General features: G+C 65.2%; 50 protein-coding genes, 1 tRNA gene and 2 pseudogenes (1 of these 53 cut by a window edge). 28 read left to right on the forward strand and 25 right to left on the reverse strand.

The annotated features are described in order from the left end of the window. Positions 1 to 306: the beginning of a hypothetical protein gene (locus G0D83_RS09930; protein ID WP_164192833.1), read on the reverse strand. Its footprint begins 432 nt before the window's first position; the window shows 306 of its 738 coding nt (coding positions 1-306); its start codon is at positions 304 to 306; the stop codon falls past the left edge of the window. Between the two features lie 133 nt (positions 307 to 439). On the opposite strand from G0D83_RS09930, the gene G0D83_RS09935 reads away from it, so the two are divergent. The 3 genes from G0D83_RS09935 to msrA all read left to right on the forward strand — a co-directional run bounded on the left by G0D83_RS09935 (position 440) and on the right by msrA (position 3518). Beyond that, positions 440 to 1660 carry an argininosuccinate synthase gene (locus G0D83_RS09935; RefSeq protein ID WP_108964208.1) on the forward strand — a complete coding sequence of 407 codons (1221 nt, stop codon included), beginning with the start codon at positions 440 to 442 and terminating at the stop codon, positions 1658 to 1660. A gap of 203 nt (positions 1661 to 1863) precedes the next feature. Then, positions 1864 to 2286, forward strand: coding sequence for a DUF1810 domain-containing protein (locus G0D83_RS09940; RefSeq protein WP_203595579.1), 423 nt, complete (start codon positions 1864 to 1866; stop codon positions 2284 to 2286). 587 nt (positions 2287 to 2873) lie between these two features. Further along, positions 2874 to 3518, forward strand: a complete 645-nt coding sequence (msrA, locus tag G0D83_RS09945; RefSeq protein WP_164192840.1) for a peptide-methionine (S)-S-oxide reductase MsrA — start codon at positions 2874 to 2876, stop codon at positions 3516 to 3518. A 78-nt stretch (positions 3519 to 3596) separates the two neighbouring features. Here the strand turns inward: msrA and G0D83_RS09950 are convergent, their stop codons facing one another. Both G0D83_RS09950 and G0D83_RS09955 read right to left on the reverse strand, forming a co-directional pair. Continuing rightward, positions 3597 to 4469: a ribokinase gene (locus G0D83_RS09950; protein WP_164192844.1), complete on the reverse strand. Its 873-nt coding sequence runs from the start codon at positions 4467 to 4469 to the stop codon at positions 3597 to 3599. A 67-nt stretch (positions 4470 to 4536) separates the two neighbouring features. Continuing rightward, positions 4537 to 6792 carry an NADP-dependent malic enzyme gene (locus G0D83_RS09955; protein WP_164192848.1) on the reverse strand — a complete coding sequence of 752 codons (2256 nt, stop codon included), beginning with the start codon at positions 6790 to 6792 and terminating at the stop codon, positions 4537 to 4539. A 143-nt stretch (positions 6793 to 6935) separates the two neighbouring features. Here G0D83_RS09955 and mutS point away from each other — a divergent pair, with 143 nt between their 5' ends. After that, on the forward strand, positions 6936 to 9575 hold the full coding sequence (gene mutS / locus G0D83_RS09960; protein ID WP_235958022.1) for a DNA mismatch repair protein MutS: 2640 nt from the start codon (positions 6936 to 6938) through the stop codon (positions 9573 to 9575). 128 nt (positions 9576 to 9703) lie between these two features. On the opposite strand, the gene G0D83_RS09965 is transcribed toward mutS, so the two are convergent. Further along, entirely contained in the window at positions 9704 to 10258 is a 555-nt protein-coding gene (locus G0D83_RS09965) for a nucleotide exchange factor GrpE (RefSeq protein WP_164192852.1), read from the reverse strand. A 9-nt stretch (positions 10259 to 10267) separates the two neighbouring features. Beyond that, complete coding sequence (gene hrcA, locus G0D83_RS09970; RefSeq protein ID WP_164192856.1) at positions 10268 to 11332, reverse strand: heat-inducible transcriptional repressor HrcA; 1065 nt, start codon at positions 11330 to 11332, stop codon at positions 10268 to 10270. Positions 11333 to 11446: 114 nt separating this feature from the next. Between hrcA and rph the strand changes: the two genes are divergently transcribed. From rph to hemW, 3 genes are read left to right on the forward strand one after another with little or no spacing between them, the layout of a single operon-like run. Further along, a complete protein-coding gene (gene rph, locus G0D83_RS09975; protein WP_108964215.1) occupies positions 11447 to 12157 on the forward strand; it encodes a ribonuclease PH in 711 nt (236 codons plus the stop codon). Continuing rightward, entirely contained in the window at positions 12154 to 12777 is a 624-nt protein-coding gene (rdgB, locus tag G0D83_RS09980; RefSeq protein ID WP_164192859.1) for an RdgB/HAM1 family non-canonical purine NTP pyrophosphatase, read from the forward strand. The genes rph and rdgB overlap by 4 nt, the downstream gene beginning before the upstream one ends. Then, entirely contained in the window at positions 12770 to 13927 is a 1158-nt protein-coding gene (gene hemW, locus G0D83_RS09985; protein ID WP_164192863.1) for a radical SAM family heme chaperone HemW, read from the forward strand. The genes rdgB and hemW overlap by 8 nt, the downstream gene beginning before the upstream one ends. 242 nt (positions 13928 to 14169) lie before the next feature. Here the strand turns inward: hemW and G0D83_RS09990 are convergent, their stop codons facing one another. Genes G0D83_RS09990 through rho form a run of 6 tightly spaced genes read right to left on the reverse strand, consistent with a single transcriptional unit; the run spans position 14170 to position 20997 of the window. Next, positions 14170 to 15078, reverse strand: coding sequence for a ParB/RepB/Spo0J family partition protein (locus G0D83_RS09990; protein WP_164192866.1), 909 nt, complete (start codon positions 15076 to 15078; stop codon positions 14170 to 14172). A 27-nt stretch (positions 15079 to 15105) separates the two neighbouring features. Then, positions 15106 to 15915, reverse strand: coding sequence for a ParA family protein (locus tag G0D83_RS09995; RefSeq protein ID WP_108964219.1), 810 nt, complete (start codon positions 15913 to 15915; stop codon positions 15106 to 15108). Then, the gene (rsmG, locus tag G0D83_RS10000) at positions 15908 to 16528 is read right to left on the reverse strand and encodes a 16S rRNA (guanine(527)-N(7))-methyltransferase RsmG (protein ID WP_164192869.1); all 621 of its coding nucleotides are present in this window, start codon (positions 16526 to 16528) and stop codon (positions 15908 to 15910) included. The genes G0D83_RS09995 and rsmG overlap by 8 nt, the downstream gene beginning before the upstream one ends. Next, entirely contained in the window at positions 16525 to 18393 is a 1869-nt protein-coding gene (gene mnmG, locus G0D83_RS10005; RefSeq protein WP_164192872.1) for a tRNA uridine-5-carboxymethylaminomethyl(34) synthesis enzyme MnmG, read from the reverse strand. Before mnmG ends, rsmG begins: the two co-directional genes overlap by 4 nt. A 12-nt stretch (positions 18394 to 18405) precedes the next feature. Further along, positions 18406 to 19689 carry a tRNA uridine-5-carboxymethylaminomethyl(34) synthesis GTPase MnmE gene (mnmE, locus tag G0D83_RS10010; protein WP_164192875.1) on the reverse strand — a complete coding sequence of 428 codons (1284 nt, stop codon included), beginning with the start codon at positions 19687 to 19689 and terminating at the stop codon, positions 18406 to 18408. Positions 19690 to 19713: 24 nt separating this feature from the next. Beyond that, a complete protein-coding gene (gene rho / locus G0D83_RS10015) occupies positions 19714 to 20997 on the reverse strand; it encodes a transcription termination factor Rho (RefSeq protein WP_108964223.1) in 1284 nt (427 codons plus the stop codon). Between the two features lie 539 nt (positions 20998 to 21536). On the opposite strand from rho, the gene G0D83_RS10020 reads away from it, so the two are divergent. Genes G0D83_RS10020 through dnaQ form a run of 4 tightly spaced genes read left to right on the forward strand, consistent with a single transcriptional unit; the run spans position 21537 to position 24238 of the window. Further along, entirely contained in the window at positions 21537 to 22136 is a 600-nt protein-coding gene (locus G0D83_RS10020; RefSeq protein WP_164192878.1) for a nucleoside triphosphate pyrophosphatase, read from the forward strand. Continuing rightward, a complete protein-coding gene (locus tag G0D83_RS10025) occupies positions 22133 to 22963 on the forward strand; it encodes a shikimate dehydrogenase (RefSeq protein WP_164192882.1) in 831 nt (276 codons plus the stop codon). The genes G0D83_RS10020 and G0D83_RS10025 overlap by 4 nt, the downstream gene beginning before the upstream one ends. Further along, a complete protein-coding gene (coaE, locus tag G0D83_RS10030; protein ID WP_164192885.1) occupies positions 22963 to 23553 on the forward strand; it encodes a dephospho-CoA kinase in 591 nt (196 codons plus the stop codon). Before G0D83_RS10025 ends, coaE begins: the two co-directional genes overlap by 1 nt. Beyond that, positions 23546 to 24238 (forward strand): DNA polymerase III subunit epsilon, encoded by a 693-nt coding sequence (gene dnaQ, locus G0D83_RS10035; protein ID WP_164192890.1) that lies wholly within the window; start codon positions 23546 to 23548, stop codon positions 24236 to 24238. The genes coaE and dnaQ overlap by 8 nt, the downstream gene beginning before the upstream one ends. Before the next feature lie 22 nt (positions 24239 to 24260). Here dnaQ and secB read toward each other — a convergent pair whose 3' ends face one another. Continuing rightward, positions 24261 to 24770: a protein-export chaperone SecB gene (secB, locus tag G0D83_RS10040; RefSeq protein WP_108967451.1), complete on the reverse strand. Its 510-nt coding sequence runs from the start codon at positions 24768 to 24770 to the stop codon at positions 24261 to 24263. Between the two features lie 60 nt (positions 24771 to 24830). After that, the gene (locus G0D83_RS10045) at positions 24831 to 25343 is read right to left on the reverse strand and encodes an FxsA family protein (RefSeq protein ID WP_164192893.1); all 513 of its coding nucleotides are present in this window, start codon (positions 25341 to 25343) and stop codon (positions 24831 to 24833) included. Between the two features lie 105 nt (positions 25344 to 25448). On the opposite strand from G0D83_RS10045, the gene G0D83_RS10050 reads away from it, so the two are divergent. The 3 genes from G0D83_RS10050 to G0D83_RS10060 are packed head-to-tail and all read left to right on the forward strand — an operon-like array spanning position 25449 to position 27759. Beyond that, positions 25449 to 26108: a Tim44/TimA family putative adaptor protein gene (locus tag G0D83_RS10050; RefSeq protein ID WP_164192896.1), complete on the forward strand. Its 660-nt coding sequence runs from the start codon at positions 25449 to 25451 to the stop codon at positions 26106 to 26108. Beyond that, on the forward strand, positions 26105 to 27172 hold the full coding sequence (locus G0D83_RS10055; RefSeq protein WP_164192900.1) for a murein transglycosylase A: 1068 nt from the start codon (positions 26105 to 26107) through the stop codon (positions 27170 to 27172). Before G0D83_RS10050 ends, G0D83_RS10055 begins: the two co-directional genes overlap by 4 nt. Continuing rightward, entirely contained in the window at positions 27169 to 27759 is a 591-nt protein-coding gene (locus tag G0D83_RS10060) for a Smr/MutS family protein (RefSeq protein WP_164192903.1), read from the forward strand. Before G0D83_RS10055 ends, G0D83_RS10060 begins: the two co-directional genes overlap by 4 nt. Before the next feature lie 4 nt (positions 27760 to 27763). On the opposite strand, the gene idi is transcribed toward G0D83_RS10060, so the two are convergent. Further along, positions 27764 to 28279, reverse strand: coding sequence for an isopentenyl-diphosphate Delta-isomerase (gene idi / locus G0D83_RS10065; RefSeq protein WP_164192908.1), 516 nt, complete (start codon positions 28277 to 28279; stop codon positions 27764 to 27766). 149 nt (positions 28280 to 28428) lie between these two features. Between idi and G0D83_RS10070 the strand changes: the two genes are divergently transcribed. Then, positions 28429 to 28842, forward strand: coding sequence for a cytochrome c family protein (locus tag G0D83_RS10070; protein WP_164192912.1), 414 nt, complete (start codon positions 28429 to 28431; stop codon positions 28840 to 28842). 92 nt (positions 28843 to 28934) lie between these two features. Here the strand turns inward: G0D83_RS10070 and G0D83_RS10075 are convergent, their stop codons facing one another. Further along, complete coding sequence (locus tag G0D83_RS10075; RefSeq protein WP_254694417.1) at positions 28935 to 30056, reverse strand: polysaccharide biosynthesis/export family protein; 1122 nt, start codon at positions 30054 to 30056, stop codon at positions 28935 to 28937. Positions 30057 to 30211: 155 nt separating this feature from the next. On the opposite strand from G0D83_RS10075, the gene G0D83_RS10080 reads away from it, so the two are divergent. Next, positions 30212 to 30823: a sugar transferase gene (locus G0D83_RS10080; RefSeq protein ID WP_164192915.1), complete on the forward strand. Its 612-nt coding sequence runs from the start codon at positions 30212 to 30214 to the stop codon at positions 30821 to 30823. On the opposite strand, the gene G0D83_RS10085 is transcribed toward G0D83_RS10080, so the two are convergent. Next, the gene (locus tag G0D83_RS10085) at positions 30824 to 31489 is read right to left on the reverse strand and encodes a YjbF family lipoprotein (protein WP_164192919.1); all 666 of its coding nucleotides are present in this window, start codon (positions 31487 to 31489) and stop codon (positions 30824 to 30826) included. Beyond that, positions 31486 to 33612, reverse strand: a complete 2127-nt coding sequence (locus tag G0D83_RS10090; protein ID WP_164192923.1) for a YjbH domain-containing protein — start codon at positions 33610 to 33612, stop codon at positions 31486 to 31488. The genes G0D83_RS10085 and G0D83_RS10090 overlap by 4 nt, the downstream gene beginning before the upstream one ends. Before the next feature lie 241 nt (positions 33613 to 33853). On the opposite strand from G0D83_RS10090, the gene G0D83_RS10095 reads away from it, so the two are divergent. Both G0D83_RS10095 and G0D83_RS10100 read left to right on the forward strand, forming a co-directional pair. Further along, a complete protein-coding gene (locus G0D83_RS10095; protein ID WP_164192927.1) occupies positions 33854 to 34687 on the forward strand; it encodes a flagellar motor protein MotB in 834 nt (277 codons plus the stop codon). Positions 34688 to 34804: 117 nt separating this feature from the next. Beyond that, positions 34805 to 36064 (forward strand): annotated as a pseudogene (locus tag G0D83_RS10100) (flagellar hook protein FlgE); the annotation flags it as partial. On the opposite strand, the pseudogene G0D83_RS32150 reads toward G0D83_RS10100, so the two are convergent. The 3 genes and pseudogenes from G0D83_RS32150 to G0D83_RS10110 form a co-directional block, all read right to left on the reverse strand. Beyond that, positions 36055 to 36195 (reverse strand): annotated as a pseudogene (locus G0D83_RS32150) (flagellin); the annotation flags it as partial. The pseudogenes G0D83_RS10100 and G0D83_RS32150 overlap by 10 nt on opposite strands. A gap of 261 nt (positions 36196 to 36456) precedes the next feature. Beyond that, entirely contained in the window at positions 36457 to 36831 is a 375-nt protein-coding gene (locus G0D83_RS10105) for a flagellar protein FlgN (protein ID WP_164192933.1), read from the reverse strand. Beyond that, entirely contained in the window at positions 36828 to 37058 is a 231-nt protein-coding gene (locus tag G0D83_RS10110; protein ID WP_108964260.1) for a hypothetical protein, read from the reverse strand. The genes G0D83_RS10105 and G0D83_RS10110 overlap by 4 nt, the downstream gene beginning before the upstream one ends. A gap of 1742 nt (positions 37059 to 38800) precedes the next feature. Here G0D83_RS10110 and G0D83_RS10115 point away from each other — a divergent pair. Both G0D83_RS10115 and G0D83_RS32735 read left to right on the forward strand, forming a co-directional pair. Next, on the forward strand, positions 38801 to 39244 hold the full coding sequence (locus G0D83_RS10115; RefSeq protein ID WP_164192936.1) for a flagellar hook-length control protein FliK: 444 nt from the start codon (positions 38801 to 38803) through the stop codon (positions 39242 to 39244). 15 nt (positions 39245 to 39259) lie between these two features. Then, positions 39260 to 39928, forward strand: coding sequence for a flagellar hook capping FlgD N-terminal domain-containing protein (locus G0D83_RS32735; protein WP_164192939.1), 669 nt, complete (start codon positions 39260 to 39262; stop codon positions 39926 to 39928). Positions 39929 to 39949: 21 nt separating this feature from the next. On the opposite strand, the gene ubiB is transcribed toward G0D83_RS32735, so the two are convergent. Next, complete coding sequence (gene ubiB, locus G0D83_RS10125; RefSeq protein ID WP_164192943.1) at positions 39950 to 41482, reverse strand: 2-polyprenylphenol 6-hydroxylase; 1533 nt, start codon at positions 41480 to 41482, stop codon at positions 39950 to 39952. Between the two features lies 1 nt (position 41483). Then, entirely contained in the window at positions 41484 to 42236 is a 753-nt protein-coding gene (ubiE, locus tag G0D83_RS10130; RefSeq protein ID WP_108964264.1) for a bifunctional demethylmenaquinone methyltransferase/2-methoxy-6-polyprenyl-1,4-benzoquinol methylase UbiE, read from the reverse strand. An 81-nt stretch (positions 42237 to 42317) separates the two neighbouring features. Between ubiE and mutM the strand changes: the two genes are divergently transcribed. Together mutM and G0D83_RS10140 are read left to right on the forward strand one after the other, a co-directional pair. Then, positions 42318 to 43169 (forward strand): bifunctional DNA-formamidopyrimidine glycosylase/DNA-(apurinic or apyrimidinic site) lyase, encoded by an 852-nt coding sequence (gene mutM, locus G0D83_RS10135; RefSeq protein WP_108964265.1) that lies wholly within the window; start codon positions 42318 to 42320, stop codon positions 43167 to 43169. 65 nt (positions 43170 to 43234) lie between these two features. Continuing rightward, positions 43235 to 44011, forward strand: a complete 777-nt coding sequence (locus G0D83_RS10140) for an enoyl-CoA hydratase (protein ID WP_164192946.1) — start codon at positions 43235 to 43237, stop codon at positions 44009 to 44011. Positions 44012 to 44074: 63 nt separating this feature from the next. Here the strand turns inward: G0D83_RS10140 and G0D83_RS10145 are convergent, their stop codons facing one another. Continuing rightward, positions 44075 to 44257 carry a hypothetical protein gene (locus tag G0D83_RS10145; RefSeq protein ID WP_095882428.1) on the reverse strand — a complete coding sequence of 61 codons (183 nt, stop codon included), beginning with the start codon at positions 44255 to 44257 and terminating at the stop codon, positions 44075 to 44077. 265 nt (positions 44258 to 44522) lie between these two features. Between G0D83_RS10145 and rpsT the strand changes: the two genes are divergently transcribed. From rpsT to gyrB, 5 genes are all read left to right on the forward strand, one after another. Continuing rightward, positions 44523 to 44786: a 30S ribosomal protein S20 gene (gene rpsT / locus G0D83_RS10150; RefSeq protein WP_108964267.1), complete on the forward strand. Its 264-nt coding sequence runs from the start codon at positions 44523 to 44525 to the stop codon at positions 44784 to 44786. Positions 44787 to 45329: 543 nt separating this feature from the next. Next, entirely contained in the window at positions 45330 to 46727 is a 1398-nt protein-coding gene (gene dnaA, locus G0D83_RS10155; RefSeq protein WP_108964268.1) for a chromosomal replication initiator protein DnaA, read from the forward strand. A 152-nt stretch (positions 46728 to 46879) separates the two neighbouring features. Continuing rightward, on the forward strand, positions 46880 to 47998 hold the full coding sequence (dnaN, locus tag G0D83_RS10160; protein ID WP_108964269.1) for a DNA polymerase III subunit beta: 1119 nt from the start codon (positions 46880 to 46882) through the stop codon (positions 47996 to 47998). Between the two features lie 115 nt (positions 47999 to 48113). Further along, on the forward strand, positions 48114 to 49220 hold the full coding sequence (gene recF, locus G0D83_RS10165; protein WP_164192949.1) for a DNA replication/repair protein RecF: 1107 nt from the start codon (positions 48114 to 48116) through the stop codon (positions 49218 to 49220). Between the two features lie 79 nt (positions 49221 to 49299). Beyond that, positions 49300 to 51717 carry a DNA topoisomerase (ATP-hydrolyzing) subunit B gene (gene gyrB, locus G0D83_RS10170; RefSeq protein ID WP_108964271.1) on the forward strand — a complete coding sequence of 806 codons (2418 nt, stop codon included), beginning with the start codon at positions 49300 to 49302 and terminating at the stop codon, positions 51715 to 51717. Between the two features lie 78 nt (positions 51718 to 51795). Here the strand turns inward: gyrB and G0D83_RS10175 are convergent, their stop codons facing one another. Further along, positions 51796 to 52242: a GFA family protein gene (locus tag G0D83_RS10175; protein ID WP_164192953.1), complete on the reverse strand. Its 447-nt coding sequence runs from the start codon at positions 52240 to 52242 to the stop codon at positions 51796 to 51798. Between the two features lie 66 nt (positions 52243 to 52308). Further along, positions 52309 to 53292 (reverse strand): complex I NDUFA9 subunit family protein, encoded by a 984-nt coding sequence (locus tag G0D83_RS10180; RefSeq protein ID WP_164192956.1) that lies wholly within the window; start codon positions 53290 to 53292, stop codon positions 52309 to 52311. A gap of 147 nt (positions 53293 to 53439) precedes the next feature. On the opposite strand from G0D83_RS10180, the gene G0D83_RS10185 reads away from it, so the two are divergent. Next, positions 53440 to 53526, forward strand: a tRNA-Leu gene (locus G0D83_RS10185). Positions 53527 to 54296: the final 770 nt, after the last annotated feature.

Genomic DNA, 54296 nt, shown 5'->3' on the forward strand with positions numbered 1-54296 from the left:
GCCAAGGATCTCGCCACCGTGCCATCGTGGCAGCCAGCCGCGCGGCTCTTCGCCGGTCAGCACGAAACGGTGCCACGCCACGGCGATCCAGAGGCTGGCGAGCACCGCCAGCACCACAAGCGCCAAGGCCGGAAGGCCGATCACCTGTACGGGCAGCCCGTCCGGGCCAGCGTCATCGGCATGCAGGTAGGTGGCGATCTGGCTGGCGGCCTGCACGAGGTAGAGCACGAGCGAGACGCGCAGCGCGGTGCCGATGTTGTCGACCACCATCCGCAGCGAATGCACGAAAATGCGCCAACCCTTCATGAAACCCCCGCCGCGTTTTGCCCAGACATCGCCGACGGCTAGCATATGAGCCCGGAAGGTCAACGGGCGATCCTTGATACCGGGGATAAAACCCAGTAATGCGCGAGGCCAGTTCATACGTGAGGGAAAGCCCATGTCCGCGCCCAAGAAAGTCGTCCTGGCCTATTCCGGGGGCCTCGACACCTCGATCATCCTGAAGTGGCTCCAGACCGAATATGGCTGCGAGGTCGTCACCTTCACCGCCGACCTCGGCCAGGGTGAAGAGCTCGAACCGGCCCGCGCCAAGGCAGAAATGCTCGGTGTGTCGAAAGTCTATATCGAGGATCTGCGCGAAGAGTTCGTGCGCGATTTCGTCTTCCCGATGTTCCGCGCCAATGCCCTCTACGAAGGGCTCTACCTGCTTGGCACCTCGATCGCCCGTCCGCTGATCTCGAAGCGGCTGGTCGAGATCGCCGCGGCCGAGGGCGCCGACGCGGTGGCCCATGGCGCGACCGGCAAGGGCAACGACCAGGTGCGTTTCGAACTGGCCGCCTATGCGCTGAACCCCGACATCAAGGTGATCGCACCCTGGCGCCTCTGGGACCTGACCTCGCGCACCCGTCTTCTGGAGTTCGCCGAGCAGAACCAGATCCCCGTCGCCAAGGACAAGCGCGGCGAGGCGCCCTTCTCGGTCGACGCCAACCTTCTGCACACCTCTTCCGAGGGCAAGGTTCTCGAGAACCCCGCCGAGGAAGCGCCCGAATACGTTCTGCAGCGCTCCGTTCCGGTGGAGCAGGCGCCGAACGAGCCGGAATACGTCGAAGTGACCTTCGAGAAGGGTGACGCCGTGGCGATCAACGGCGAGGCCATGTCGCCCGCGACGATCCTCACCAAGCTCAACGAGCTTGGCGGCAAGCACGGCATCGGTGTTCTCGACCTGGTCGAGAACCGCTTCGTCGGCATGAAGTCGCGCGGCATCTACGAGACCCCGGGCGGCACCATCCTGCTGGAAGCGCACCGCGGCATCGAGCAGATCACGCTCGACAGCGGCGCCGGCCACCTCAAGGACTCGATCATGCCGCGCTATGCCGAGCTGATCTACAACGGCTTCTGGTTCTCGCCCGAGCGCGAGATGCTGCAGGCCCTCATCGACAAGAGCCAGGAGCACGTCAGCGGCACCGTCCGCCTGAAGCTCTACAAGGGCTCGGCCCGTACCGTGGCGCGCTGGTCGGATGAATCGCTCTACTCCGAGGCGCATGTCACCTTCGAGGACGACGCCGGCGCCTATGACCAGCAGGACGCGGCGGGCTTCATCCAGCTCAACGCCCTGCGCCTGAAGCTGCTGGCCGCACGGAAACGCCGCCTGAACGGCTGAGCCCTTTCCCAGCGCTCTGTTTGATAATCCCGCCGGAGACGCCTCCGGCGGGATTTCTTTTGCCTGTTGGCCCCCCGCACCCGCCCTTCTGATAGGCACAAACATCCCGGGTGGTCCGCGCGCAGGCGCGTAAGGGGCTGCGCCCCGGTTTCGCCTTCGGCCTGCGCCGCGCTAGACTGGGGCGCATGACGGGGGGCGCTCTCATGGCCGAACTACAGGAATTTCTCGACGCGCAGGAGCAGGTCTGGCCGCAGGTCGTGCGCGAATTGCAGGCCGGGCAGAAGGTGAGCCATTGGATCTGGTGGGTCTGTCCGCAGCTCGAGACGCTCGGCCGCTCGGCGCGCGCTCGGCATTTCGGACTGCGCGATGCCGAGCAGGCCCGGATCTATCTCGCGCATCCGGTGCTGGGGCCGCGGCTGGCCGAGGCCTCGGGCTGGCTGCTGGATCACCCGGGGCGGAGCCCCGAGGCAATGCTCGGCCCGGTGGATGCGCTGAAGGTGCGCTCGAGCATGACGCTCTTCGAGGCGGTGCCTGGCGCGCCAGAGGTGTTTTCGCAGGTGCTGGAGCGCCTCTACGGCGGGAGCCGCTGCCCAGTCACGCGCGCCGCATTGCAGGGCGAACCCTGAGACACCGATCAAGGCTGATGCAAAAAAATTGCCGCCTCCGGTCACGACACCGGAGGCGGCCCAAGACGCGCCGAGGTGGGGATACGCAAGCGCGCCCTAGCTTGTGAGCGCCCGCCGCCGTCCCCGTGGGGACCCGTATATGCGGCTGGCGCCATGGCCCGTTTTCGGGAGGCCCTGTTGCGCCCCCTTTGACAGGCTTTGTTCTGTCTTTTCTTCCGTGACCCGTCGTCCGAACTCTTCCGCCACCTTGGACAATGGCGACAAATTGTTAACAACACCTCTAGGCCACAACCGGACCGGACGAGGGCCACGTCTTACCCTTCTCGCCGCGAATTCGGAGGCAGGAGCACCCCCCCGACACCGCAGCACTGCTTCAGACACGCAACTCCTCCGCGAAGAGTTTCACCCGCGTGCAACTTTTTTTCCGATTTTTCCGCGAAGCGGACATGGCACCATTTCCGCACCCGGCGTCGGCAGCAACGTGGCGCGCAGGGCCGCCCGGCTCACCAAGCGGTGAGGCCTTCGCAAAACCATTGATCGCGCGACCGGAGCAGCGCAGGCTTGTCGCAAGAGAAGAGGGAGGAGATATGAAACACCTTGTTTCGGGACTGTTCCTGGCGGCGTTGAGCCTATTTGGCTCGGCCTCGCCCGCGGCTGCGGAGACGCGCGAGATCATCGTCGCCGGCGGCTGCTTCTGGTGCGTCGAGGCGGACTTCGAGAAGGTCACCGGCGTGCGCGAGGCAATCTCGGGGTACACCGGCGGCGCGCTGGCGAACCCCAGCTACAAGCAGGTCAGCCGCGGTGGCACCGGCCATTACGAGGCGGTGCGCATCCTCTACGACGACAGCCGCGTTTCGGCCGAAGACCTCTATGCGCTGTTCTTCCGATCCATCGACCCCACCGACGCAGGCGGGCAGTTCTGCGACCGCGGCGACAGCTACCGCACGGCGATTTTCGCCAATGGTCCGGCGCAGAAACGCGCGGCGATGGAAGCCAAGGCGCAGGCGCAGGCGGCGCTTGGGCAGACCATCGTCACCCCGGTTCTGCAGGCGAGCCGCTTCTGGCCCGCCGAGGCCGAGCATCAGGATTATTACAAGGGCACTGGGCTCGTGCTGACCCGCTTCGGACCGCTGAAGCAATCCTCGGCCTACAAGCGCTATCGTGACGCCTGCGGGCGGGATGCGCGGGTTCGGGCGCTCTGGGGCAGCGCCGCGGCCTTCGCCGGGGGATGACCCCGCGCCGGGCCGGCGGGTCTGCCCCCACCCGCCTGCGGAGGGCTCTCCCCCCGATGTCTCGCCGCGAAGCTTGGCTCAGAAGCGGTACTCGGTGACGTCCTTGAGATCGGGGATGACGTCGGCGGTGCCTTGGCGGGTGACCATGATCGCGGCGGCACGCTGCGCCATCTCGATCGAGGTGACCATGGGCAGACCCCGATCGAGACCCGCAAGCAGGTAGCCGGTGAATGTGTCACCCGCGCCGGTGGTGTCCACGGGGGTCACCGGCAAGGCTGCGAAATCGCGGGTTTGGCGCGAATCCGTGTTGATCCAGCGGCAGCCGCGGGCGCCGAGCGTCACCACCACGTCTCGCACCGGGATGCTGTCGATGCCCTGCCCGGTTGCCTTCTCGAGCTGCGCGGCCTCGATCTCGTTCAGCACCAGCAGATCGAGAAGCGGCAGCACCAGCGTGACCGCATCGGCATCGAAGGGCGCGGCGGCATAGGCCACGCGCAGCCCGCGCGCCGAGGCCAGCTCGGCCGCCTCGCGCTGCGCGTTGGTCTCGTTCTGGAAGACGAAGATGTCCTCGGGCAAAGCCTCGGCCAGCCCGGCCTCGATGCGCTCGACCGAAAGCGCGCGGTTGGCGCCGGGGTAGATCAGGATGCAGTTCTCGGCCTCGGCATCGAGCATGATGATCGCATGGCCCGTGGCCTCGGAGAGCACCGCGATCTGCCGCGTGTCGACGCCGTATTCCGTGAGCCGCTCGATCGCCCAGCGCCCATCGTCGCCAACCGCCCCGAGATGGCGCACCTGTGCCCCGGCCCGCGCTGCGGCGACCGACATGTTGGCGCCCTTGCCGCCCAGCCCGCGGGTCAGCGAGCTGGTGGCCAGCGTCTCGCCCGGCGCCAGAAGGTGCGGCACGCGATAGGTCATGTCCGCGTTGATGGACCCGAGGTTGTAGATCGCCATGCGCGCGCGCCTTTCAATGTCTGGGAGACTGCGCCTGCCGGACCAGCCCGGCAGGCGCCTGATCGTGTCAGCCGACCTTGCAGGCCGCAAGAACCGCCATGTTCAGGATGTCATTGGCGGTCATCGTGGTCGAGCAGATCTGGATCGAGCTGTCGACGCCCGCAAGGATCGGGCCGATCACCGTGGCGCCGCCCATCTCCTGCATCAGCTTCACCGAGATCGAGGCCGAATGGCGTGCCGGCACCACGAGGATGTTTGCCGGGCCGGTGAGGCGCTGGAATGGGTAGTTTTCCTGCGCCTTGCGGTTCAGCGCCACGTCGACGGTCATCTCGCCCTCGTACTCGAAGTCGACGCCGCGCTGGTCGAGGATCACCGGCGCACGGTGCATCTTCGAGGCGCGCTCCGACACCGGGTAGCCGAAGGTCGAGAAGGACACGAAGGCAACCCGCGGCTCGAGCCCGAGGTGCCGGGCAATGCCGGCGGCGCGCTCGGCGATGTTGGCGAGATCCTCTTCCTCGGGCCATTCGTGCACCAGCGTGTCGGAGATCAGCACGATCCGCCCCTTGTGCATGATCGCGGTGACCCCGGCGGCGCCGTGCTGCGTGTCGGCGTCGAAAACGTGGTTGATCGCCTCGAGCACATGCGCCGACTTGCGCGTCGCACCGGTGATCAGCCCGTCGCCATGGCCGTGCGCCAGCATCAGCGCAGCAAAGACGTGCCGGTCGCGCGCGGCGAGACGGTGCACGTCCTGACGGTCGTAGCCCTTGCGCTGCAGGCGCTGGTAAAGGAATTCCTTGTAGGTCTCGAGATGCTCGGTGTTGGCGGCGTTCACAACCTTGATCTCGCGCACCGCGTCGGCGAGGCCGCTGGCCTCGAGCTTCTCCTTCACGTCCGCCTCGCGGCCGACGACGATCGCCTTGCCGAAGCCGTTGCGCTGGTACATGACCGCGGCGCGCAGCACGCGCGGATCGTCGCCCTCGGCGAAGATCATCCGCGATTGCGCGGCCCGGGCGCGGTTGTTGATGCCGCGCAGCACCGAGGCGGTCGGGTCCATGCGGCCGCGCAGCCCGGCCTCATAGGCCTCCATGTCGATGATCGGACGACGCGCAGCGCCAGTGTCCATGCCCGCGCGCGCCACGGCGGGCGGGATGCGGTGGATGAGGCGCGGGTCAAAAGGCGTGGGGATGATGTAGTCGCGGCCGAAGGTCAGCGACTTGCCATAGGCCAGCGCCACCTCGTCGGGCACGTCCTCGCGCGCCAGCTCGGCCAGCGCGCGGGCACAGGCGATCTTCATCTCGTCGTTGATCGCCCGGGCGTGGATGTCGAGCGCGCCGCGGAACAGGTAGGGGAAACCAAGGACGTTGTTCACTTGGTTGGGGTAGTCAGAGCGGCCGGTGGCGACGATGGCGTCGACGCGGACCTCATGCGCCTCTTCCGGGGTGATCTCGGGATCGGGGTTCGCCATGGCGAAGATGACGGGGTTGTCGGCCATGCTCTTGACCATCTCCTGGGTGACCGCGCCCTTGGCCGAGACACCGAGGAAGACATCCGCGCCAACCATCGCTTCCTCGAGGGTGCGCAGCTTGGTGTTGGCCGCATGGGCCGACTTCCACTGGTTCATGCCCTCGGTGCGGCCCTGGTAGATCACGCCCTTGGTGTCGCACATGATGCAGTTGTCATGCTGCGCACCCATGGACTTCAACAGCTCGAGGCAGGCGATGCCCGCCGCCCCCGCGCCGTTGAGGACGATCCGCACGTCCTCGATCTTCTTGCCCGAAAGGTGCAGCGCGTTGATCAGGCCCGCGGCGCAGATCACCGCTGTGCCGTGCTGGTCATCGTGGAAGACCGGGATGTCCATCTCTTCCTTCAGGCGCTGCTCGATGATGAAGCATTCGGGCGCCTTGATATCTTCGAGGTTGATGCCGCCGAAGGTGGGGCCCATCAGCTTGCAGGCCTTGATGAACTCCTCGGGATCCTCGGTGTCGAGCTCGATGTCGATCGAGTTCACGTCAGCGAAGCGCTTGAAGAGCACCGACTTGCCCTCCATCACCGGCTTGCTGCCGAGCGCGCCGAGATTGCCGAGGCCGAGCACCGCCGTGCCGTTCGAGATCACCGCAACGAGGTTGCCCTTGTTGGTGTAGTCGTAAGCCAGCTCGGGGTGGGCGGCGATTTCTTCGCAGGGGACAGCCACGCCGGGGGAATAGGCCAGTGACAGGTCGCGCTGGGTGGTCATCGGGACCGTGGCCTGGACCTCCCATTTGCCGGGGGTCGGATCGAGGTGGAAGGCAAGCGCCTCTTCACGAGTGAATTTTGTTTTTGTCATTGGCTTGCGGTCCTCCGGTAATCGCGGCGTTTCTCTTAGCGCAGGGGAAGCCGCGGCTCAACTGCGCTCGATTGGGCGCATTTCGTCTTTCACCGCCCCTGCGCGCTTTGATATGTCTGCCCGAAGCAGCACTGGGGGACTAGATGACGGCAGTCACGCCGATGATGGCGCAATATCTTGAGATCAAGGCGCAATATCCGGATGCGCTCCTTTTCTACCGGATGGGCGACTTCTACGAGATGTTCTTCGACGACGCGGTGGCGGCGTCCGAGGCGCTGGACATCGCGCTGACAAAGCGCGGCAAGCATGCGGGCGACGACATTCCCATGTGCGGCGTGCCCGTCCATGCCGCCGAAGGCTACCTGCTTACGCTGATCCGCAAGGGCTTCCGGGTCGCCGTGGGCGAACAGCTGGAAAGCCCAGCAGAGGCGAAGAAGCGCGGCCACAAGTCGGTGGTGAAGCGCGACGTGGTGCGGCTTGTCACCCCCGGCACCCTCACCGAAGAGTCGCTTCTGGAAGCCCGCCGTCACAACTACCTCGCCGCTCTGGGCCGCATCAGGGACGATTGGGCGCTGGCCTGGACCGACATTTCCACCGGCGCGCTGCACGTCATGCCGCTGAGCCGTGCGCGCATCGGCGCCGAGCTGGCACGGCTGGCCCCCTCCGAGGTTCTGGTCTCGGACAGCACCGACGAAGAGCTGCGCCCGGTGCTGGGCGATCTTGGCATCTATCCCACCGTGCTGGGCGGGGCGTCCTTCGACAGCACCGGCGCCGAAGAGAGACTGAAGCGGCTCTTCGGCGTGCAGACCCTCTCGGGCTTCGGCGCGTTCGAGCGGCCCGAGCTTTCGGCCCTCGGCGCGCTGGTCGACTATCTCGACATCACGCAAAAGGGCCGCCTGCCCCTGCTCCGCCCGCCGCAGCGCGATGCGGTCTCGAACCTGCTGCAGATCGACGCCGCGACCCGGCGGAACCTCGAACTCACGCATTCGATGAACGGCGGCCGCGCGGGCTCGCTGCTCTCGGTGATCGACCGGACGGTGACGCCGGGCGGCGCGCGGCTGCTGGAGAGGCGCGTGTCCTCTCCCTCGCGCAATCTGGAGATGATCGAAGCCCGGCTTCAGGCTCTGGACTGGGCGATGGAGAGCGGTGAGGTGAAGCTTCTGCGCGACAGCCTGCGCAAGGTGCCCGACCTCGACCGCGCGCTCTCGCGGCTTGGTCTCGACCGGGGCGGCCCGCGCGATCTGGCCGCCGTGCGCAATGCGCTGGCGCAGGCCGAGGAGATCGCCGAGACCCTCGATAGAGCCGAATTGCCGCCGCTGCTGCGCGATGCACGTGAAACACTCACCGGCCACGACGAGCTGATCGCCATGCTCGAGGCCGCGCTGATCGCCGAGCCGCCGCTGATGGTGCGCGACGGCGGGTTCATCGCGCCCGGCTATGATGCGCAGCTCGACGAGGCCCGCACCCTGCGCGACCAGGGGCGCGGCGTGATCGCCTCGATGCAGGCGAAATATGCCGAGATGGCCGGGGTGAATTCGCTGAAGATCAAGCACAACAACGTGCTCGGCTACTTCATCGAGACCACCGCGACCCATGCCGAAAAGATGATGTCTGCGCCACTGAACGAGACCTTCATTCACCGCCAGACCACCGCCAATCAGGTGCGCTTCACCACGGTCGAGCTGACCGAGCTGGAAACCCGCATCCTCAACGCCGGAAACGAGGCGCTGGAGATCGAAAAGCGGCTCTATGAAAGCCTGAAAAGCGCCATCCTCGAGCGTGCGCCGCAGGTGTCGGAGACTGGCCTCTCGCTGGCGGAGTTTGACGTGGCGCTGGGGCTCGCCGACCTTGCAAAGGCTCAGAAGTGGGCCCGCCCGCAGGTTGATGACAGCCGCGCCTTCGAGATCGAGGCAGGCCGCCACCCGGTGGTGGAACGCGCCCTGCAGCAACAAGGCGGCGCGCCCTTCATCGCCAATGATTGTGCCTTGAACGCGAATGGCGACGGCGCAGCGGTGACGCTGCTCACCGGCCCGAACATGGCCGGTAAGTCGACCTACCTGCGGCAGAACGCGCTGATCGCGCTGCTGGCGCAGATGGGATCGTATGTCCCTGCGGACCGCGCGCATCTGGGCGTGGTGAGCCAGATCTTCAGCCGCGTCGGAGCCTCGGACGATCTGGCGCGCGGCCGCTCGACCTTCATGGTCGAGATGGTCGAGACCGCCGCGATCCTCAACCAGGCCGACGACCGGGCGCTGGTGATCCTCGACGAGATCGGCCGGGGCACAGCCACCTATGACGGTCTGTCGATCGCCTGGGCGACACTTGAGCATCTGCACGGGGTCAACCGCGTGCGCGGGCTCTTCGCCACGCATTACCACGAGCTGACCCAGCTTGCCGCCAAGCTCGAAGGGGTCGGCAATGCCACCGTCGCGGTGAAAGAATGGGAAGGCGAGGTGATCTTCCTGCACGAGGTGCGCGAGGGTGCCGCCGACCGCTCCTACGGCGTTCAGGTCGCGCAGCTGGCGGGCCTGCCCCGCGCGGTCATCGCCCGCGCCCGCGACGTGCTGAGCGCGCTGGAAGAAGGCGAGCGTGGCCGCACCTCGCCAAAGGCCCTGATCGACGACCTGCCGCTCTTTTCGGCGGCCGCGAAACTAGAGCCTGTTGCGGCGCCGAAGGGCCCTTCCGTGGTCGAAGAGCGGCTCGAGACCCTGCTGCCCGACGAGATGAGCCCGCGCGAGGCGCTGCAAGCGATTTACGATCTGAAGGCTCTGCTCAAGGGGTAAGTGCGTTTCACGTGAATCCTTCCGACAGGCTTGGATTCACGTGAAACCGCCCCAGCGCGCGCGGGGCTGCCGCAAAGAAAAACCCCCGGCCTCGCGACCGGGGGTTTTCCGTTTCAATGCTTGAAAGCTCAGCCCTGCATCGAGCTGACGCCGACCTGCGCCGGGCGCAGCAGGCGGTCGTAGAGCATGAAGCCCTCGGCCGAGACCTGGATGATCTCGCCGGCCTTGGTGCCGGGCACCGGGGCCTCGAACATCGCCTCGTGCATCTTCGGGTCGAACTTGTCGCCGACCTCGGGCTTGATCGTGGTCATCCCGTGCTTGCTGAACACGTTGGTCAGCTCGCGCAGCGTCAGTTCCACACCCTCGATCAGGGCCTCGCCGGCCTCTGCCTCGCGCGCGGCGTTCAGCGCGCGGCTCAGGTTGTCGTAGACCGGAAGCAGGTCACGGGCGAGCTTGGAGCCGCCGTACTGCTGCGCCTCGCGGCGGTCCTTGTCGGCGCGCTTGCGGGCGTTCTCGGCGTCGGCCAGCGCCCGCATGAAGCGGTCCTTGTACTCGTCGCGCTCGGCGCGCAGCGAGTCGAGCTCGATCGCCTCGTTGTCGATCTCTTCCATCTCGTCGGCGAAGGCCTCTGCCTCTGCCGCCTCGATATCGTCGAGGAATTCGTCTTTCTTCGCGTCTGCCATGTCTAACCTCTAGCTCCGCTCGGCAATCAGCCTGCCGACCAGCTGTGCCGTGTAGTCCACGATGGGTACGATCCGCCCGTAGTTGAGCCGCGTGGGTCCGATGACCCCGACCGCACCGATTATCTTTCGATCCGCGTTCATATATGGAGAGACCACCAGAGAGGAACCCGAAAGTGAGAAAAGTTTGTTCTCGGAGCCGATAAAAATCCGCACCCCGTCGCCGGTTTCGGCAAGCTGCAGGAACTCGGCGATATCCCGCTTGCGTTCAAGGTCGTCAAACAGCGAGCGGATGCGGTCCAGCTCTTCGGCCTCGCCCTCCTGACCAAGCAGATTCGACGTACCGCGCACGATCAGCCGGGCGGAGTTGTCTGCATTCTTTTCCCAGGCGGCCATCCCGGTTTCGATCAGCTCGGCGGCCAGCGTGTCGATCTCGCGGCGGCGGGTCGCGATCTGGCGCGAGATCTCGCCGCGCAGCTCCGAGAGCGTCTTGCCCTCGATCAGGGCGTTGAGGAAATTCGCCGCCTCACGCATCGAGCTCGGGGTCTGACCTGCGGGCGGGCGGAACAGGCGGTTCTCGACGTGACCATCGCCGAAGACCAGCACCACCAGCGCCCTGTCATGGCCAAGCGAGACAAACTCGATGTGCTTGACCGGCGCCTCGTGCTTTGGCGTCAGAACCAGGGACGCGCCGTGCGTTACCCCCGAAAGCGCCGCACCGACCCGGTCGAGCAGCCCGCCCATGTCGTCGCCGCCCTGCGTGGTGGTTGCCTCCAGCGCCATCCTGTCGGACGTGTCGAGATCGCGCACCTCGAGCAGCCCGTCGACGAACATGCGCAGGCCCACCTGCGTCGGCACGCGGCCCGCAGAAACATGCGGGCTGTCGAGCAGCCCGAGGTATTCGAGATCCTGCATCACGTTGCGGATCGTCGCCGCCGAGACTTTCTCGGACAGGCTGCGCGTCAGGGTGCGCGAGCCCACCGGTTCGCCCGTCTCGAGATAGGATTCAACCACGCGGCGGAACACCTCGCGCGAGCGATCGTTCATCTCCTCGAGAAGCCGGTTTCCCTCAGTCATGCGCAAACTCCCGCTGTTCAGGGTCATTAAAGGCCCCCTTCCGCAGCCGTCAATCGGGGTTGCGGGACAGCATCAGCCCCAGTATCCCGGCAGCAACCGAGAAGAGAGGCACTCATGAGACCTTCTGGACGAGATTTAAGCGATATGCGCAGCGTTTCAATCGAAACGGGCGTCACGAAACATGCCGAAGGCTCCTGCCTGATCAAGATGGGCGATACCCACGTGCTGTGCACCGCCACGCTCGAGGACCGCGTGCCGCCCTTCGTGAAGGGCAGCGGCCTTGGCTGGGTGACCGCGGAATACGGCATGCTGCCGCGCTCCACCGGCTCGCGCATGCGCCGCGAGGCAACCGCCGGCAAGCAGGGCGGCCGCACCGTCGAGATCCAGCGCCTGATCGGCCGGTCGCTGCGCGCCGGTGTCGACCGCGTCGCGCTCGGCGAGCGCCAGATCACCATCGACTGTGACGTGATCCAGGCCGACGGCGGCACCCGCTGCGCGTCGATCACCGGTGGCTGGGTCGCGCTGCGGCTTGCGGTGAACAAGCTGATGAAAACCGGCGCCATCACCACCGACCCGCTGACCCCGGTCGCGGCGGTGAGCTGCGGCATCTACGCCGGCCAGCCCGTTCTGGACCTCGACTATGCCGAGGACAGCGAGGCAGGCGTCGACGGCAACTTCATCCTGCGCGGCGACGGCCAGCTGATCGAAGTTCAGATGTCGGCAGAGGGCGCGACCTTCAGCCGTGACCAGATGAACAAGCTGATGGATCTGGCCGAGGCCGGTGTCTCGCAGCTGGTCGAAGCACAGCTGGCGGCCTGCAAATGAGCCGGGTGTTCAGCGACAAGAAACTGCTGGTCGCGACCCATAACGCGGGCAAGCTCGAGGAGATCACCGAGCTGCTCGCGCCTTACGGGGTCGAAGTGGTGGGCGCGAAGGAGATGAACCTTCCCGAACCCGAGGAAACCGGCACCACCTTTGTCGAGAATGCCCGCATCAAGGCCCATGCCGCCGCCAAGGCCACTGGCCTTCCGGCGCTGGCAGACGACAGCGGCATCTCGGTCGACGCGCTGGACGGCGCCCCCGGTGTCTATACCGCCGATTGGGCCGAAACCCCCAATGGTCGAGACTTCATCATGGCGATGGGCAAGACCCATGACGCCCTGCTGAAGACCGGCGCCGAACAGCCCTGGACCGCGCGCTTCAACTGCACGCTGGTGCTTGCCTGGCCCGATGGCACCGACGCCGTCTTCCCCGGCGTGATGGAGGGCAAGGTCGTCTGGCCGATGCGCGGCGACAATGGCCACGGCTACGACCCGATCTTCCAGCCCGAGGGCTTTGACATCACCTTCGCCGAGATGACCAGCGACGAGAAGAACCGCATCAGCCACCGCGCCGATGCCTTCGCCAAGTTCGTGAAGGGCTGCTTTGCCAGGGACGATGCCTGAGACGTGGCGTGAAGGAGGCTTTGGCCTCTACGTGCATTGGCCTTTCTGCGAGGCCAAATGCCCCTACTGCGACTTCAACAGCCATGTCGTTCGGTCGATCGACCAGACCCGCTGGGCAGACGCACTCAGCTCCGAGGTCCGCCGCTACGGCGAGATGACCTCGGGCCGCATCCTCAACTCCATCTACTTCGGCGGCGGCACGCCCTCTCTCATGGAGCCCGCGACGGTTCAGGCCGTTCTGGACGCCGCGAAAGAGCATTGGACCTGGGCCAATGACATCGAGATCACGCTCGAGGCGAACCCGCGTTCCGTCGAGGTCTCGAAGTTCGAGGGCTTCCGCGAAGCGGGCGTAAACAGGGTCTCCATGGGCATTCAGAGCCTGCGGCCGGACGATCTGCGCCGACTTGGGCGGCTGCATGACGTGGGTGAGGCCATCGCCGCGCTGGAGACCGCCAAGTCGGTTTTCGAAAGGGTCAATTTCGATCTGATCTACGCGCGCGAGAACCAGACCCTGCAAGGCTGGGAAACCGAGCTGCGCGAGGCGCTCGATCTCGCCGCCGACCATCTGTCGCTTTACCAGCTGACCATCGAGGAAGGCACGATGTTCTGGGAACGCGCGCAGCGCGGCCAGATGAAGAAGCTGCCCGACGAGGATCTCGCCGCGGACATGTTCCTCGCCACGCAGGAAATCACTTCGAAAGCGGGCTATGCGCCTTACGAAGTGTCGAACCACGCCCTGCCCGGCGCGCAGTCGCGGCACAATCTCGTCTATTGGCGCGGCGGCGATTACGTCGGCGTTGGCCCCGGTGCCCACGGGCGTGTCACAGTGAACGCCACGCGCCACGCGACCGAGGCCTGGAAAATGCCCGGCGCCTGGATCGAAAAGGCTGAAGCTGGACGCGCGGACAGTGTTTTCGACCCTCTATCTACTGAGGACATCATGACAGAATTTGTCATGATGGGTCTGCGCCTGAGTGAAGGGATCTCCCTCTCGCGCCTTGCCGAGATCTCGCCCAAGCCCCTGCCCGCGCACAAGCTGACCGAGCTTCGGCAACTGGGCCTGATCTGGCGCGACGGCGACCTCATCGGCGCGACGACCGAGGGCCGACTGGTGCTCAACGGCGTGATCTCAGAGCTTCTGACCAACTGACGCCTCGCCGTTTCATGTGAAACGTTACCCACAGGATCCAGCCGGATCCTGTGGAGATCTCTCGGCGTCTTGAGACACGGAAAACAACAAGGCCGAGCCACTTAGGGCTCGGCCTTCATTTTTGAACCCGATCCAACGGATCCGGTCAGATCTGGTGAACAAACGCGCCGTCCGAGGCCTACGCTTTTTGCTTCATGTGAAGACTCTCGAGATCCTTCCACAGGATCTTGTGGAGAGATCTCTCAGCGCGCGGCGCTCAGGATGGCACAGAGCTTGTCCAGTTCCTCGAAGCTCTCATAGCTGACCACTAGCTTCCCGCTCTCCGCCCCCGGGGCGTTCTGGATCGCGACCTTCATCCCGAGCGCTGCCGAGAGATCCCCCTCGAGCGCCCGCGTGTCCGCGTCCTTCTGCGGCCCGCCAAAGCCATTCAGGCCCTGTTTCGGGGCTTTCTGTGTCTGCGGCTTGGCGAGCTGCTCCGCCTGGCGAACCGACAGCTTGCGCCGAACGATCTCTTTCGCGAGCTCTTCGGGGTTCTCCGAGGTGATCAAGGTGCGCGCGTGGCCCGCGGTCAGCTCGCCGTCGACCACCATGGTCTGCACCGACTCCGGCAGGTTCAGCAATCGCAGCAGGTTCGCAATATGGCTCCGGCTCTTCCCCAGCGCCTCGGCGATCTTTTCCTGGGTATGGCCAAAGCGGTTCATCAACTGCTTGTAGCCCGCCGCCTCTTCGATGGCGTTGAGATCCGCGCGCTGGATGTTCTCGATGATCGCGACCTCGAGCACCTCGATGTCGTCGAAGTCTCGAACCAGCGCCGGCACCTCGTGCAGCTGCGCCATCTGCGCGGCGCGCCAACGGCGTTCGCCCGCGACGATCTCGAACTCACCCTCGGCGCCGGGCCGCGGTCGCACGATAATCGGTTGGATGATCCCCTTGGCCCGGATCGACTCCGAGAGCTCGTTCAGCTGATCCGGTGTGAAGGTCCGGCGCGGCTGGTCCTTGTTCGGGAAAAGCTTCTCGATCGGAATCATCCGATCAGGCTGGCGCGGCGACGCCTCTTCCTCGGGGATCACCGCGGGCCGTACATCCACATCCGACATCAGAGCCGACAGCCCTCGCCCGAGTCCCCGACGCATTTCGCGCTTCTCTGCCATAACTGCCCTCTCGTCTCGAATTTTCTCTTATGCCGCCATCTGCGCATTGTTGCGCAGCAGCTCGTCGGCCAGCGCCCGATAGGCCAGCGCGCCCTTGGAATTCGTGTCATAGGTCAGCACCGGGCAAGCATAGGACGGCGCCTCGCTGACCCTCACGTTGCGCGGGATCACCGTGTTGAACACCAGATCGCCGAGGTTGGCGCGCGCATCTTCCTCGACCATGCGCGACAGGTTGTTGCGCGCGTCGAACATGGTCAACACCACGCCCTCAATCCGCAGCTCCGGGTTGGCGCTTTGGCGCACTTCGCGGATCGTCAACATCAGCTGCGACAGACCCTCGAGCGCGAAAAACTCGCTCTGAAGCGGCACCAGGATCGAATGCGCGGCAACCATCGCGTTGACCGTCAGCAGGTTCAGCGACGGCGGGCAGTCGATCAGGATGAAGTCGAACCCGAACTGGGCCATCTCGGCCTGCCGCAGCGCGTCATGCAACAGGAAGCTGCGCTTCTCGTTCGCCACAAGCTCGATATCGGCCGAAGCGAGATCCACCGTCGCTGGGATAAGTCTCAGATTCGCGGTTTCGGTTTCGAGGATCATGTCAGACAGCGGCGCATCCTCGAGCAGAAGCTCGTAGGCGGTGTATTCCCGCGCCTCAGGCTCGATTCCAAGCCCCGTCGACGAGTTCCCCTGCGGGTCAAGATCGACGATCAACACTTTCAGACCGCGCTCTGCCAGCGCCGCGCCAAGGTTGATCGTGGTCGTGGTCTTGCCCACGCCCCCCTTCTGGTTGGCAATGGCAACGATCTTGGCCGCGCCGGGCCGGAAGGTATCAGACATGAGTCAGAGCTCCGATTTGCAAGACAACCGCGTGAGGATCGGTAAGACTAGTATGCCGTTCCAGATCAAACTGCCACATCTTGCGTGCCTCTGCGATTTCTTTTTCGGCTTGGGCCCCCTTGGGAAAGAGAGCGCTGCCGTTCTTGCACATATGGAGGTCGGCAAAGCCAAGAAGTTTGTCGAGCGAAGCCAGCGCGCGGGCGCTCAGCAGATCCGCGCCGAGCGGAGGAATTTCCTCGATTCTGCGGGCCTCGACGGTGGCCTCGACCCCGGTCTCGCGAAGAACGGTGCGCAGGAAAGCGCATTTCCTCTGATCGCTCTCGACCAGCGTCACCGTCATTCCAGGTGCAAATTCATCGCGCAGGATGGCGATGACCAGTCCAGGAAAGCCACCACCAGCGCCCAAGTCCGCCCAGTGCTGGGGATATTCCTGTGGAATACCCCAGATTTGCGCAGAATCCACGATGTGCCGCGTCCAGGCTTCCGCCAAGGTTGACGGCGAGACGAGGTTGATCTTGGGGTTCCACTTCTTCAGAAGATCCGTGTAGTGGTCGAGGCGATCCCATGTTTCACGTGAAACACTGAGCCCGCCCCCGAGGTCCAATTCCCTCATGCGCTACGCGCCTTGTCGTTCCGACGCAACCGGATGAGCAGGAGCGAGAGGGCTGCAGGCGTCATCCCGTCAACTTTCGCCGCCTGCGCCAGGGTGGAGGGCTTCGCGCGCGCCAGCTTCTGTTTCAGCTCGGTCGAAAGGCCTTCGATGGTCGAAAAATCGAAGTCCGCCGGGACCTGGTAGGTCTCATCCCGTTTCAACGCTTCCACATCGCGCTTCTGCCGGTCAATGTAGTTGGCGTAGAGGGCATCCTTTGCAAGCTGCTCCCCGATGTCGCCATTGATGGCCGACAGATCCGGCACATGCGCGCGCAAGAACTCCATCGAAATATCCGGGTACGAGAGGAGTTGGAACAAGCTGCGTCGCGCGCCGTCTGCATTCATCTTCAGCCCCAGGTCGGCCAACTCACGCGGGGTCATGGTGATTTCAGTCAGCAGCCCCCTACCCTGTTCGAGCTTTTCAGCCTTCTCCAGGAAAGCCGCCTTGCGCTCTTGCGAGACACAGCCAAGCTGCATCGCCATGGGCGTCAGACGTTGGTCGGCATTGTCTGCGCGGAGCGAGAGGCGGAACTCGGCCCGCGATGTGAACATGCGATAGGGCTCCGTCACCCCGCGAGACGTGAGATCGTCAATCATCACGCCGATGTAGCTTTCGGCGCGGCTGAAGGTGATTTCTTCCCGATCAAGGCTCTGCGCGGCCGCGTTCAGACCCGCGACCAAACCCTGGGCTGCGGCCTCCTCGTAGCCCGTGGTGCCGTTGATCTGCCCTGCGAGGTAGAGCCCCGAGCAGGATTTGACCGAAAGCCGCAGATCAAGCGCCCGGGGATCGACGAAATCATACTCGATGGCGTATCCGGGCTGAAGGATCCTTGCCTCTTCGAGACCGACGATGGAGTGGACATAGGCCTCCTGCACGTCTTCAGGCAGCGACGTCGAGATCCCGTTCGGATAGACCGTGTGGTCGTCAAGTCCCTCTGGTTCAAGGAAAATCTGATGAGAGTCCTTATCCGCGAAGCGCACGATCTTGTCCTCGATCGACGGGCAGTAGCGCGGGCCAATCCCCTCGATATGGCCACCATACATGGCGGACCGCGAAAGATTGTCGCGGATCAGCTGGTGCGTGCGCGCGTTTGTATGGGTGATCCCGCAGGATATTTGCCGCACGAAGGGCTTCTTCGACAGAAACGAGAACATCGCCGGATCATCGTCACCGGGCTGGCTGTCGAGACGATCCCAATTGATCGTTCGGCCGTCGAGACGCGGCGGCGTTCCAGTCTTCAGACGACCCAGCAGCAGCGCAATTTCATCAAGACGCTCTGCCAATTTTACGGCCGGCTTGTCGCCCATGCGGCCGCCGGGACGCTTCTGATCGCCGATGTGGATAACACCGCGCAGGAACGTGCCCGTGGTCAGCACCACGGCGCCGGATCTGAGCTCGGATCCGTCGGCAAGGAGCACGCCTTGAACGAGATCTCCCGTCTTCAGAAGATCCGTGACCTCCCCTTCCACGATGGAAAGATTCGGTGCGGCTTCCATCTCGCGCAGCATGGCGTCGCGGTAGAGCTTCCTGTCCGCCTGGGTACGCGGCCCCTGCACCGCTGGGCCTTTGCGGCGGTTCAAAAGGCGGAACTGGATGCCCGCACGGTCAGCGACGCGGCCCATGACACCATCCATGGCGTCGATTTCGCGCACCAAATGGCCTTTTCCGAGGCCGCCGATGGCCGGATTGCACGACATGACCCCAATCCCGCCTCGGGTCAGGGTGACAAGCGCCGTCTTTGCGCCCATTCGCGCCGAAGCCGCTGCGGCCTCGGTGCCTGCATGTCCGCCGCCAACGACGACGACGTCGAAATCGAGTTGTTTCACGTGAAACACTCCTTACTTACCCAGGCAGAAGCTCGAGAAGATCTTGTCCAGCAGATTTTCCACATCGACGCGCCCGATCAAGGCCTCAAGGCGTCGAATCGCGACCCGGACTTCCTCCGCAGCGATATCGTACCGCTCGGGTCCAAAATCAAGCAATTCCAGCGCGGTTTTGAGCGCATCGGCGCCTTCCTGGAAGGCAATTCGATGTCGCTCCCGCGTCGCGAGGCCGCTGGATTGAACGCGCTCGGAAAGCGTGCCGCCAATTTCGGAAATCAGCGCCTCGATCCCCTGCCCGGTGGCGGCGGAAATCGCCTGCGCGTCGCCAGAGAGATCTCCCTTTGAGCGGCGGACGATGTCGCCCTCACGCGGGAAGACATCCAGCGTCTCGTCGGCCTCCAAAAGAAAGACCCGCAGGTCCGCCAGTTCGGCGCGATCGCGGGCGCGCTGAATGCCGATTTTCTCGACCGGATCTGCCGCCTCGCGCAAACCAGCCGTATCAAGAAGCGTCACCGGGAGGCCGGCAATTTCCATGCGGACCTCGATGACATCACGGGTGGTGCCCGCGTGTTCCGAGGTTATCGCAGCGTCACGTCCCGCCAAGGCATTGAGAAGAGTTGATTTTCCGACATTCGGCCGCCCAATGATCGCGACCTCGAAGCCGGACCTGATACGTTCCGCCGCGTCAACGCCCGCGAGCTCACGCTCGAGTTCGCCTTTCACCTCGATCAGCGCCGAGCGCACATCGTCGCTGACGTCGACCGGAACCTCTTCATCGGCGAAATCTATCGTCACCTCGAGCAGAGAGGCGGCGAAGATCAGTTCCTCGCGCCAGATCTCAACCTTCTGGGCGAGGGCACCGGCGAAAATGGTCATCGCCTGGGTCCGCTGGCTTTCTGTCTCGGCCTCAATCAGATCCGCCAGCGCCTCGACTTGGGTCAGGTCCAACCGGTCGTGTTCCAGCGCCCGGCGCGTGAATTCGCCCGGTTCAGCCTGGCGAATCCCCTCCATGGCGGCAAGTTCACGAAGAACCGCGCGCAGGATGGCGATGCTGCCGTGCAGGTGAAACTCGACGACCTGATCGCCGGTGAAACTCTTTCCTGCCTCGAACGTCAGGACCAGCGCTTCGTCGAGCACCTGCCCTGCCCCGTCGGTCAGCTTGCGCAGCGCGCTGCGGCGCGGCGCTGGCACATCGCCGCAAAGACGAGAACAGGCGTCCCATGCGGAGGGTCCGGAAACCCTCACCACGGAAACGCCTGCTTTGCCGACCGCGCTGGCAAGTGCGAAGATCGTATCCATCCCCGCCTCCTTTGCGGTTTATGTTTAGCTGTTCATCGAGTCGAAAAACTCGCCATTGGTCTTCGTCTGCTTGAGCTTGGAGAGCAGGAATTCGACGGCGTCGGTCGTGCCCATCGGGTTGAGGATCCGGCGCAGCACGAAGGTCTTCTGCAGGTCGACCTTGTCGGTGAGCAGATCCTCTTTCCGGGTGCCCGACTTGAGAATGTCGATCGCCGGGAAGACGCGCTTGTCTGCAACCTTGCGGTCGAGCACGATCTCCGAGTTACCCGTGCCCTTGAACTCTTCGAAGATCACCTCGTCCATGCGCGAGCCAGTGTCGATCAGCGCGGTCGCGATGATGGTGAGCGAGCCACCCTCTTCGATGTTCCGCGCGGCACCAAAGAAACGCTTCGGACGCTGCAGCGCGTTCGCATCGACACCGCCGGTCAGGACTTTGCCCGACGACGGCACGACGGTGTTGAACGCCCTACCAAGTCTTGTGATCGAGTCGAGAAGGATCACAACATCTCGTTTATGTTCGACGAGACGCTTGGCCTTTTCAATGACCATCTCCGAGACGGCCACGTGACGGGTCGCCGGCTCGTCGAAGGTCGAGGAGACGACCTCGCCCTTCACCGAGCGCTGCATGTCGGTGACTTCCTCGGGGCGTTCGTCGATCAGCAGGACGATGAGGTAGCACTCGGGGTGGTTCTTCTCGATCGAGTTGGCGATGTTCTGCAGCAGCACCGTCTTACCGGTCCGCGGCGGCGCGACGATGAGCGAACGCTGACCCTTGCCGATGGGCGCGACCAGGTCGATGATCCGGGCCGACTTGTCCTTGATCGTCGGATCCTCGACTTCCATTTTCAGGCGCTCGTCAGGATAGAGCGGCGTCAGGTTGTCGAAGGCGATCTTGTGACGGGCGCGGTCCGGATCCTCGAAGTTGATCGCCGAGACGTCGACCAGCGCGAAGTAGCGCTCTTCGTTGTCGGGCGCACGGATCTCGCCTTCGATGGTGTCGCCGGTGCGCAGCGAGTATTTCCGGATCATGTCGGGCGAGACATAGATGTCATCGGGGCCCGGCAGGTAGTTCGCCTCGGGCGAACGCAGGAAGCCGAAGCCATCCTGCAGCACTTCGAGAACGCCATCTCCGAAGATGGTCCAGCCTTCGTCCGCGCGCTCGCGCAGGATCTGGAACATCATCTCGCCCTTGCGCATCGTCGATGCGTTCTCGATCTCGAGCTCCTCGGCCATCGCCAGGAGATCCTTCGGGCTCTGCGCCTTGAGATCGGACAGGTTCAGACGCTCGACGATATCGGCATCAGTCATGAATTCCTCCGGGCCGCGATCGGCCGTCGTTTCGCAGCTATCTGCGTGTGTCTTTTGGGAAGGTCCCACCAGAACAGGTGTTGAGAAGATGCCTATCCCCTCCCCCGGTCGAAGTCAATTCCCGGAGCGGTTCGGTGCCAGCCCGCCTGGATTTCAAAAAATTAAATAAAGAAAAGAAGAGATGATTTTGATTATAGGTAACCCGAGTCCGGTGGATCAAATGTTTCACGGAGCTCTGTCCACGGCGGATCCTTCTGTGGATAGATCTGCGGAGATCTGTCGGATCTGCTTTGGGTGAAACTATGTTTGGATCATATAAATAAGCCCTTATAGCGCGTGATACCCCATTGTGGACAGATCTTGGAGAGATCCGTCCGGATCCGGTTCTCCACAGCGGGGAGTTATCCAAACCCACAGACTCAGGAATCACCGCGACTCGACGTGAGCCTGAAGAGATCTCCCCAGCCTTGAAACCGGGGGCGATTTTCCCCAGAAGCTTCCCCTGACAAAGGCCCAAGTCTGCGAACAGGTTTATCCCCATGAGTCTTCCGCTCGTCCTCGCCTCCGGCTCCCAGATCCGCGCCGAAATGCTGCGCGCCGCCGGCGTTCCGTTCGGAATCGAAGTGGCGCGCGTCGATGAATCCTCGATTCGCGATTCGCTTCTGGCGGAGGGCGCCGCGCCGCGCGACGTGGCGGACGCGCTGGCCGAGTATAAGGCGCGCAAGGTGTCGGCCCGCGTCCCCGGCGCGCTGGTGCTTGGCTGCGACCAGGTGCTGAGCTGCAACGGCAAGCTCTATTCCAAGCCAGAAAGCCCCGAAGAGGCCCGTGCCCAGCTCCTGGAGCTGCGCGACCAGCGGCTGCAGCTTCTGTCGGCGGCGGTCATCTACGAGGCTGGCGAGCCGGTCTGGCGTCACGTCGGCGTTGCACGTCTCAAGATGCGGGCTTTCTCGGAAGCCTATCTTGATGACTATATAGAGAGAAACTGGGAGAGCCTGCGCACGTCCGTGGGTGGTTTCAAGCTGGAGGAGGAAGGCGTGCGACTGTTTGCGAGTATCGAGGGAAGCCATTTCACCATTCTGGGGCTGCCGCTGCTGGAGCTTCTGGGCTTTCTGGAAGTGCGCGGGGTGATTGCCGGATGAGCGGCGAGCGGATCCCTCTTGCGGGTGTCATCGGCTCACCCATCGCGCATTCCCGCTCTCCTCGGCTGCATGGACACTGGCTGAAGAGCTACGGGCTTTCCGGGCACTACATCCCGATGGACGTGCCCGCAGCGAAGCTGGAAGAAACGCTGCGCCTGCTGCCCGAGATCGGCTTTGTCGGGGTGAACATCACCATTCCGCACAAGGAGCGGGTGATGGAGATCGCCGACATGGTCTCGGACCGGGCGACGCTTATCGGTGCGGCGAACACGCTGACCTTTCGCGAGGGCGGCAAGATCTACGCCGACAACACCGATGGCTACGGCTTTCTCGAGAACCTCAAGCAGGGCGCTCCCGACTGGCGCGCCACTGCCGGCCCGGCGGTGGTGCTGGGCGCGGGCGGTGCCTCGCGCGCGGTGATCACCGCGCTGCTCGAGGCCGGGGTGCCGGAAATCTATCTCAGCAACCGTACGCGGCTGCGCGCCGAGAAGCTGCGCGAGGACTTCGGTCAGCGTATCCATGTCATCGACTGGGTGCATGCGGGAAACGTGCTGGAAGAGGCGAACACGGTGGTCAACACCAGCTCGCTCGGCATGGTCGGCAAGCCCGAGCTGCGGGTGCCTCTGGACGGGCTGCGGCCCGGCACGCTGGTGACCGACATCGTCTACACGCCGCTGGAGACCCGCCTGCTGCGTATCGGCCGCGAGCTGGGCTGCACCTGCGTCGACGGCCTGGGCATGCTGCTGCACCAGGCGGTGCCGGGCTTCGAGCGCTGGTTCGGCAAACGCCCGGTGGTGGATCAGGCGACCCGCGACGCGGTGCTCTGATGCGGTTCAGGCTCGGTCTCACCGGATCCATCGGCATGGGGAAGTCGCAGACCGCAGGCTTCTTTGCCGAGGCGGGCTGTCCGGTCTGGGACGCCGATGCGGCGGTCCATAGGCTCTATGCTGCGGGCGGCGCGGCGGTCGCTGCCATCGGTGCGGCCTTCCCGCAGGCCATCGTCGATGGCGCGGTTTCACGTGAGACCCTGCGCGAGGTCATTGCGGCGGATCGCACGGCGCTGAAGCGCCTCGAGTCCATCGTGCACCCGCTGGTGCGAGCCGATCGTGCAGAGTTCGACAGAACACACCCCGAGGCCATCGGCGTCTTCGACATCCCCCTGCTCTACGAGACCGGATCCGAGACCGAGTTCGACGCGGTGGCCTGTGTCACCATTCCCGAAGACATCCAGCGCGACCGGGTTCTGGCGCGGGGCACGATGAGCGCGGAGGATCTCGATCGCATCCTCGCCCGCCAGATGCCCAATGCCGAGAAATGCGCCCGCGCGGATTTTGTCATCACAACGGACACGCTGGACCATGCCCGCGCGCAGGTTCAGGCTGTTCTGAAAGAAATCGAAAGGCGGATCGATGCGTGAGATCGTTCTCGACACCGAAACCACCGGCTTCGAGCCGGAACAGGGCGACCGCATCGTCGAGATCGGCGCGGTCGAGCTCTACAACCACGTGCCGACGGGCAAGGTCTATCACCAGTACATCAACCCCGAGCGCGCGATGCCGCAGGAGGCTTTCGAGGTGCACGGGCTGGGCGACGACTTCCTGCGCGACAAGCCGGTCTTCGCCAAGATCGTCGACGAGTTCATCGCCTTTATCGGTACGGACGCCAAGCTGGTGATCCACAACGCCAGCTTCGACGTGAAATTTCTCAATGCAGAATTGAAGTGGGCGAACCGTCCGCAACTTCCAAAGGATTGCGCCATCGACACGCTGATGATCGCGCGCAAGAAGTTCCCCGGCTCGCCCGCGTCACTGGACGCGCTCTGCCGCCGTTTCGGCATCGACAACTCCAGCCGGACGCTGCACGGGGCACTGCTCGACAGCGAGATCCTTGCGGAAGTCTATCTGGAACTGATCGGCGGCAAGCAACCGGACCTGGTGCTGGCGCCGGTGTCCTCTGGCCGCAACAGCGCGGGAGGCGAAGAGGAATGGCGACCGTCCCGGCGGCCCGTGGCCCTGCCTTCGCGCATCACCGAGGAAGAAAAGGCGGCTCACGCCGCCTTTGTCGAAAAACTCGGAGAAAAGGCGCTCTGGTCGCGGGGCTGAAGCCCCGCCACCTCGCAAGCGCTCAGGCGTCGAGCTTGCGCTCTTCGCCGGCCGCGGCAGTTGCCTGCTGACGGCGCGCGATCTCGTTGCGGTACAGCGCGACGAAGTCGATCGTCTCGAGGTTCAGCGGCGGGAAGCCACCGTCGCGGGTCACATCCGACACGATGCGGCGCACGAAGGGGAAGAGCATGCGCGGGCATTCGATCAGCAGGAACGGGTGCAGCTGCTCTTGCGGGACGCCTTCGATGTTGAACACGCCGGCGTAGTCCAGCTCGAGGATGAACAGCATGTCGCCGGTCGCCTTCGACTTGGACTCGACCTTCAGCTTCAGAACGACTTCGTACTGGTTGTCGGCCGAGCGCTTCTTGGCATCGAGGTTCACCTGCACCTGAACGTCGGGCTGGACCTCACCGGTCACGCCCTTCTGCGCAAGGATGTTCTCGAAGCTCATGTCGCGCACGAACTGCGCGAGTACGTTCATCTTGACCGCTGCCGGGGACTGCTGCGCGTCTGCCGCGCCGTTTTCGCTGATTTCAGCCATGGAAAGCTCCTGTTGGATTTTGTTTCCGAATAGCAGCCCCGGGGAAACGGCTCAATGCTTAGTCCAACCTGACCCTGGGTGATTGGGGCGCTTTGAGCCGGGAATCTCGGTAAATTCCCCCTCGATCACGTCATCTTGTGTCTGCGGGCCGGGGCGATAGGGCTCGGTCTGCGGGCGCGGGCCGCTCTGGGGATGCCCGCCCATCTCGAAACGCTGCACCTTGATGCGGCTCGAGATGAAACGCATCACCGCGTCCCGCACCGCTGGGATCAGCAGCGCGAAACCGCAGGCGTCAGTGAAGAAGCCGGGCGTGAGCAGAAGCGCGCCGGAAAACAGGATCATCGCGCCATGCGCCAGCGGTCGGGTCGGATCCTGAAGCCGAGAGAAAGAGCTCTGCAGATCCGACAGCGCCCGAAGACCCTCGCGCCGCACCAGAGCCGTGCCGAGGATGGCGGTCACCACCACGATCAGCAGCGTCGGCCACAGGCCGATCAGCCCTCCGACCTGGATGAACAGCGTGATCTCGATGAGCGGCACCGCGACGAATGCCAGAAATAGCCACATGGCCTCACTCCTTTTCCGTGGGTGCGCACTGGTAGACTTGGCGCTGCCCAGTGCCTACATAGGAATGCAACACCAGATTTTCCATGTTTTGCCCAAGAGGTGCCGATGAATATGCCGATCGTCCAGCTGCTGGTACTTGCCGCGATCGCGATCTTTCTGATCCTGCGTCTGCGGAGCGTGCTGGGCACACGCGACGGGTTCGAGAAGCCGCCCGTGCAGGCACCGTCCCGCCGTGACGACAGCCGTCGCGACTTCGAGGTGATCGAGGGCGGGCCTGACCACGACATCATCGACCATGCCCCCGAGGGCAGCCCCTCGGCCAAGGCGCTGGCCAAAATGAAGGCGGTCGACCCAAGCTTCAACGTGGGCGAGTTCCTCGGTGGCGCGCGCGGTGCCTACGAGATGATCCTCATGGGATTCGAGCGCGGAGATGTGGAAGAGCTCAAGCCCTTCCTCGCCGAGGATGTGTATGAGAGCTTTGCCGAAGTGGTCGAGCACCGCCGCCAGCAAGGCCTGACCATCGAGGCCGAATTCGTCGGCGTGCGCGAGATGTCCCTTGTCGAGGCGGCCTTTGACGAAGTCTCCAAGCTGGCCGAGATCACCGTGCGCTACACCGGCGAATTGACCTCGGTTGTGAAGGATGCCTCGGGCACCGTGATCGAGGGCAGCCCGACATCGGTAAAACGTCAGAAGGATGTCTGGACCTACGCCCGCAACATGGGTAGCGACGATCCCAACTGGCAGCTGGTCGCGACCGACGAATGAGGCGCGCGATCCGGGCGGCCGTGCTGACAGGAGCAATACTGGCAGGGACCATGGCCGCTGCGGAAAGCGACACCAACTACGAGATCCTGAGCTTCGGCGATCTCGACGGATGGGCGACGGATGATCATTCCGCCGCCCTTTCGGTTTTTCTGAACACCTGCGGCGATATGACCGACCCCGACTGGCGGTCGCTCTGCGCACTCGCGCGGGATGCCGGGGATGCCCGCGAGTTCTTCGAGCTGTTCTTCCGCCCGGTGATGATCACCGGCGCGCCGGAAGATGCCGAGGAAGGCACCGGCGGGCTCTTCACCGGTTATTTCGAGCCGGAGATAGACGGTTCCCTGCAGCGTGATCCGCTCCACACCCACCCGGTCTACCGCCTGCCGCCCGAGATCGCCGAGACCGAAGGTCCGTGGCTGACCCGGCGCGATATTCTCACCGGCGACGTCCTGCAGGGCCGCGGGCTCGAGATCGCCTGGGTCGCCGACCCCGTCGAGCTTTTCTTCCTGCAGGTGCAGGGCTCGGGCCGCATCCGCCTGCCCGACGGGCAGCACCTCAGGGTCGGCTACGGCGGCGCCAACGGTCATCCCTACCGCTCGATCGGCAAGGAGCTGGTGGCGCGCGGCATTTTCAGCCTGCACGAGGTCTCGGCACAGGTCATCAAGTCCTGGGTGCGCGACAATCCCGAGGACGGGGCCGAGCTGCTGATGCACAACCCCTCCTACGTCTTCTTCCGCGAGGTGAACGAGGTGCCCGCCGAGCTCGGCCCGCTTGGGGCGATGAACCGTTCGATCACGCCGCTGCGCTCGATTGCCGTGGATCCTGCCTACGTGCCTCTTGGCGCGCCGGTGTGGATCGAGAAAGCGGGCGCCGAGCCCCTGCACCGGCTGATGATCGCGCAGGACACCGGTTCCGCCATCAAGGGTCCGCAGCGTGCCGATGTCTTCATGGGCACCGGCGACGCGGCCGGGCGCAAGGCCGGCACGATGAAGGATCCGGGCCGTCTGGTGGTGCTCCTGCCGATCCAGCGCGCCTATGCGCTGTTGCCGGAGTCGGTGCTGTGAGCCGCCGCAAGCTGCGTCCGGACGAGCTTGAGCTCTGGCAGCTTGTCGCGCGCAGCGCCGAGAAGCTGCCGGGCCGAAAGATGGCCCCCGAAACCCCTGCCCCCAAGCCCGCGAAGCTGCGCAAGCCGATAGTGCCCCGCGACCCGGTGCATAATTTCGCGCTCGGGACCCGCGCGCCGACCCCGCAGGAGCGGCACGACTTCTTCGCCTCGACCTCGGACCGGCTGGCGCAGGACCCGGTGCGCATGGATGCCAAGGCCTTTGGCCGGCTCAAGCGCGGCAAGCTGCAGCCCGAGGCGCGGATCGACCTGCACGGCATGACGCTGGACCAGGCGCACCGCGAGCTGGCGGGCTTCATCCTCGGCACGCAGATGCGCGGCTTCCGGCTGGTTCTGGTGATCACCGGCAAGGGGATGCGCGAGGATCCGCACGACCCCATGCCGCGCCGCCGCGGCGTTCTTAAGACCCAGGTGCCGCAATGGCTGCGGATGCCGCCGCTCTCGGCCTGCGTGCTGCAGGTCTCGGAGGCGCATATCAAGCACGGCGGCGGCGGAGCCTATTACGTCTATCTCAAGAAACGGCGCTGACGCGTCAGCCGAGGATCATCTCGCCATGCTCGGCGAGATAGATGCGCAGCCAGGGGGTGAAGGCCTCGGGCTGCGCAGCGATGCGCTTGCGCACCTCGGACAGTGTGAGCCATTCGGTGTCCATGACCTCGGCGGGGTTCGGCGCGGGCTCGACCCCTGGCCTGGCCTCTGCCACAAAGATATCGACAAGCTCGTGCTCGGTCATGCCACCGCCGACCTCGGCCCGGTATTCCACTTGTCCGCGGTACTGCGGATCGAGCCCGCGCAGCGCCAGTTCCTCGTCGAGACGCCGAAGCGCGCAGTCGCGCGGGCTTTCGTCCCAATGCGGATGGGTGCAGCAGGTGTTCGCCCAGAGACCCGGCGTATGGTATTTTTCCAGCGCCCGGCGCTGCAGCAGCGTCCGTCCCTCGCGCATGACAAAGACCGAGACCGCCTTGTGGCGCAGCCCCTTGAGGTGCACTTCGAGCTTGTCCACCGGAACGAGGGTGTCCTCCACCCACGCGGGAATGTCTTGGGCCATGCGGCGCCTCCTTCTGAAGCGTCTGTTTCACTGCTGCCCGCGACAAGGTCAAGTCGCGGCATTTTTCCCGCGCCGGGCATTCCGTCGCAGCGCATCGCGGGGCAGACTGCCCTAGAACCGTAACCGGAGACGCGAAACTGGAGAATGGTATGTATAGCAAGATGATGCTGGGCATCGCGGCCGCGTTCGTGGCGGGCTCCGCCCAGGCCGGGGACGCCGAGGCGGGCAAGAAGCTCTTCGAGCAGCGCTGCCGCGCCTGTCACGTGATCCAGGCAGACGATGGCACGCCGATCCAGAAAGGTGGCCGGACCGGGCCGAACCTTTACGGGGTGGTCGGCCGCGTCGCGGGCAGCGAGGACGGCTACCGCTACAAGGCCTCCATCGTCGAGGCCGGTCAGAAGGGCCTGGTCTGGGACGAGGCGAGCCTCGAGACCTACGTGCAGGATCCCTCGGGTTTCCTGCAGGAATATCTCGGTGACAGCTCCGCGCGCTCGGGCATGACCTTCAAGCTGAAGAAAGGCATGCAAGACGTCTACGCCTATCTCGCCTCGGTCACGGAGTGAGCCGGGCTCACCGACTGCAAACGGCTCTGAAACGGCAAAGGGCGCTCCTGCGGGAGCGCCCTTCTCGTTTTCTGATAGGGCACCGCCCGGTGTCAGTTGACGAGCGCGGTGGTGCGCTGCGTGGTGGTCACGCCGCTGTTGATGATGCTCAGCAGGGTCTGCAGGCCGGCCAGCGGGCTCTCGGTCGCCAGCACCACGTCGTCGGGGTAGATCGGGAACTTGCGCGCCGCGAAGAGCCCGTCGGCGGTGGTCATGTCGAAGGTGAAGACGACCTGCTGCATGTTCGGCCTGGCAGCGCCCGACCCCAGCTGCTTGGGCGTGTACTCCCGCAGCACCATCACCCCGGTGGGATCGGCGCGCACGTCGTAGAGCCCGCCGATCAGCGACAGCGCCTCGAGCGCGTTGATCTCGTCCTTGGGGAAGTTGACAAGCGTCTGCCGCGACGAGGCGCCCATGCCGGTGAAGGTGCGGTAGTCCTCTTCGATGACAACCGTGTCGCCGGGCAGCAGCAGCGAGTTGTAGGCGCCGCTCTCCATCAGGGTGCGGGCCGAGATTTCGTAGGTGGTGCCCTGCCGGATGAGCCGCACCAGCGGGTTCTTCAGGCCGGGGTTGATGCCGCCCGCATCGGCGATGGCGCCGAGGATCTTGTAGTTGCGCGAGGGCATCGGGAAGCTGCCCGGACGGGCGACGCCGCTGACCATCTCGATGGCGTTGCCACGGCCCTCGGTGAGGCTCACCTGCACCTGCGCCGTCGGCACGATGGCCTCGAGCTTTTCCTGGATGCGGCCGCGCGCCGACGCCGGGCTGAGGCCGCGCACGAAGACCTCGTCGACGTAGGGCAGGAAGACCGCGCCATTGGCGCCGACCTCGACCGCGGGCAGCACGGTGAACTTCTCGGCGGGGTTGGTCAGCAGCGAGTTTTCCTGGCTGTCCCAGATGCGGATGTCGATGTGGTCGCCGGTCTGGATGACGCTCTGGTTGGTTCCGGTCGAGGTGCGCGGCCAGCGGCCGTCGAGCGTCGGGCCGGTCTGCGGCCAAGAAGCGATCAGCGGCATGTTCGCGCGGGTCACCTCGACCACCTGGAAGGTCGGGTTCTGCTTGTCGGCCTGGGCGAGGATCTCGGATTGCATCGCGGCGCCACGCGGCAGCGCGCAGCCCCCCAGAAGAGCAAGGCTCGCAGCGACGGCAAAAAGACTACGCGAGAGTTTCAACACGGGGGTCTCCGGGACGTTCCGAGGGTTTCTAAAGCTTTGCTCGAAGTGATAGACAGTTTTGAGGCTTGGGAAAAGTCGCTTGCGCCGCAGCGGCAGCCGGGCTTGGCGATTTCTTCGCGCCGCGGTGCGCGATTGCTTGCAGGAGACAGATGGGAATGACGGTTTCGAAGCGCGTGCTCGACATTTGCCTTGCCGCGCTGCTGCTCGTCCTGCTGTCGCCGCTGATCCTTGGTATCTGCCTCGTGCTCCTGCTGCGCGACGGTCGGCCGGTGTTCTATCTTTCCGAGCGCATGCGCAGCCCGGACCGGGGCTTCCGCCTTTGGAAATTCCGCACCATGCGCCCGGACGCGGGCGACCGCGGCGTCTCGGGCGGGGACAAAACCGACAGGATCTCGGAAACGGGAAAATTTCTCAGAAGTCACCGGCTCGACGAGCTGCCGCAACTTTGGAACATCCTGCGTGGTGACATCAGCTTTGTCGGCCCGCGCCCGCCGCTGCGCCGCTACACCGAGATGTTCCCCGAGCTCTATGCCGAGGTGCTGCGCGCACGGCCGGGGGTGACGGGTCTGGCCACGCTGGCCTTTCACCGCACCGAGGAGCGCCTGCTGGCGCCTTGCCGCGATGCCGACGAGACCGAGGGGGTCTATTGCCGCCGCTGCGTGCCGCGCAAGGCCCGGCTCGACCTGATCTACGCGCGCCGACGGAGCCTGTGCTACGATCTGCGCCTGATGGCGGCGACCGTGGTCAGGCGCGTCGGTCTGCATTGATCAGCGCCGCAACTGTTGCAGGGTGACGTAGCCGGTGGTTTCGCCCAGCCATTGCCGCGCGCCGACGATCTCGCCCCCGGCATCGACGATGTAGACATCGGCGAAGTCCGGCTCCGTCTCGCTGCTGCAGGCGGCACGGACGGCCATGCCCGAGACACCCGGAATGACCTCGACCTGCTGCTGCGGGGTCACGCTGCAGCTGTAGGTCAGCACCTCGGTGACATCCTCCGGCGTCAGGAAGCGCTGGACGTAGCGCGCCTGTCCGGCGCTGCGGGCGCGCACGAGGCGCAGCAGCGCATCTTCCTCGACCGACATCAGGTCGCCGCCGAGACCGCGCGTCGCGGTGATCATGCCGTGGCGCAGGACGATGGCCTGGCGGCTGGCGGTGCCATAGGTCCGGTGCTCTCCGTTGCGCTCGATTTCAAGCGCCACGGCTTCGGACTTGCGGTCTTCGATGCGCAGGCGGAGCACCGGCAGGTCGGTGGCGGCGAGCGTTGCTGCGATCTCCTGATCGGAAATCGGCTTGTTGTCCTCGTCGCTCGGCCCGAACAGACTGCTGTAGGCGCTTTCGAGCAGGGGGTCGCGCCGGTCGTCGTTGCCGCAGCCGGCGAGCGCGGCGATCAGCCCGCCCAGAAGCGCGGCGCGGCAGGTGGTCTTCAGGGTCATCGCCAGAACCTTCCCCAGGAGGCGGCCACGTCGGGCTCGTGATTTTCGCGGATGCGCTCGTAGAGCCGGTCGTCGATGGCCAGCTTGGCGCCGCCGTCGCGCTGCACCGAGCGGATGGTGAGGGTGCTGTCGTTGCGCGAAGGCTGTCCGGTGCCGATAGAGACCGGGATGGTGAAGAGCAGCCCCTTGTCAAAGGAGCCCTCGCCGAAGTCCTTGGCCGAGACATCGGTCTTCGTGGCAAAGGCGCCGATCCGCCAGCCGTTGGCGAACTCGCGGGTGAGTGTCACCGTCGCGCCGGCATCGCCGGCGATGTAGCGGCCGACATCGAGCTGCGCGTTGTAGCCATTGCCGAAGTCGTAATAGGCCGAAACGTGGCCGTTCACATGCGGGAAGCTGCGGGTGATGCCGGTGACCGGGTCGGTGGTCTCGTTGCCCTGCAGTCCGAAGAGCATGTCGAAGTCGCGGCGCTCGACGTAGTTGAGCTCTGCGCCGAGGGTGAAACGGCTGGTGGCCGGTTTCCACAGCAGCTCGGCGGAGGCGCCGGCGTACATCGGCTCGAGATAGCCCAGCGTCAGGCGGCTGTAGAGCTGCGCCGCGGGCTTGCCATAGAACCCCAGCGTCAGGCGCGGGATGCGCGGGTCGGCCTGACGGGCGTATTCGGCGTAATCCGTCCGCACGCGCGGCAGCCTGGATTCGGACTCGCGGGTCACCTCGTCGAGATTGCCGACGATCTTCTTGTTGAGCGAGCCGCTCAGGACGATGTTCGGCGTGAACTCGATGGTGCCACGCAGCGAAGCGCCGAGATCGAGCCGCAGCGGCCCGTCCGGATCGAACGTGGCATAGCCGTAATAGGGCGCCAGCGACCACAGGTACTTGGGGTAGCTTTCCAGTTCCTGCGCCGGGGTGTCAGCGGGCGCCTCGCCGAAGCGGGCGCGCACCAGCATCTCGGTCGCGGCCTCGTTCTCGAGAGCTTCGAGATCCGAGCGGCGCAGGGTGATCGCCGAGGCCGGGGCCCCTTTTTCCGAGGGAATGATCACGAATTCCTCGACAGAGCCGGGCATGATCCGGCTCATCGAGCGTGCGGCGCGGCCCACGGCCTGCGAGGTGGCGCCATAGGTCTCGTTGCGCAGCCGCAGCGTGGCGCGATGCGGCTCCAGACGGAAGCCCTCGAGCTCCAGTTTCTCGCGCTTCAGGCTGCGCGCAAGCCGGGCCTGCGTCGTGGCCTCGGTCGCGGCGAGGTCGCTGGTCCAGCCAAGATCGCGCGCCTCGGCGCCGGTACGCGGCTTGATCGGAAGCGGCGCGCTCTCGACACCGCCGGGAACGCCAAGCGTCTTGGGGTTCATCGTATAGGTGTACTGGGCGCCGATCGTGCTGCCGTAGGCATAGTAGAGCGAGAGCTGGCTGCCGCCCTTGAAGCGGTAGTCCATGCCAATGTTGATCGGTGAATTGTGATCGAAGGTCGAGTTTTCGCGCTCGAGATCGTATTGGTCCGAGGAATACTCGAGCTTGAACGTCAGCCGGTCGTCCGGCGACCAGGCGACGCCGCCAAAGGGCGCGATATCGCCGCGGAACCAGCGGTCGGTGGTGGGCTGGCCGCCTTCGTCGAGCACCTCTTCGGAGCGGGTGCCGAAGCCGCCGAACCCGTTGTAGCTGGCCAGACGGCCCCAGCCGAGGCCGCCGGTGATCTGCAGCCCGGGGGTGATCGTCTTGGTGGCGACGATGTACTCACCGCTGTAGATGCCGGTGCCGATGAAATCCTGCAGACCCACGACCACCGAGGGGCGCCAGTCGCCTTCGGTCAGCAGCTGGAAGCGCAGATCGAAGCTGCGGTCGTAATAGACCCCGTCCACCGAGGCGCGGTGATCGAAGCTGCCGATGCCGGTATAGCGGAAGGTGCCCACGAGCCGCGGTGCGATCTGAAAGCTGACGGAGCCGCGGTTGGCGGTGCCCATGCGACCGAAGGTCAGCCCCAGCGTCGCATCGGGCGACATGTTGGCGTCGGGCATGTCCACGAGCCCGGGCAAGCCATAGAGATTGTAACTCGGCACAGTCTCCGGATGGGCAGCCCCCGCCAGCGCCGTCGCCCCGGCCAGAAGTGCCGCGATACCTGCCCGTCGTGCCATCACGTCCTCGTTTCGCTTTCGTGTTTTCCCCAGAGCTAGAGCCAAACCACGGCCCTGTCCATGGATCACCTGCCGCAGGGTTGCTGCTGTGGGTTCTGCGGCACGGTTGCGGCGCGGTTCCGCTTGGCGGGCGCCGTGGTGGTCGGGACCAGGGCGGATTTTCGGAAGATTTCTAAATTTTAAGGCAGGGGTAACAGCGCGCGGGCTATTCCCGGTGCGGGGTGTTTGGAAGGGGATGGATATGGCCGCCGACAGCAATGTCGCGCCAGTCATCATCAAGCGGAAGAAGAAGGGCGGCGGCCATGCTCATCATGGCGGCGCCTGGAAGGTCGCCTACGCGGATTTCGTGACGGCGATGATGGCCTTCTTCATGCTCATGTGGCTGCTCAACGCGACGACCGAGAAACAGCGCAAGGGACTTGCGGATTACTTCAACCCGACCATTGCCGTGGCCCGGATCTCGGGCGGCGGGGATGGGCTGATGGGCGGCGAGAGCACCTTTTCCGAGAACGTGCTGCCGCGCATGGGCACCGGCTCGACCGCGCTCGAGGCGACCGAGAAGGACGCGGCGCGGGGCAGCGAGACCATGGGCGAGTCCGACCCCGAGGCGGCCGAGACGGCGGAGCTCGAGGAGCTGCGCGACCGGCTCACCGGGCGCCATGGCGAGAGCATGGTGGATGACGGGCTGATGCGCCACGTGGTGACCCGGGTCACCGACGAGGGGCTGGTGGTGGAACTCTTCGAAACCCCCGACGCGCGGCTCTTTGCTCAGGACGGCAGCCCGACCTTCCTGCTGCGGCGGCTGGCACAGATCATCGCCGGGGCGAGCCGGACGGTGCGCAACCCTCTGGCCGTCGAGGGCCACGTGCCCGCGGCGCCGATCGTGCTGGCGCGGGACCGCTCGTGGGACATCTCGGGCGAGCGGGCGTCCTGGATGCGCAGGCTGTTGCAGGACGAGGGCGTGCCCAAGGCGCGCATCGCCCGCAGCACCGCCCACGCGGACCGCGAACCCTCGCGCGGGAACCCGATGGACACGCGGAACGGCCGGGTCGAGGTGATCTTCCTGCGCAAGTAATCCCGAGCGCCTCGCCTCAGCAGCGGAAATGGTCGGGATTTTACCTGTTAGCCCGCCGTTAAGTCGCCGTCCGTAGGCTCAGGGGACGGCAACAGGTGACAGCAGAAAGGTGCGCCCATGACCATCTCTTCGTCTTTGAACGCCGGTGTCTCGGGGCTGACCGCGAATGCCAGCAGGCTCGCGGCGATCTCCGACAATATCGCCAATTCCTCGACCTACGGCTATCGCCGGGCCGAGACGGAGTTCAACGCGCTGGTGATGACCGATGGCGGGCGCTCCTACACGGCGGGGGGGGTCATGTCCTCGAACATGCGGGTGATCGACCAGAAGGGATCTCTGGTGACCACCGGCAACGCCACCGATCTTGCAGTGCGGGGCAGGGGGATGCTGCCCGTCGTCGGCGGCCCGCAATACCAGGCCAATCCGACCGAGCCCGAGCTTCTGCTCACGTCCACCGGCTCCTTCCGCATCAACGAGGAAGGGTATCTTGCCAATGAACTCGGCTATTTCCTCATGGGCTGGCCGGCGGACATCGACGGCACCATCCCGAACTTCCCGCGTGATACGGTCGACGGACTCGAGCCGGTGCGGTTCAGCCTCAACCTGCAGGGCGACCCGACCACCGCGGTGGAGATGAGCCTGAATCTGCCCGCCACCGCCACGATGTCCGATTCCGACGGAGCCTCCGAGACGCTGTCGGTGGAATATTTCGACAATCTCGGCGTGTCGCAGAACATCGCGATGACCTTCACGCCGACGGTCCCGGCGACCGGCATGTCGAACGAATGGACCATCGTGATGACCGATTCCGCCTCCGCCGGCGCCGTGATCGGCGAATATGTGGTCACTTTCGACGACACCCGCGCGGCAGGCGGCAAGATCAGCACGGTCACCACCGTCTCCGGCGGTGCCTATAATGCCACCACGGGCAAGATGACGGTGACCGTGGCCGGCGGGCCGATCGAGGTCGACATCGGCGCGGTCGGCGACAGCATCGGCCTGTCGCAGCTGTCCAACAGCTTTGCGCCGATCTCCATCGCCAAGGATGGCTCGCCGGTGGGCAATATGGTCTCGGTCGAGGTGGACGAGAACGGTTTCGTCAACGCGCTCTATGACAGCGGGGTCAGCAAGACGCTCTACCAGATTCCGCTCGCCGACCTGCCGAACCCGAACGGCATGATCCCGATGGACAACCAGACCTTCAAGCCCTCGCCGGAAAGCGGCTCTTACTTCCTCTGGGACGCGGGGGACGGGCCGACCGGCGACATCAAGTCCTACGCGCGCGAGGAATCCACCACCGACGTGGCGCATGAGCTGACCGACATGATCCAGACACAGCGGGCCTATTCCTCGAACGCCAAGGTGATCCAGACGGTCGCATTGTCCTTGGCGGTGGCCACGCTCTTGCCGGTCGAGATCTCGCCCTGCGTGCTGGCGAGGTTCATGTTGATCGACTTGAGGGTCTGCAGCGCGACCATCGCGCCGTTGTTCGTCAGGATGCTAGACATCTTTTTCGTCCTTGAATGTGGCGCTTTGCGCCATTCCTGTCTCCGGTCCCGACCCCTTGTCCTGCAGGACACTCTTCCCTTGGCGCTGATCTGCGCCACGGGGAGAGGGGCGAAACCTCTCGGGACGTCGTTCTGACGAAGCAGCCAGGAGCCCTGCCCCCCTGCGCCATCCAGCTCTGGATGCCAGCTCACCCTAGAGAGGAAGATGTTAAGCCAAGCCTAAGTCAGCTGCGAATTTGCCCCGGCTCGAGGCCTCAGTGTCTAAAGTTTCTTTTGAATGCGGCCCGCCGGCCCCGGGCCGATCCTCGTTTTGCGTCCGTTCGGGTCGTAGGTGTCCATCTGTCTCCCCAGCCGCTGCCAGGTGCCAAGCCTGCCCTGCGCCGCGGCGAGCCCCTGCAGCGCCATCTCCAGCAGCCTCTGATTGCGACGCAGAGCTGCGAGAAGCCGAGGCGCCCGGTGCGGCAAGCGCGATGGGTCCGCGGCATAGAGCTCAAGGCAGGCTTCCTTCCTGCGCGCAAGTTCGGAAAGCTGCGCGAGCTCGCCGGCGAGCAGCGCGCGCCGCTCGGCTTCGAGCACGGCCAGAAGCCGCGCCTCTGCCGGGTCGCCGGGCGTTGTGCGGCGGGAAGGGGCGGTCACGGCGCCCGCGGCGTCCGGCTGGGCTGGGTCGGCAGGAGGGCCACCCGGTCCGCGAGCCGATTGGCGTATTCGTCGCGCAGGAAGGAGGCGAACTGCGCCTCTCCCGCGCCGCCGCCGAAGAGGCCGCGCGTCTCGAAGGCCCCCGAGAATTGCAGCATCTGCGAGATAAACAGGCGGTTCAGCAGGCGGTTGGGTGCTGCGGTCGCCGGACCAGTCTGGTCTATCATGGACTTGCTCCTGTCGATTCGTCGAAGCGCTCTCCACGATGCTTAAAATAGTCTCGGTAAAGGTATTCTTAGCGGGTCCCCGGATATCGTCTTCGAAGATCGGATGACCAGGGGTCGACAGCATGTTCCCGATGCAGGCGATGCTTCCAAATCTGCAAGAACTGCGGTCCGCTGGTGCGATGCCCGGACAACAAGGTGACTCGCCGCCGCAGGGGAGCGTCCTTTCCGGTGACCCCCAGGCCGATTTTCAGGCGACCTTTCGCGACGTCGCGATGCCCGGGCGGCCGGATGCGCCGGCGGTCGAGGCGGGGGAACTGGAGGTCAAGAAAGGCGCCGCAGAGCGCGAAGACCCCGCGCCCCGCCCAGGGGACGAAGGGGGGGTGGGGCCAGAACTGTCCCCTCTTGACCGGGCGCTGGACACGCTGTCCGACGCAGACGCTGTGCCCGGGGTGGTCAGTGTCCCGGTCGAGAAGGTGGAGCAGGTCTTCGACACCGCCAATCCGCAGGAGGTGCGCCGGGTCGGGATCGCCCCAATCCGGAGGAGGGAGACGGCAGAGGAGGCGGCGGTCCCCGAGGGCGCACCTCGCACCCGCGAGCGGTCCGCCGGGAGTGGCCAAGGTGCGCATCTGGCTGCGCCTCGGCAGAAGGCATCGGATATTTTGCTCGACGCGCGCCCCGGCGTCGCCCGGTCTTCTGAGAGACACGCGATCAGGACACCTCGCGCCGCGCCGGAGGTTGGCAGAACGGAAGCCGGACCGTGGCTTGGTGTCGCTGCGGGGGTCGCCCCCGCCACGCGTGACGACGTGACGAGCCCTGAACCTCGTTCTGCGGGCGTCGGTGCAGGCCATAGGCTCCCGCTCGAGGGGCAAGCCAGCTCGGGCGTTTCCCGATCCGGGGTCGGTCCGGTCTTAGACGGCGGAGAGGGCGCCTCGGCGTGCCAACGCTCCGACGAGCCTGCCGAGCGCCCCATCGGGGCTCAGAGCGGCGCGGAAGGACGCTCGAAAGGACCGGGCGACGTCGTGTTGGCTGAGGGTGAAGGCGGGACGGAGACAGGGCCAATGCTCGCGCCGCGGGTCAGAACCCGGACGCCCGAGCGCGCAGCGGTTGGCTCCGCAGGCATGGTGTCCGGAGATCGGGAGACAGGGACGTTGCCGGACTCCCGGGCTCCGGCGGGCCTATCGCCACACGCGGGTCCCGCGACGTCGGACCAATCCGGCCGGTCCTCGCGCCAGCCACGGCACCAGGCCGGGCCGGTCGCTCATGGGCACGAGCCGCCCCGCCCTCCAATTGATCCGAGGGCCATCCCAACACGCAGCGCCGGGTCGAAATTGAGAATCAACGCTGCGGATGCGGCTCCGGCGCCGGATGGCTTTCAACGAAAGACATTTCCGCATGATGGACGCCCCACAAGCCCACATGTCGCGGTGCTCGCAGGGTTCCTGCCAAGGCCAGACACAGGACGAGAGGTAAGATCGGCGATCCCGAATGAGGAGACCTTAGCAAGGTCGCAGCGCCCCGAAAGTGCGCTGGGGGCCTCCAGCGCGCCGGGTCAGGTGAGCCTGGACAAGGCGCCCGTGTCCGGCTCTCGGCCTGTGACGGCCGCGACGGTGTCTCCGACTTTCACGCTGGCATCGGCAGGGGAGATCGGGGTTTCGGACGGGAAACGGACGCAGCTCGCATGGGAGGGCGATCCACGCGAGCCAGCTGTCGCCTCGCATTCGGGGGACTCGACGCAGGCCGTCATGGCGAAAGACGCGATATCGCCGCGGGAGCAGCTGGCGGCGGCCCGTGGGCAGCCGTTGCCGTCGCCGGTCCGGCAGCTCGCCGAAGCGATTGTCACCGGCAGCGGCGGTAAACTCGAAGTGCAGCTCGAGCCCGAGGAACTTGGCCGCGTGCGGTTCCACATGCAGATATCCGAGCACGGGGTCGCGCTGCAAGTGAGCGCGGATCGGCCGGATACGCTCGACCTGTTGCGCCGGAACGCGGACCAGCTGGCGCGCTTGCTCACGGAGGCGGGATACCAGGGCAGCACTCTCAGTTTCTCTGGCCAGCGGCGCGGCGGCGCTTCGCAGGGGCGGTCGGGCAGGCCGGACCACCGCGTCCCTGACGGGGCGGCGGCGCAAGGCGCGCCGCAGGCAAAGGCCCCTGCTCGCGTTGCTGCGGCGGGGCTCGACCTCAGGCTCTAGGCAAAGGAGACAGACGTGGATATTTCAACGGCCGCGCAGACGTCGGCGGGCGCGACGAGCGCCGTGGCGATCGGGAGCAGCAGGTCAACGCTGACCAGCGACTTCGACACTTTCCTGAGAATGCTGACCACCCAGGCTCAGAACCAGGACCCTTTCAATCCGGTCGACGCCACCGAATACGCGTCGCAGCTCGCCAGCTTCTCGGCGGTGGAGCAGCAGGTGCTGACCAACGATTTGCTGACCGGCTTGACCGGACTCGCCAGCGACGGCGGATTCGAGCGGTTGGCCTCCTGGATCGGACTCGAGTCGCTGGTCGCGGGGACCACTTATTTCGACGGCTCCGCGGTCGCCTTCGATGTCGATCTCCCGGAAGATGCACAGAGCGCGATCCTCGTGCTGCGCGATTCGAGTGGCGCGGAGCGCAACCGGCTGTCGCTCACGCCGGGGAGCGACCGCTATCTCTGGGACGGGACGGACCTTGGCGGCGCGCCCCTGCCGGAGGGGCTTTATCATGCCGAGGTCGAGCTTTACCACGAAGGCGTGCTTGCCGAGACGCGTCCGGCGCAATCCTACATGCGCATCGACGAGGTGCGGCGCGCGGAAGGCGGCTTTTTGCTCACGTTGCAGGGCGGCTGGCAGATCGAGGCGACCAAGGTCGTGGCGCTGCGCCGCCCGACCGAGTGACGGGCGGCGCAGGACGACAGATCAGAAGATCGACAGGAGGACCAAGGTGATCCCGGCGCCGGAGAGCAGCCCACCGATGCCCCAGCCGAGCCGCCGGGCCCATTTCGACTCGAGCTCATCGGCGAGCCCCTGCGTCTGCCGGATCAGCGCCTCTTCGACGAGACCGGGCAGGCGCGGGCCAAAGCGGGCCATGACCCGCGCGGTCTTGGCAAAGTCGCGCAGCGCGGCGCGGGGGCCGATGGAGGTCTTGATGTATTGCTCGACCACAGGTCGCGCGACGCTCCAGATGTTCATATGGGGGTTGAGCGAGCGGGCCACGCCCTCGACCACCACCATCGTGCGCTGCAGCAGGATCAGCTCGGTCCGGGTCTCCATGCCGAAGCGTTCGGTCACTTCGAAGAGGTAGTTGAGCAAGCGGCCCATGGAAATGCGGGTCGAATCCATGCCGAAAATCGGCTCGCCTACGGCACGCAGCGCGCGGGCGAATTCGTCGACATCCTGGTCGGCGGGAACGTAGCCAGCTTCGAAATGTACCTCGGCGACGCGGCGGTAATCGCGGCGGATGAAGCCGTAGAGAATCTCGGCGTAGACCCGGCGGGTGTATTCGTCGATATGGCCCATGATGCCGAAGTCATAGGCGATGATGTCGCCGTTCGGCGCCACCTTCAGGTTGCCCTGGTGCATGTCGGCGTGGAAGAATCCATCGCGCAGCGCGTGGTTGAGGAAGAGCTGAAGAACCCGTTCGCTGAGCTCCACCCTGTCGTGACCGGCGGCGTCGATGGCGGCATTGTCGCCGAGCGGCACGCCCTCGGCCCAGCTCATCGTCATCACCCGGCGGCCCGAGAGCCCCCAGACCACCTCGGGAAGCTGGAACCCCTCATCGTCCACGGTGTTGGCGGCGTATTCGCTGGCCGAGGCGCTTTCCAGTCGCAGGTCCAGCTCGCCGTTCACCACGCCCTCGAAATGGGCGATCACGTCGCGCGGGCGCAGCCGTCGCGAGGCCGGCGAAAGAAAGTTGATCGCATCGGCGGCGAGCCAGAAGGCATCGATATCCTTGCGGAAAGCCCGCTCGATGCCGGGCCGCAGCACCTTCACGGCGACGGTCTCGCCGGTCTCGGCGAGCCGCGCCTTGTGCACCTGCGCGATCGACGCGGCGGCGACGGGGGGGCTGAACTCGGAGAAGACCTCGTCGACCTTCACGCCGAGTTCGGTCTCGACCTGCGCCTTGGCAGCCTCGACCGGGAAGGGGGGCAGCTTGTCCTGCAGCACGCGCAATTGGTTGGCGAGCTCTTCGCCGACGACGTCCGGACGGGTCGAGAGCACCTGGCCGAACTTGATGTAAGCCGGGCCGAGCGCCGAGAGCGCGCGGGTCACCGGCGGCATCGCCGGGTCGCCCTCGTACCCCAACCACTTGAAGGGCCAGGCGAGGATGCGGGCGGCAGCGCGCAGGGCCGGCGGGGCCTCTACTGCGTCGAGCACCACGCCCATCGCACCCGTGCGCTCGAAGGTGGCGCCGGTGCGCACCAGCCGCCAGATGTTGTGAGGACCCTTCATGTCAGATCTTCCAGCCCGAATGCAGGCAGGCGATCCCCATGCTCAGGTTGCGGTACTTGGCGTTGGCGAAGCCCGCAGCCCGCAGCATTCCGAGGAAGGTTTCCTGATCGGGGAACTTGCGGATCGATTCCACCAGATACTGGTAGCTGTCGCGGTCGCCCGCGATCACCTGCCCCATGCGCGGGATCAGGTTGAAGGAATAGAGGTCGTAGACCTTCTGCATCAGCTCGTTGGGGATCTGGCTGAATTCCAGCACCATGAGCCGTCCGCCCGGCTTCAGCACGCGGAAGGCCTCGTTCAGGGCCTCTTGCGGGCGGGTCACGTTCCGGATGCCGAAGGAGATCGTGTAGACGTCAAAGGTGTTGTCGGCGAAGGGCAGGGCCATCGCGTCGCCGACCACCCAGTCGAGCTGCTCGGCCATGGCGCCCGCTTCGGCGCGCTTGCGTCCCTCGACCAGCATCGGCTCGGTCAGGTCGCAGACCGTGGCATGGCCGTGGCCCGCGCGCTTGAGAAAGCGGAAGGAGATGTCGCCGGTGCCCCCCGCCACGTCGAGCAGCCTCGAGCCGGGGCGCGGTGCCAGCCAGTCCATCATCGCATCTTTCCAGACGCGGTGGATGCCGAAGGACATGGCGTCGTTCATCACGTCGTATTTCGACGCGACCGAGCCGAAGACGCCGCGTACGCGGTCGGCCTTCTCTTCCTCAGGGATGTCGGTGAACCCGAAGTGGGTGGTTTTTCCGGTCTCTTTGGTCATGGGCCTTGCCGTCCTGTGTCCGACACTCCTTATAGAGCCCGCGCGCCGCGCTGCAATGCGGCCCAGTGGAAAGGATCCGTGATGCCCGAACTTCCCGAGGTGGAAACCGTTCGTGCCGGGCTTGCCCCGGTGATGGAAAACGAGGTGATCGCCGAGGCCAAGGTGAACCGGCCCGATCTGCGCTGGCCCTTCCCCGAGCGTATGGCCGAGCGTCTGACCGGCGCGCGGGTGCTGCGGCTGCGACGGCGATCGAAATATATCCTTGCCGATCTGGACACCGGCGAGACCCTTCTGATCCATCTCGGCATGTCGGGCCGAATGCTGGTCTCGGGCGATCCGCTGGGGCGCTTCGTGCATGACCATCCCGCGCCGGAAAAGCACGACCACGTGGTCTTTGAAATGGCCAGCGGCGCGCGGGTGACGTTCAACGACCCGCGGCGTTTCGGGGCGATGGACCTGATGCAGACGGCGACCGCCGGGGCGCATCCTCTGCTCGCGGCGATCGGGCCGGAACCGCTGGGCAATGAATTCAGCGAATCCCATCTGGTGGCCGCGTTGAAGGGGCGCAGCATGCCGATCAAGACGGCGTTGCTGGACCAGAAGATTGTTGCCGGATTGGGGAATATCTATGTTTGCGAAGCCTTGTTCCGCGCCGGCATCCGTCCTTCACGCCGCGTCAACCAAATCTCGGAAAAGCGCATCTCGGCGCTCGTACCGATCATCCGGCACGTGCTGACGGACGCCATTTCCGCGGGCGGCTCCTCGCTCAAAGATTTCCGGCAAGCCGATGGAGAACTTGGATATTTTCAGCACAGCTTCGATGTCTACGGACGCGAAGGGCAGCCCTGCCGCGGGGACGGTTGCGCCAACATCATTCACAGGATCGTGCAATCCGGGCGCTCTTCCTTCTACTGTCCGAGCTGCCAAAGATAACTTGATTGCAGGGGGCAAGTTGGTAAGGCTGCGCGACAATGCCAACGGACGGGAGCCCGACAGTCATGGCCTATGAGACGATTATCGTCGAAGTAGACGACGACGTTGCCACTATCACCCTGAACCGCCCGGATGCCCTCAATGCGCTGAACAGCCAGCTTCTTGGCGAGCTCGCGCAGGCGCTGACCGAGGCGGATGCCAATGACAAGGTGCGCTGCATCATCCTGACCGGCTCGGCCAAGGCCTTTGCCGCCGGGGCCGACATCAAGGAGATGTCGGAAAAGACCTTCGTCGAGATGTTCCTCGGAGACTTCTTCGAGCCGGCCACCGAGGCTGTCGCGAAGGTGCGCAAACCGGTGATCGCCGCGGTGAGCGGTTACGCCCTCGGGGGCGGCTGCGAGCTGGCGATGATGTGCGACTTCATCATCGCGTCGGAAACCGCGAAATTCGGCCAGCCCGAGATCAACCTTGGCGTTATCGCCGGGATCGGCGGGACGCAGCGCCTGCCGCGCTACGTCGGCAAGGCCAAGGCCATGGACATGCACCTGACCGGGCGTTTCATGGATGCTGATGAGGCCGAGCGGTCGGGGCTGGTAAGCCGCGTCGTGCCGGTCAAGCAACTGATGGAAGAGGCGCAGAGCGCCGCGGCCAAGATTGCCGAGAAGTCGTTGCTCGCCTCGATTGCCGCCAAGCAGGCGGTGAACCGTGCCTTCGAGACCACGCTGGACGAGGGGTTGCTCTTCGAGCGCCGCCTGTTCCATTCGCTCTTTGCCACCGAGGACCAGAAGGAAGGCATGTCTGCCTTCCTCGAGAAGCGGACGCCGCAGTTCCGCGACCGCTGAAGCGATTGCATCGCAAGCCGGGCCTGTCCGCGCGGGGACAGGCCTTTTTCATGCCCGGGCCACTCAGGACTGCAGCGGGCCGCGCGTCTGGCGGATCGCTTCCTGGATGGCGCGCCAGGTCTGCGCCTCCTCGGCGGCACCCCGGCGTTCGTTCTCGCGCACCTTTGCGGCGGCCTCGGCCTCGGCCCGGGCCCCATGCGCCCGGTAGAGCGCCTGTGCGGCCTCGTTGATCTGCATTGCGTTCATGGCTGACTCCTCCTTTCAGTCTGGAGTGTCCCGCGGCGAGGGCCGTGGGAGGGCGATCCTAGCCGATTCTCCCCCATTTCCCCAAGAAGTGCCGCTGGGGCCTTTGCAACCGGCGGAAAATGGGCTATGCGCCCCGCCTACATGCGTGTGATGCCCGCTCAGGCAAGAATCGGTCCGGCGACGACAGATCCGGGTCTGGTGGATATTGCACGTCCGAAATTCAGACCCAGGCCTTGTCGGCCACAGACACATAGGACCGATCATCATGGCAAATACGCCCCAGTCCAAGAAGCGCGCACGTCAGAACGAGAAGCGTTACGCCGTCAACAAGGCACGCCGTTCGCGCATCCGTACCTACCTGCGCAAAGTCGAGGAAGCGATCGCTTCGGGCGACAAGGACGCAGCCACCGCAGCTCTCGCCGCAGCTCAGCCCGAACTGATGCGCGGCGTGACCAAGGGTGTCTTCCACAAGAACACTGCTTCGCGCAAAATGTCGCGTCTCTCCTCGCGGGTGAAGTCGCTCGCCTGAGCACGTCAAGTGTCAGGCTGAAATGACACACTTAATAGGTGTGTGATCGAAAAGGCATCGCCATTGGTGGTGCCTTTTTTCATGACTCACACCATATTTTGAAGGCCGAGATTCTTTTTTCGGATTCCATTGAGTCAAGTTTGAAGTTCGGTTGCTGCTCTTCTCGGAACAGGAGTAATTTCATCGAGCGAGTCACGTCGCTGGGGGGACAGGCAATCGCGGATCACGCCACGGGAATCGTGGAAAGGTCTTCGTCGCTTCGGTCGTCTGATCAACAGATGCCGATTTCGGGATGATTTCATCCTGCCAGTCCAATTGTAAAATGGGTGAGTAGTGCGCCTTGCTGGGTCGCTTCGGGATGCTGGGAGTCCCGGGGAGCCTTTATGCGTGCTATGTCACTGGGACAGAGACTTCTCTTCCTGACTCATGCCGTTTCGGCATGGGGCCTGCATTTGCTCCCCATCGGTGGCTCAATTGGGCGCGTGTGTGTGTGTTGCCCAAAGGGACATAGGAAGAACCGGTGAAAAGACGGAGCGGGGATAAATGACGCAGGAACAATGGGGCGCGCTGCAAGACAGGCTGAGCAGCACGATCGGGGAAAACAACTACCGAACCTGGATCAAGCCCCTCGAATACAAAGGTCTGGAAGCCGACGGGGTGGCGGTCTTCCTAGCACCAACGAATTTTATTGGCACCTACGTGTCGCAGAATTTCGGGGACCTGCTGCTGTCGCAGATCTCCACGCTGGATTCGCAGGTTCGCCGCCTGCAATTCCGGGTCAGCAACGCGCCGCGTCCGGCAGCGGGCCGTCCGAGCCCACGCCCGGTTTCGGCGCAGCCCGAGCAGCCGGCCCAGGCCAATGCGGCCAACGGCCAATCCGCACAGGGCGGAAGCGACCTGCTGCCGAGCGCGCCGCTTGATGCGCGCTTCACTTTCGATAATTTCATCGTCGGCAAGCCCAACGAGCTCGCCCATGCCGCCGCGCGCCGCGTTGCCGAGGCCGAGACCGTGACCTTCAACCCGCTGTTCCTTTACGGCGGCGTGGGCCTCGGCAAGACGCACCTGATGCACGCGATCACCTGGGAGCTGCGCAACCGCCGCCCCGACCTGAACGTGCTCTACCTGTCGGCAGAGCAGTTCATGTATCGCTTCGTGCAGGCCCTGCGCGAGCGCCGCATGATGGACTTCAAGGAGCTGTTCCGCTCGGTCGACGTGCTTATGGTCGATGACGTGCAGTTCATCGCCGGCAAGGACTCGACGCAGGAAGAGTTCTTCCACACGTTCAACGCGCTGGTGGACCAGAACAAGCAGATCGTCATCTCGGCCGACCGCGCGCCGGACGAGATCAAGGATCTGGAGAACCGCATCCGTTCGCGTCTGCAGTCCGGCCTCGTGGTCGACCTGCACCCGACCGATTACGAGCTGCGTCTCGGCATTCTGCAGTCGAAGGTCGACACCTACCGCAAGCAATACCCGTCGCTGCAGCTCGACGATGGCATCCTCGAGTTCCTGGCGCATCGCATTTCGACCAACGTGCGTGTGCTCGAAGGTGCGCTGACGCGCCTCTTTGCCTTTGCCTCGCTGGTCGGCCAGCCCATCACCATGGAGCTGACGCAGGATTGCCTCGCCGACGTGCTGCGCGCCTCGGACCGCAAGATCTCGATCGAGGAGATTCAGCGCAAGGTGGCGGATCACTACAACATCCGCCTTTCCGATCTCATTGGCCCCAAGCGCGTACGCAACTTCGCGCGCCCGCGGCAGGTGGCGATGTACCTGTGCAAGCAGCTCACCGCCCGCTCGCTTCCCGAGATCGGCCGCCGCTTCGGCGGGCGCGACCACACGACGGTCATGCACGGGGTGAAGCGGATCGAGGAACTGCGCATGCAGGACAGCCAGATCGCCGACGACATCGAGCTTCTGCGCCGCGCGCTCGAAGCCTGAGACCGCACGACCACATTTGGGAACGGGGCTGCCCAAGGGCGGCCCCGCGGCCTTGACGCTGCAGGCAATCCGTCGGATCAATCTGCAAAAGAATTTGGAGCGGCTTCGCAGATGCGCCAAGCTGCCCCACCGGCCAACCGAGGGACAGGGCGATGAAAGTCAGCATTGAACGGGCGACGCTGCTCAAGGCAGTCAGCCAGGCACAATCTGTGGTCGAGCGCCGGAACACCATTCCGATCCTCGCCAATGTGCTGATCGAGGCCGAGGGCAACTCGGCCAGCTTCCGCGCCACCGATCTCGACATTGAAGTGCTCGACCGCGCCCCCGCGGTGGTCGAGCAGGCTGGGGCCACCACAGTTTCCGCAGTGACCCTGCACGAGATCGTCCGCAAGCTGCCCGACGGCGCGCTGGTCCAGCTGACCGCCGACACCTCCGCCGGCCGGCTGACCGTGGCCGCAGGCCGCTCGAACTTCAGTCTCGCGACGCTGCCCAAGGAAGACTTCCCGGTCATGGCGTCGTCCGAGTACTCGTCGAACTTCACCGCCAAGGCCGAGGTCCTGCGCAGGCTCTTCGACAAGTCGAAGTTCGCGATCTCGACCGAGGAAACGCGTTACTACCTCAACGGCGTGTACATGCATGTCGCCGAGAGCGAAGAGGGCCGGGTGCTGCGCTGCGTTGCCACCGACGGTCACCGCCTTGCCCGCATCGACGCGCCGCTGCCTGCTGGTGCAGAAGAGATGCCCGGCGTGATCGTGCCGCGCAAGACCGTGGGAGAGCTGCGCAAACTGCTCGAAGAGGACGACATGGACATCGCCGTGTCGGTCTCGGAAACCAAGGTGCGCTTCGCCACGCCCGATATCACGCTGACCTCCAAGGTCATTGACGGCACCTTCCCGGACTACTCGCGCGTCATCCCGATGAACAACACCCGCCGGCTCGAAGTCGACGCGGGCGAGTTCGCCAAGGCCGTCGATCGGGTGGCAACTGTCTCGTCGGAGCGCTCGCGCGCCGTGAAGCTGCAGCTCGACGAGGACCGGTTGATCCTCTCGGTCAATGCTCCCGACAGCGGTGCCGCCGAGGAAGAGCTGGCCGTGGCCTATGGGGATGAGCCGCTGGAGATCGGCTTCAACGCGAAATACCTGTTGGAGATCGCCAGCCAGGTGGACCGCGAGAACGCCGTCTTCATGTTCAACTCCTCGGGCGATCCGACCCTCATGCGCGAAGGCACCGACACGTCTGCCGTCTACGTCGTCATGCCGATGCGGGTCTGACGGTCCCGCCCTGAGCATCCGATATTCACTGAAAGGCAGGGGCTTTGCTTCTGCCTTTCGTGATTCCGGAAATACCCTCTTCCGCGGGGCCCGTCCCCGCGCTACCGCCTGAGCCATGTCCCTGCATCTCACCCGCCTCACCCTCTCGCACTTCCGCTCGCACCGGGACGCCTCGGTCGAGGTGGATGCGCGGCCGGTGGCGCTCTACGGACCCAATGGCGCGGGCAAGACCAACCTGATCGAGGCGGTCTCGCTGTTCTCTCCGGGGCGGGGCATGCGCCGGGCCTCGGCGCAGGAGATGGTCCGCCGTCCCGAGGCGCTGGGGTGGAAGATCGAAGGGCTGCTGCAGACCGGCGATGCGCTGCACGAGATCAGTTTCCGCTCCGAGGCAGGGGCCGCCCGGCAGGTACAGGTCGACGGCAAGGCCGCGCCTCAGGTGGCCCTTGGCCGGCTGGCGCGGGTGCTCTGGCTGATCCCCGCGATGGACCGGCTGTGGATCGAGGGGCCGGAAGGGCGGCGGCGTTTCCTTGACAGGATGACGCTGAGCTTCTTTCCCGACCACGCCGAGCTGACGCTGGGTTACGAGAAGGCCATGCGAGAGCGCAACCGGCTGCTGCGCGACCAGGTGCGCGACGGCTTCTGGTACGCCGCTCTCGAAGGGCAGATGGCCGAGGCAGGAGCGGCGCTGCAGGCCAACCGCCGCGCGGCGCTGGCGCGGCTGGCCGAGGCACAGGCCGGGGCCGAAACGTCGTTCCCCGCCGCCGAGCTCGAGTTGTTGGACGCGGGCACGCCCATGCCCGAAGAGACCGCCGCGCTGCGCGCCGCGCTCGAGGCGAGCCGCCCACGTGACTTGGCGGCCGGGCGGACACTGGTCGGGCCGCACCGCGCCGACCTGCGCGGCACCTTCGCGGCCAAGGGCGTGCCCGCCGAGGAGTGTTCGACCGGCGAGCAGAAGGCGCTGCTGATCTCGCTCATCCTCGCCAACGCCCGCGCCCTGGCGCAGGAGACCGGCGCGGCGCCGATCCTGTTGCTCGACGAAGTCGCGGCGCATCTCGATGCGGGTCGCCGTGCGGCGCTCTACGACGAGATCTGCGCGCTCGGCGCGCAGGCCTGGATGACCGGCACCGGGCCGGAGCTTTTCGCCGAACTGGGAGCGCGCGCCCAGCACCTGGAAGTCACCGAACGGGATGGGCAATCATTGGTTGAAAACCGCGGCCTTTGACACCAAATCTTGTGTCAGCGGCGTGACAATCCTGCTTGAACACCGTATAAAACCAACAAAAATCATGAAGGATCGCGGCATGGCCGAACCGGCAAGCGCACAGCAGGAATACGGCGCGGATTCCATCAAAGTTCTCAAAGGCTTGGAGGCGGTCCGCAAACGCCCCGGCATGTACATTGGGGACACGGACGACGGATCGGGCCTGCACCACATGGTCTACGAGGTCGTGGACAATGGCATCGACGAGGCTCTGGCTGGTCACGCGGACTTTGTCCGGGTGAAAATCCACGCCGACAATTCGGTGTCGGTGCGCGACAACGGCCGTGGCATTCCCGTCGACCTTCACCAGGAAGAGGGCGTCTCGGCGGCCGAGGTCATCATGACCCAGCTGCACGCGGGCGGGAAGTTCGACCAGAACTCCTACAAGGTCTCGGGCGGTCTGCACGGCGTGGGCGTCTCGGTGGTGAACGCGCTGTCGGTCTGGCTGGAGCTGCGCATCTGGCGCAACGGCAAGGAGCATTACGCGCGCTTCGAGCACGGCGAGACGGTCGAGCATCTGCGCGTCGTCGGAGATGCCGAGGGCGAGCAGGGCACCGAGGTGCGTTTCCTGGCCTCGACCGGCACTTTCAGCAACCTCGACTACAGCTTCGAGACCCTCGAAAAGCGCCTGCGCGAACTGGCCTTCCTCAACTCGGGTGTGCGCATCATCCTCGAGGACGAGCGCCCCGCCGAGCCGCTGAAGACCGAGCTGCACTACGACGGCGGCGTGAAGGAGTTCGTGAAGTACCTCGACCGCTCCAAGCAACCGGTGATGACCGACCCGATCTACATGACCGGGGAGAAGGACGGCATCGGCGTCGAGATCGCGATGTGGTGGAACGACAGCTACCACGAGAACGTGCTGCCCTTCACCAACAACATTCCGCAGCGCGACGGCGGCACCCATGTCGCCGGCTTCCGTGGCGCGCTGACCCGCACCATCAACAACTACGCGCAGGCCTCGGGCATCGCCAAGAAGGAGAAGGTCTCCTTCACCGGTGACGACGCGCGCGAGGGGCTGACCTGCGTGCTCTCGGTGAAGGTGCCGGACCCGAAGTTCAGCTCGCAGACCAAGGACAAGCTTGTTTCCTCCGAGGTGCGGCCGGCGGTCGAGAGCCTGATGAACGAGCGTCTGGCCGAGTGGTTCGAAGAGAACCCCAACGAGGCCAAGCAGATCGTCGGCAAGATCGTCGAGGCGGCGCTGGCCCGCGAAGCCGCGCGCAAGGCGCGCGAACTGACCCGCCGCAAGACCGCGATGGACGTGAACTACCTTGCCGGAAAGCTCAAGGACTGCTCGGAAAAGGATCCGTCGAAGACCGAGCTGTTCATCGTCGAGGGCGACTCCGCAGGCGGTTCGGCGCAGACCGGGCGCGACCGCGGCACCCAGGCGATCCTGCCGCTGAAAGGCAAGATCCTCAACGTCGAGCGCGCGCGTTTCGACCGCATGCTCGGCAGCCAGGAGATCGGCAACCTGGTGATGGCGCTCGGCACCGGCATCGGCCGCGACGAGTTCAACATCTCCAAGCTGCGCTACCACAAGATCATCCTGATGACCGACGCCGACGTCGACGGCGCGCACATCCGGACGCTGCTGCTGACCTTCTTCTACCGGCAGATGCCGGAGCTGATCGAAGGCGGCTATCTCTATATCGCGCAGCCGCCCCTCTATAAGGTGAGCCGCGGCAAGTCCGAGGTCTACGTAAAGGACCAGAACGCGCTCGACGAGTACCTGATCAACCAGGGCATCGACGGCGCCGGCCTGAAGCTCGGCAACGGCGAGGTGATCGCCGGGCAAGATCTCGTGCGGGTGATCGACGAGGCGCGCCAGCTCAAGCGCGTGCTCGACGCCTTCCCGACGCATTACCCGCGTCACATTCTCGAGCAGGCGGCGATCGCCGGCGGCTTCGTGCCCGGCGCGGTGGAATCGGACCTGCAGGGCGTCGCCGACAAGGTGGCGCAGCGGCTCGACCTGATCGCGCTGGAATACGAGAAGGGCTGGCAGGGCCGGATCACCCAGGATCGCGGCATCCGTCTCGCGCGTATTCTGCGCGGCGTCGAGGAAGTCCGTACGCTGGACGGCGCGATGCTCCGCTCGGGCGAGGCGCGCCGCACCGGCAGCTTCACCCAGGCGCTGCAGGCGGTCTACAGCACCCCCGCGACGCTCGAGCGCAAGGATCGCCGCCAGGCGGTCTACGGGCCGCTCGATCTGCTGAAGGCGATCCTCGAAGAGGGCGAGAAGGGTCTGTCGCTGCAGCGGTACAAGGGCCTGGGCGAGATGAACCCCGGTCAGCTCTGGGAAACCACGCTGGATCCGGATGCCCGCACCCTGCTGCAGGTCAAGGTCGACGACATGTCCGAGGCCGACGATCTGTTCACCAAGTTGATGGGCGACGTGGTGGAGCCGCGCCGCGAGTTCATCCAGCAGAACGCGCTGAACGTGGAAAACCTCGACTTCTGACCCTGTCGGAAGGCTTTATGCGTAAGCGGCGCGCAGTCCCCTGCGCGCCGCTTTGCGTTTCCGGGCCCGGGCGCCCGCTTACCGCCGGGCGAAGTCTTCCAGCAGCATCGGGAAGTCCTGCTCGGGCGGGAAGCCTTCGTAGCTGTGTCGCGCCGGGGTCTGCGCCCAGTCCAGCTTCTCCGTGGTCATAGTCTCGATGAAGGGGAGCGACCACTCCGGCACGTCGAACATGACGGGGCGCACGTTCACGAAGGCCTCGATCCCGGTGATCCGGGTGAACATCCAGGTCCCGCACTCGCGGCACATGTAGTGGTCGAGCTGCGGCCCCTTGATCCCGCCCGTCACCGGCTCCCCGGCGATCACCCTGATCCCGTCCGAGGGCACCATCATGGTGAGGGAAAAGGCGCTGGCGCTCATTTTCTGACAGCCGCGGCAATGGCAGGCGGCGGTCATCATCGGAGGCTTGCTCACCTCGAGCTGCAGTGCGCCGCAGCGGCAGCTGCCGATCTGGGGAAGCTCGGTCATCTCGGTCTCCTTTCGCGCCCGGTGAGGGGCAAAGAAAAAGCCGGCCCCGGGGCCGGCTTTCTGGTGTCACTCGGCCCGCAGGCTGGCGGCCGATTCCTTGATGGCGTCATATTGCCCGCCGGGGCGGAAGCGCCACAGGTAGTCGGGCATGACCGCCTCGGGGGCGACCGGGGAGATTCCGAGATCGCTCAGCCCCTTGGCGCCTTCCGACACCACATTGTCCTTGCGCAGCATCACGACCTGATCGCGGGTGATCGGTGCGGTGAAGAGCCCACCGGTGATCCGCTGCACGAATTCCGACACGCCTCCGATCACCGAGGCGAGCCCGTAGGGCAGGTTCACCAGCATCTTGCGGCGGCGGATGACCGTCAGCATCTCCTCGATGAAGGCCCGGAAGCTCTTCACCTCGGGGCCGCCCAGCTCGTAGACGCCCGGCGCGGCTGCACCGGTGATTCCCTTCTCCGCGGCCTCGGCCACGTTGTCCACGTAGACCGGCTGGAAGTTGCGGTCCGCGCCGACCAGCGCCAGCACCGGACCCATCCGGGACATCGAGGCGAACCGGTTGAAGAACTGGTCCTCCATCCCGAAGATCACCGAGGGGCGCAGGATCATTGCGCCCGGGAAGGCGGCCAGTACCGCCTCTTCGCCAAGCGCCTTGCTCCGGGCGTAGCCGCTCCTGCTCTCCGTATCCGCGCCGATCGCCGAGATATGCACCAGCGCCTCGGCGCCTTGTTCGGCGGCGATGCGCGCGATGCGCTCCGCCCCCTCGACCTGCACGGCATCGAAACTGTTCTTGCCGCGCGCGTCGAACGTGCCGACACAGTTCACCACCGCGTCGGCGCCCTGCATCACGGCGCGCACCGAAGCGTCGTCGCGGATGTTGCAGAACACCGGCTCGACCTGGCCGACCGAGCCATAGGGTTTCACGAACAGCGCTTCGTTGGGGTGGCGGACGGCGACACGGACGCGCCAGCCGAGCTTCGCCATGCGGCGGGCGATATAGCGTCCGACAAATCCGGATCCGCCGTAAATGGTGACGAGCTTGCTCATCTGGCTACTCCTGCTCCGAGGTTCTAGGCCTTGAATACCGGCCCGTCCGGCACCCGGCAAGGCGGCTCCTTCGGGTAAGTTGCACAAAATGAAAAATCTGCGTTGACACTCCCTGCGGAGATATTTAAACGCCCCCTCACCACCTGTGCCCAGGTGGCGGAATTGGTAGACGCGCTGGTTTCAGGTACCAGTGACTTAACGGTCGTGGAGGTTCGAGTCCTCTCCTGGGCACCATTAAACCCCCGCGAAATCTCCGGATTTCGCGGGGGTTTTGGTTTTCTGGCCCTCGTCGCATCGCGGCTCCCCTCTGTGAAGGCTGTCGCGGGCGCTCGCCGGTAAGGCCCGCGGTGCGTGTCTGAAACTCCAGCGCCAAGGGGTGCGGCGTCCAGCCCGCGCGTCTGCTTGGGGTGGCGCTGGCGGCGGATCTTATGCGCCCCCGCTCGGCGCTCCTGACCCGGTTGCGGGCTTGGCCTTTTGCAGCGCAGCACCGCCCCGCATATACATGAATGAAAATCACCCCCGGACGGGCCGGCGACGCTTTCGGTGTCGTGCCGGCTCAAGGCCGCGGTCGCCTTCTGGGGTGAGACCCGGTCCGGCGTGCCCGTGCGGGCTCCGGATCGAGTCCCTTCAGGGATGTGGCGGGACGCTGCCGCTCGGAGTGTCTCCCTGAGAGGCAGGCCTTACGGGTTGCCGGACGGGCGCGGTTGCGAGCTTGGATTTTACGCGGTTCTAGGCCTCCATGTACTTTTTGCGACAAAAAATGAAAAAAGGGGTTGCGGGTCACGTGCGGAATACGTAAATAGCCCCTCACCGGCGGCGCTGAGGCGCACGACGGGACGCCAGACGGGGCGGCGGCGAGCGGAAACGCGGGGCCGGCGCAGACGAGGCGGACAGGAAATTCGAGAGACGGGCAGGCGGGTGCGCCGAAAGTTAGGGCGCACTGGTCTGGTTTTGTCTCTCACGCTCTTTGACATCGCAGATATCTGAAGAGATATGCGGGCGGC

The organism is Salipiger sp. PrR003, from assembly GCF_010500785.1.
Lineage (GTDB): Bacteria > Pseudomonadota > Alphaproteobacteria > Rhodobacterales > Rhodobacteraceae > Salipiger > Salipiger pacificus_A.

Bases quoted from the DNA above. Each gene is read 5' to 3' on its own strand.
- G0D83_RS09935 (WP_108964208.1), top strand. From the start codon at position 440: ATGTCCGCGCCCAAGAAAGTCGTCCTGGCCTATTCCGGGGGCCTCGAC.
- G0D83_RS09940 (WP_203595579.1), top strand. From the start codon at position 1,864: ATGGCCGAACTACAGGAATTTCTCGACGCGCAGGAGCAGGTCTGGCCG.
- msrA (WP_164192840.1), top strand. From the start codon at position 2,874: ATGAAACACCTTGTTTCGGGACTGTTCCTGGCGGCGTTGAGCCTATTT.
- G0D83_RS09950 (WP_164192844.1), bottom strand. From the start codon at position 4,469: ATGGCGATCTACAACCTCGGGTCCATCAACGCGGACATGACCTATCGC.
- G0D83_RS09955 (WP_164192848.1), bottom strand. From the start codon at position 6,792: ATGACAAAAACAAAATTCACTCGTGAAGAGGCGCTTGCCTTCCACCTC.
- mutS (WP_235958022.1), top strand. From the start codon at position 6,936: ATGACGGCAGTCACGCCGATGATGGCGCAATATCTTGAGATCAAGGCG.
- G0D83_RS09965 (WP_164192852.1), bottom strand. From the start codon at position 10,258: ATGGCAGACGCGAAGAAAGACGAATTCCTCGACGATATCGAGGCGGCA.
- hrcA (WP_164192856.1), bottom strand. From the start codon at position 11,332: ATGACTGAGGGAAACCGGCTTCTCGAGGAGATGAACGATCGCTCGCGC.
- rph (WP_108964215.1), top strand. From the start codon at position 11,447: ATGAGACCTTCTGGACGAGATTTAAGCGATATGCGCAGCGTTTCAATC.
- rdgB (WP_164192859.1), top strand. From the start codon at position 12,154: ATGAGCCGGGTGTTCAGCGACAAGAAACTGCTGGTCGCGACCCATAAC.
- hemW (WP_164192863.1), top strand. From the start codon at position 12,770: ATGCCTGAGACGTGGCGTGAAGGAGGCTTTGGCCTCTACGTGCATTGG.
- G0D83_RS09990 (WP_164192866.1), bottom strand. From the start codon at position 15,078: ATGGCAGAGAAGCGCGAAATGCGTCGGGGACTCGGGCGAGGGCTGTCG.
- G0D83_RS09995 (WP_108964219.1), bottom strand. From the start codon at position 15,915: ATGTCTGATACCTTCCGGCCCGGCGCGGCCAAGATCGTTGCCATTGCC.
- rsmG (WP_164192869.1), bottom strand. From the start codon at position 16,528: ATGAGGGAATTGGACCTCGGGGGCGGGCTCAGTGTTTCACGTGAAACA.
- mnmE (WP_164192875.1), bottom strand. From the start codon at position 19,689: ATGGATACGATCTTCGCACTTGCCAGCGCGGTCGGCAAAGCAGGCGTT.
- rho (WP_108964223.1), bottom strand. From the start codon at position 20,997: ATGACTGATGCCGATATCGTCGAGCGTCTGAACCTGTCCGATCTCAAG.
- G0D83_RS10020 (WP_164192878.1), top strand. From the start codon at position 21,537: ATGAGTCTTCCGCTCGTCCTCGCCTCCGGCTCCCAGATCCGCGCCGAA.
- G0D83_RS10025 (WP_164192882.1), top strand. From the start codon at position 22,133: ATGAGCGGCGAGCGGATCCCTCTTGCGGGTGTCATCGGCTCACCCATC.
- coaE (WP_164192885.1), top strand. From the start codon at position 22,963: ATGCGGTTCAGGCTCGGTCTCACCGGATCCATCGGCATGGGGAAGTCG.
- dnaQ (WP_164192890.1), top strand. From the start codon at position 23,546: ATGCGTGAGATCGTTCTCGACACCGAAACCACCGGCTTCGAGCCGGAA.
- G0D83_RS10045 (WP_164192893.1), bottom strand. From the start codon at position 25,343: ATGTGGCTATTTCTGGCATTCGTCGCGGTGCCGCTCATCGAGATCACG.
- G0D83_RS10050 (WP_164192896.1), top strand. From the start codon at position 25,449: ATGAATATGCCGATCGTCCAGCTGCTGGTACTTGCCGCGATCGCGATC.
- G0D83_RS10055 (WP_164192900.1), top strand. From the start codon at position 26,105: ATGAGGCGCGCGATCCGGGCGGCCGTGCTGACAGGAGCAATACTGGCA.
- idi (WP_164192908.1), bottom strand. From the start codon at position 28,279: ATGGCCCAAGACATTCCCGCGTGGGTGGAGGACACCCTCGTTCCGGTG.
- G0D83_RS10070 (WP_164192912.1), top strand. From the start codon at position 28,429: ATGTATAGCAAGATGATGCTGGGCATCGCGGCCGCGTTCGTGGCGGGC.
- G0D83_RS10080 (WP_164192915.1), top strand. From the start codon at position 30,212: ATGACGGTTTCGAAGCGCGTGCTCGACATTTGCCTTGCCGCGCTGCTG.
- G0D83_RS10085 (WP_164192919.1), bottom strand. From the start codon at position 31,489: ATGACCCTGAAGACCACCTGCCGCGCCGCGCTTCTGGGCGGGCTGATC.
- G0D83_RS10090 (WP_164192923.1), bottom strand. From the start codon at position 33,612: ATGGCACGACGGGCAGGTATCGCGGCACTTCTGGCCGGGGCGACGGCG.
- G0D83_RS10095 (WP_164192927.1), top strand. From the start codon at position 33,854: ATGGCCGCCGACAGCAATGTCGCGCCAGTCATCATCAAGCGGAAGAAG.
- G0D83_RS10110 (WP_108964260.1), bottom strand. From the start codon at position 37,058: ATGATAGACCAGACTGGTCCGGCGACCGCAGCACCCAACCGCCTGCTG.
- G0D83_RS10115 (WP_164192936.1), top strand. From the start codon at position 38,801: ATGGCGAAAGACGCGATATCGCCGCGGGAGCAGCTGGCGGCGGCCCGT.
- ubiB (WP_164192943.1), bottom strand. From the start codon at position 41,482: ATGAAGGGTCCTCACAACATCTGGCGGCTGGTGCGCACCGGCGCCACC.
- ubiE (WP_108964264.1), bottom strand. From the start codon at position 42,236: ATGACCAAAGAGACCGGAAAAACCACCCACTTCGGGTTCACCGACATC.
- mutM (WP_108964265.1), top strand. From the start codon at position 42,318: ATGCCCGAACTTCCCGAGGTGGAAACCGTTCGTGCCGGGCTTGCCCCG.
- G0D83_RS10140 (WP_164192946.1), top strand. From the start codon at position 43,235: ATGGCCTATGAGACGATTATCGTCGAAGTAGACGACGACGTTGCCACT.
- G0D83_RS10145 (WP_095882428.1), bottom strand. From the start codon at position 44,257: ATGAACGCAATGCAGATCAACGAGGCCGCACAGGCGCTCTACCGGGCG.
- rpsT (WP_108964267.1), top strand. From the start codon at position 44,523: ATGGCAAATACGCCCCAGTCCAAGAAGCGCGCACGTCAGAACGAGAAG.
- dnaA (WP_108964268.1), top strand. From the start codon at position 45,330: ATGACGCAGGAACAATGGGGCGCGCTGCAAGACAGGCTGAGCAGCACG.
- dnaN (WP_108964269.1), top strand. From the start codon at position 46,880: ATGAAAGTCAGCATTGAACGGGCGACGCTGCTCAAGGCAGTCAGCCAG.
- recF (WP_164192949.1), top strand. From the start codon at position 48,114: ATGTCCCTGCATCTCACCCGCCTCACCCTCTCGCACTTCCGCTCGCAC.
- gyrB (WP_108964271.1), top strand. From the start codon at position 49,300: ATGGCCGAACCGGCAAGCGCACAGCAGGAATACGGCGCGGATTCCATC.
- G0D83_RS10175 (WP_164192953.1), bottom strand. From the start codon at position 52,242: ATGACCGAGCTTCCCCAGATCGGCAGCTGCCGCTGCGGCGCACTGCAG.
- G0D83_RS10180 (WP_164192956.1), bottom strand. From the start codon at position 53,292: ATGAGCAAGCTCGTCACCATTTACGGCGGATCCGGATTTGTCGGACGC.